This is a genomic window from Siccibacter colletis, assembly GCF_000696575.1.
GTDB lineage: Bacteria > Pseudomonadota > Gammaproteobacteria > Enterobacterales > Enterobacteriaceae > Siccibacter > Siccibacter colletis.
Map to the genome: position 1 here is coordinate 342,782 of NZ_JMSQ01000006.1, position 57,671 is coordinate 400,452.

Consider the following 57,671-nt stretch of genomic DNA (forward strand, 5'->3'; position numbering starts at 1 on the left):
TTATTCGCGAAGGCGAAGCCGCGAAATCCTTTATGTTCTACGCCGTGGGCGTCGAAAGTGCGGACATGTCCACCCTGTCGCAGATTGCCGTGCGCCAGCCGCTGAAGCTCAAGGGGCTGCAGTTCAGCGAGTTCTTCCAGTGGCTCTCGAACTCCCTGAGCGCCATGTCGCGCTCAAATCCGGGTGAGCAGGTGCCGCTGGAGAACCCGACCGCGCCGGACGGCTGGGCCGTGGCCGGTTAAGCCGATGGACTGGTGCTACGCCTCGGCCTCTGCCATCGGCAGCTCGCATATCCGCAGCGGCACGCGGCTTCAGGATGCCCGCCGCTGTTTTCTTGCGGATGCCCCCGACGGCACGCCGTGGTTTGTGGCGGTGGTGTCCGACGGTGCCGGCTCGGCAAGCTTCGGCGGCCAGGGTGCTTCGCTGGTGTGCCATACCCTGAGCCAGCTTGCCCGCGCCCATCTGTCTTGCGCGGCGCATGCGCCGGATGACGCCACGCTGCATCACTGGATTGACCAGGCGCGCAGCCGTATTCGCGAGGCGGCGCAGAGCCGGGCACTGACGCCGCGTGACTTCGCTGCCACGCTGGTGATGCTGATGGTCAGCCCGGAATGCGTCCTCGTGGCCCACGTCGGTGACGGGGCGGTGGTGTGTCGCGATAAGGCCAGCGCCGGGTGGCATGTGGTGAGTGCTCCGCAGCACGGGGAGTACGCGTCCACCACCTGGTTCATCACCGATGAGCCGCAGGCCAGAGTGCGTTTTACCCGCTTGCCCAACGACTTCAGCGCTTTTGCGGCTTTCAGCGACGGCATCGAAAGCCTGGTGATTAACAGCGCCACCGGCTGCGCTGCGCCGGGCTTTTTCAACCCGATGGCGCGACCGCTGGATAACTCCCCGGTCATCGGCCACGACGCGGCGCTCAGCCGCAGCCTGACGCAGTTCCTCGCCAGTCCGCGTCTCAACGAGCGCACCGACGATGATAAAACCCTGGTTCTTGCGGTGGTGAAATGAGTCAGGAGTCGCTGTATGCCGGCGGGCGACCGCTGACCATCGACAAGCGAATAGGCAAGGGCGGCGAAGGCGAAGTGTTTGCCGTCAGCAATCTTCCGGGCTATGCGTTCAAACGCTATCTCAATACCCTTGCCGCGGAACGCGAGCGTAAAATTCGCGCCATCGTCGCCGGGCGGCTTGCCGACAGCGTGCCGACGGTGGCGTTTCCCTGCGAGGTGGTAGAGAACCAGCGCGGGCAGTTTGTCGGTTTTCTGATGAAGCGGGTGGATAAGCACCAGGAAATCCACGAGCTGCAGACCCCTACCTCACGCCAGAAGCATTTTCCCAAAGCCGACTACCGTTTCATCGTACGCGTTGCGCTTAACGTCGCGCGGGTGATGGCTCAACTGCATGCGCAGGGCTGCGTCGTGGGGGATATCAATCAGCGCGGTATTCTGGTTTCGCCGGAAGCTACGGTGGTGCTGATTGATGCCGACAGTTTCCAGGTGAACGCTGGCGGGCAGGCGTTCCTCTGCGCCGTCGGGGTGCCGGAGTACACGCCGCCTGAGCTGCAGGGGAAGGCCCTGAAATCCATCGTCCGCACACCGGATCACGATGCGTTCGGCCTCGCGGTGTGCCTGTTCCAGCTGCTGTGCATGGATCGTCATCCCTTTTCCGGCAGCTATACCGGTGACGGCGAGATGCCGCTGGAGAAGGCCATCGAAGAGTTTCGCTTCGCCTATTCGGCGCGGGCAACCGGCATGGAGCCGCCGCCCGGCACCGTGCGGCTGACGGACTTCTCCGGGCGCATTCATCAGCTGTTTGAGGAAGCATTTTCACCGCTGCACGTCGGAAAACGGCCTGCGGCCGCCGACTGGGTAGCGGCGATGCAGGAGTTTGAAGGCGAGCTGCGGATGTGCAGCCGCAACAAGCTGCATCACTACGCCCGGCACGTCGCCGAGTGCCCGTGGTGCCGGATGGAGAGCCGCTACGGACGCCCGCTGTTCCTCAACAGCGACTACTCCCGGATGCATCTGGCCGGTGGGCAGATGGATGCGCGTCACGGGCTGGTTCTGGATCTGAACGCCCTGATGGCGGCGGTCAACGGTGTTCACCTGCCTGCCGCCATTACCGTGCCGCTGCCGCCGGTGAGTGCGCCGCCCGCGCCGCAGAAAGCGGCCCGCACGCTGCACCTGAAACGGCGTTTGCTGCCGATCGCACGCGGCATCGGTGTGGCGCTGGTGCCGCTCGCGGCGCTGGGTGGCTATTTCGGCCTGCCGTGGGGGTATGCCCTGATGCTTGCCGCGCTGGGGCTGGTGCCGCTGGGGGTGAAGTTCAGCCCGGCGGGCTATCTGGCGCGTCACCAGCAGCTGTGCGGCGAGATCGTCGCGCGCTTCACCACTCTGCAACAGGCGGCTCCCCCGGCGCGGGCGATCCGGGTTAAGGCTGATATTTACGAGGCGGTGGAGCAGTTCCGCCAGCTCTCATCCGCCTTCAGCCAGCAGCCGACGGTATGGGACGGCGAGCGCCGGGCGAAGCAGCTTGACGAGCACCTGGTGCGCCATCAGATCCGTCGCGCCGGGCTGTCGCGTATCACCACCACCGACTGCGCCACCCTGGCCTCGTGGGGCTTCACCACGGCGCTGGATGTGAAGCAGCAGAACGTGCGCGTGGTACCGGGCATCGGCCCGATTAAAAGCGCGAATCTTCATACCTGGCTGCATGAGCTGGAGCGCAGCTTCAGTTACCGCAGCGCCTGGACGACGGTGGACCATCATCAGGTACGCACCCGCCAGAGCGAGATCCTGATCAAGCAGCAGGGTATGGAGGAACGTATCAAGAAAAGCCTCAGCGCTTTTCAGGGCCTGGCGCTGGAGATCGATCGCTGGAAAAGGTCGGTGGACAGCGAGCTGACGGCGCTGTTCGCGCAGCTGGCGCAGAACGAGGCGGATATCCGCAGCCTGGCGCTGCCGGTGCCGCCGCGTCCGCCGCTGAATGCCATTCCCGCGCCGACGCTGGCCTCCTTCCAGCCTCCTGCCACTGGCAGCGGGCAGGTCACCCGTGCGACGGCGCAGGTCGTCTGTCCACGCTGTCAGGGACCGATGGTGCGACGCCTGGCGCGGCGCGGGCCGGGAAATGGTCGGGCATTCTGGGGATGTGGCCGCTATCCGGCCTGCAATGGCACACGCCCCATCTGAGGCGTGTGCGGGAGAGGTATTAGCGGTGGTAGAAGATATCGCCGTTATAGGCCTTGAGGATTTTGCCTTCCGCGTCGGTAATCTGCACATAGTTGCCGCCCATATAGGTCCAGCGGCTGCCGGCTTCCGGCGCGGGCAGATTGCGCAGCTGCCATTTGGTGATGTTGTATTCGTCAGTCAGATACATAGCCGGAACGCGGTCACCAATTTTAAACTGGGTAAAATCGGCAACAAACTCTTTAATCTCGTAAGAATCAATACCCGTCGGCGCTGCGCCCTGCGGTGCAGCAAACGTTGACGACGCCACGGTCAACAGCGCGCCCATCAACAGCATTTTCGTTTTAGCCATGATATCTCCACGGTATGTTGGCTGTTTATTATTGTTAAACCCTTGCTAAGCGTTGCATCATCCCCGCTCCGCGTAAAGTCAGACAAGCACTGAATTGTGAGTAAATCATCGGGTTTGTAACAGAAATCAGTAATCAGCAGAGATGAATGAGGCACCGGAAGTGACTATGATGCGCACACGCAATTGCCGGGATACGAACATGAAGAACAACAGACGCTTCGCATATAGTGCAGAGGGCAGAGAGTGAGCGCACGCCGGGCATTCCACTTCGCCCCGTTTCGCTATCTCTTTTTCGCCCGTCTGCTGACAGTACTCGGGAACAGCATTGCTCCCGTGGCGCTGGCCTTTGCGGTGCTCGATATCGGCGGGTCGGCAGGGGACTTAGGCATTGTGGTGGCGGCACGCTCGATCTTTAACGTCGCCTTCCTGTTGATTGGCGGCGTGCTGGCGGACCGCTATTCGCGCAGTAAAGTGCTGGTGTGGTCGTCGGCGATCGCCGCATTCTCTCAGGCCGTGGTCGCCTGGCTGGTGCTTGACGGCTCGGCGACGGTCGCGCTGCTGGCACTGTTGGGTATCCTGAACGGTGCGGCGGCGGGGGTCGCGCTTCCCGCCTCACAGGCGATGGTGCCGCAGACGGTCCCCGCCCACAGCCTGCGCGAAGCGAACGCTTTTATTCAGCTTGGTATCAACGGCGGCACCGTGATTGGCGCGTCGCTCGGCGGTGTGCTTGCCAGTATGGTCGGCCCGGGATGGGGGCTGGCGGTGGACGCGCTGGGCTTTGCGCTAGCCGCACCGCTCTATCTGATGACCCGCACCAGCGCTGCCCGGACGGGAGAAAGCCACAGCAATATCCTGCAGGATCTGCGCGACGGCTGGCAGGAGTTCATCGCCCGCAGCTGGGTGTGGGTGATAGTGGTGCAGTTCACCCTGATCAATGCGGCATTCAGCGGCATTATGATGATTGTCGGTCCCATCGTCGCGGATGCCTCTTTCGGCCGCGCCGGCTGGGGCTTTGCGCTCGCCTCGCAGGGCACTGGGTTGATTGTCGGCTCGCTGATCGCCCTGCGCTGGAAACCGCGCCGCGACCTGTTTATCGGCGTGCTGCTGGTACTGCTCTGCGCACTGCCGCTGCTGGTGCTCAGCCAGCACCCCACCACGGCCGCGCTGATGGCGGCCTTCTTCGTCGCCGGCGTCGGGTTTGGTCAGTTCGGCGTGGTCTGGGCGCACTCCCTGCAAACCCACATTCCTCCCGGGAAGCTCGCCCGCGTTTACGCCTGGGACGCCATCGGCTCATTTGTGGCGATCCCCATCGGCGAGCTCGCCGCCGGTCCGCTGACCGCTCAGTTTGGTATTCCCCGGCTGTTACTGGCCTGCGCCGCCGTGGTCGTGATTGCTACTCTGGCCGCAGCCTGTATTCCGGCGATACGCCGCCATGAGAATGGCGTAGTGGTAAGAAGGGAAGGGGATGAGCGGGAGTGACGACAGGATGAGAGGAACCTATCAGGATATTGTCTTTATAGATTGAACAGGCAGTCATCCCCTGTATCAATTGAACGGCGTTTCATGGGGTACGTCGATCGCCAGTGAAAAGCGCGAATTTTCTCAGAAGTGGCGAGCAGAAACATGACAGAGTGCGGCAAAGTGCTTGCGAATCGGCGTGAGCGGCTGGGATTTCGTATTTTGATGACTTTCGACAGGGAAGGCTGCTGCATAGCATTCGTCACTCTGTTGGCTCTATCACAATGGCTGGGTGGGTAAAGAACGTCTTGCATCTGCAACAAACGGTAGACCATGAGAAAAGTGGTGGGATTGCTAAACGTTGGTAACACATATTCCTCTATCCTCTGTTTCTTATGTGATTAACATAACAGGCACGCTTGCATCACCGCGCGCCATCCCCTAAGCTGCCAGAAAGTAAGCTAATTTGTACCAATGACTCGGGGTGCCCTTCTTAAATGAAGGCTGAGAAATACCCGTATTACCTGATCTGGATAATGCCAGCGTAGGGAAGTCAGATGCCTGTCCGGCATCCCTTCTTCGCGCCGGACAGGAGCCCACCATGCAACCTGACCTGCTTCACGACGCCGTTGCGATACGCGTCCTTAATCATCTCCATGCCCGCTCGCCGCTGGTTCACTGCCTTACCAATGACGTGGTGCAGACCTTTACCGCTAACGTGCTGCTGGCGCTTAACGCCTCGCCCGCGATGGTGGTCGATCCCGACGAGGCGGCGCAGTTCAGCGCTGTCGCTGATGGTCTGCTGATCAATCTTGGCACCCTGACGCAGCCGCAGCGCGATGCCATGCGTGCGGCGATTACCAGCGCCCGTTGCCACAATACCCCCTGGACCCTCGATCCGGTGGCGGTCGGGGCGCTCACTCTGCGCACTGATTTTGCCCATGAAATCCTCGCCCTGAACCCGGCGGCCATTCGCGGTAACGCTTCGGAAATCCGCGCCCTCGCCGGGGAAAGCACGGGCGGACGCGGCGTGGATACCACCGATCGGGCTGCCGACGCGCTGCACGCCGCCATCACCCTGGCCCGGCAGTACCGGACGGTCATCGCCGTCACCGGGGAAGTGGATTACGTTACCGACGGCGAACGCACTCTGGCCATACGCGGCGGTGACCCGTTGATGACTCGCGTGGTCGGCACCGGCTGTGCGCTGTCGGCGGTGGTCGCGGCGTGCTGTACGCTGCCCGGCGACAGGCTGGAAAACGTAGCGGGTGCCTGCTGGATCATGAAGCGCGCGGGGGCGCAGGCCGCCTCGCGCGCGGCGGGGCCGGGCAGCTTCGCCAGCGCCTTTCTCGATGCGCTGTACGGGATGAACCGGGAGGTGGCGCAATGAAACGTATTAATGCGCTGACCATCGCCGGCACCGATCCCAGCGGCGGGGCGGGTATCCAGGCGGATCTGAAAACCTTCTCGGCGCTCGAGGCCTATGGCACCTCGGTTATCACCGCGCTGGTAGCGCAGAACACGCGCGGCGTACAGTCGGTCTACCACCTCGACCCGGCCTTTGTCGGGGAGCAGATCGACGCCGTGCTGAGCGATGTGCGCATCGACGCCATCAAAATCGGCATGCTGGATAACGCTGCGATCGTGGATGTGGTGGCGGAGCGCCTGGCACATTACGGCGCGGCTAACGTGGTGCTCGACACCGTGATGCTGGCCAAAAGCGGCGATGCGCTGCTGATGCCGGATGCAGTAGACCGGTTGCGCACCCGGCTGCTGCCTCAGGTGGCGCTGATCACGCCGAATCTGCCGGAAGCCGCGGCGCTGCTGAATACCACCAGCGCCGGCGATGAGCAGACGATGCGGATGCAGGGCAGGGCGCTGCTGGAGTACGGTTGCGGGGCGGTGCTGATGAAGGGCGGTCACTTAGATAACGGCGAAAGTCCGGACTGGCTGATTACCCGCGCGCAAGAAATTCGCTTCACCACGCCGCGCGTCGTCACCAAAAACACCCACGGCACCGGCTGCACGCTCTCGGCGGCGCTGGCAGCGCTGCGTCCGCGTCATGACAGTTGGGAAACCACCGTGGCGGCGGCGAAGGATTATCTTACTGGTGCGCTGGCGCAGGCGGATTCACTGGAGGTGGGGGCGGGCATTGGTCCGGTGCACCATTTTTATGGCTGGTGGTAGCAAATAGCGGGCGTTTAACAGGCAAAACCGGCTAAAAATGCGTCAGCCGATGGCAAAACGCGACTGAAAGGTCCAGGCTTACTCTGCCCGTAACGTCACGGGCGAGGACAATCCATGTGCGCCGGGCATGACGCCTGGCGTAACTTTCGGGAGCTTATTATGACAGATATCGTGCAGTTGCTTGGCAAAGATGCCGACAGCCTGTTACAGCATCGCTGTATGACGATTCCAGCAGAGCAGCTTTATTTACCGGGCCATGACTACGTTGACCGCGTCATGGTGGATAACAACCGCCCGCCGGCAGTGCTGCGCAATATGCAGACGCTGTACAACACCGGGCGGCTGGCAGGGACAGGCTATCTCTCCATCCTGCCTGTGGATCAGGGTGTGGAGCACTCGGCGGGTGCCTCGTTTGCGGCAAACCCCCAGTACTTCGACCCGAAAAACATCGTCGAGCTGGCGATTGAAGCGGGCTGCAACTGCGTGGCCTCCACCTACGGCGTGCTGGCTTCCGTCTCGCGCCGCTATGCGCACCGCATCCCGTTCCTGGTAAAGCTCAATCACAACGAGACCCTGAGCTATCCGACCCAGTATGACCAGACGCTGTACGCCAGCGTCGAGCAGGCGTTTAACATGGGCGCGGTGGCGGTCGGGGCCACTATCTACTTCGGCTCTGAAGAGTCCCGTCGGCAGATTGAAGAGATCTCGGCAGCCTTCGAGCGGGCGCACGAGCTGGGCATGGTCACCGTGCTGTGGGCCTACCTGCGCAACAGCGCGTTCAAGAAAGACGGCGTCGATTATCACGTCTCCGCCGACCTGACCGGCCAGGCAAACCACCTCGCGGCGACGATCGGGGCGGATATCGTGAAGCAGAAAATGGCGGAGAATAACGGCGGCTACAACGCGGTGAAATTCGGCTACACCGATGAGCGCGTCTACAGCAAACTGACCAGCGATAACCCGATTGACCTGGTACGTTATCAGCTGGCGAACTGCTACATGGGCCGCGCCGGGCTGATCAACTCCGGCGGTGCGGACGGGGGCGATACCGATCTCGGCGATGCAGTGCGTACCGCGGTTATCAACAAACGCGCGGGCGGAATGGGGCTGATCCTCGGTCGCAAGGCGTTCAAGAAAACCATGGCGGATGGCGTGAAGCTCATCAATGCCGTGCAGGATGTGTATCTCGACAGCAAAGTCACTATCGCCTGATCCTCAACGCCTCTGCGGAGGCGTTTTCCTCGTTTTTAACAATTCGATCACCTTCACACTTAGCCTTTCTTTTGTGAAAAGGTTCACTTCTCCCTGTGCATATGCCCGAAAAACGGCGTTTTAATCACGCGCTTTGTCCGAGGCAGCGGATACTTTTTGTGCTTAGATTTAGTTCTGAAACGCTTTTTCAAAATATATGCCTTCCCCACCGTAGTTGTTGAGCTGTTACGGAAATGTATTGCGCTATCAGGTAACGGCCTGACCTGCACTCTCTGTTGTCGTTAAGGACCCGTAATGAAGATCGAATCCGTCAATGTCACCGTATTTACCTATCCCACACGCCGCGTCTCGGACAGCGCCGGCCACTCGCATCCCGGCGACGAGAGCCTGGCAAAAATGGCGATGCTGACCATCACCGCCGAGGATGGCAGCAAGGGCTACTCCTTCGCGCCGCCGGAAGTGGTGCGCCCGTTCGTGGTCAATGCCTTCTTCCGCAAGGTGCTGGTCGGGCAGGATGCTTTTGACCGCGAACGCATCTGGCAGGATCTGGTGCACTGGCAGCGCGGCAGCGCACACCAGCTTACCGAGCGCGCGCTCTCCTTCGTTGAGCAGGCGCTGTGGGATCTGGCGGGCCGCAAACTGAATATGCCGGTGTGGAAGCTGATCGGCGGCTACCGCGACCGCGTACCGGCTTACGGCAGCACCATGTGCGGGGACGAACTCAAGGGCGGGCTGTCGACCCCGGAAGAGTATGCGCAGTTCGCCGAAACCCTTGTGGCACGCGGCTATAAGGCGATCAAGCTGCACACCTGGATGCCGCCGGTGGCCTTTGCGCCGAACCCGAAAATGGACGTCAAAGCCTGCGCGGCGGTGCGCGAAGCGGTGGGGCCGGATATCGACCTGATGATCGACGGCTACCACTGGTACAGCCGCACCGAGGCGCTTTACATCGGTAAGGAGCTGGAAAAACTCAATTTCGCCTGGTTTGAAGAGCCGATGGAGGAGGAGAGCATGTCCTCCTACGCCTGGCTGGCAGAGAACCTGTCAATTCCGGTGATTGGCCCGGAAAGCCTCGGCGGCAAACACCACAGCCGCGCCGACTGGGTGAAAGCGGGTGCCTGCGACATTCTGCGTGCCGGGTCCAACGGCGTGGGCGGCATTGCGCCGACGCTGAAGGTCGCGCACCTGGCGGAAGCCTTCGGGATGGACTGCGAAGTGCACGGCAACGGTGCCGCCAGCCTGGCGGTGGTGGGGGCGATCCGCAACTGCCGCTGGTATGAGCGCGGCCTGCTGCATCCGTTCCTCGACTACGACGAGCCGGCGGCTTACCTCAACAGCATCGTTGACCCGATGGACAGCGACGGCATGGTGCATCTGCCCACGCGTCCGGGCCTCGGGGAAGACATTAACTTTGCGTATATCGACGCCCATACCGTCAGCCACGACTGACACATAAAAACCTCAACCCCGATCCGCTGCGGCGAAGACGGGGTTTACCCTACACGGCGGTATAGCGATGAAAAAATTCTCCGTTACGGGGGCGTGCCTGCTGACGCTCTCGCTGATGATGGGGAGCGGTGCGGCGCAGGCAAAAACGCCGCCCGATCAGCTCATCATGGGCATGAACATGAACAACCTGCTCACCCTCGACCCGGCGGCGATGACCGGCAACGAGGTGGTGGGCATTGTGGTGAACCTCTATGATTCGCTGGTGGAGCTGGACCCGAACCAGCTGACCAACGTGCGCCCGGCGCTGGCGGAGTCCTGGGATATCAGCCCGGACCGCAGCACCATCACCTTTCATCTGCGCAAGGACGTCACCTTTCACTCCGGCAATCCGCTGACCGCCGGGGACGTGGTGTGGTCGATGCGTCGCCTGCTGCATCTCAATCTGGCGCAGGCCTCGGTGTGGAAATCCTACGGCTTCAGCAAAACCAATATCGACCAGCAGGTAACCGCCCCGGACGCCTATACCGTGGAGCTGCGCTTGCCGAAGCCCAACGATCCGAAGCTGGTGGTCTATTCGCTGGCAGCGCTGGGCAATCTTGGCGTGCTCGACAGTAAAACGGTGCAAACCCATGAAGTGAATAACGACTGGGGCAACCGCTGGCTGACCACCCATACCGCAGGTTCCGGGCCGTTTATGCTGGAGGTGTGGCAGGCCAAAGACGTGCTGCGCATGAAGCGTAACCCGGCCTACTGGCGCGGCGCGCCGAAGCTGGATCGCGTGGTGCTGCGTCATTTTCAGGAGTCCCAGACGCTGCGCCTGATGATTGCCAAAGGCGATCTGGATGTCGCCAGCAATATGGCGGTGTCGGACGTCAATGCCCTGCGTGAAGATCCCAGTGTGACCGTGGACGCGGTGAAAAAGGGCACCATCTACTACGTGGCGATGAGCATGAAAGAGGCGCACTTCGCCAACCCGAAAGTGCGCGAAGCGGTGCGCTACCTGATTGACTATCAGGGCATAAATAAGGCGCTGATGCCGGGCTACGGCGTGCTGCACCAGCGGCCGATTCAGTCCGGCATGGCGGCGACGCTGCCGAACCCTGGCTACCGCCTCGACATCCCGCGCGCGAAAAAGCTGCTGGCGGAAGCGGGCTACCCGGACGGGTTTGATACCACGCTGCGCGTGCTGGCGGATCAGCCATTCATGAATATCGCCATTGCCGTGCAGTCCACCCTGATGCAGGGCGGGATCAACGCCAAAATCGTCACCGGCACCGGGAACCAGATCTACGGCGCGATGCGCGAACGCAAATTCGACATGCTGGTCGGGCGCGGCGGCAGCGGCGTGGAGCCGCATCCACACTCCAGCCTGCGCGCCCTGGTCTACAACCCGGATAACGCCGATGCCGCACGCCTGACCAACTTCCAGGGCTGGCGCACCAGTTTCTACGACCCACCGCTGAACCAGATGATCGATAAGGCGCTGCTGGAGCAGGACCCGGCGAAGCAGGTCGGGCTTTACCAGGCGGTGCAGACGCGCTACGACCAGCTGATCCCGGCGATGATCCCGCTGTCGCAGATGGTGGATTCGGTGGTAGTGCGCAACGAGGTGAAAAATTACCAGCCGCACCCGTCAGCCACCACCTGGCTGCGCGAGGTGTACAAGCAACCCGCTGATGCAGGAGGAGACAAAGGATGACCAGCGCCATTCTCGCCCCGGGCTCCCGCGCCCGACGCTTCTCAAACCGGCTGTTGCAGGTCGCGGTGACGCTGTTTGGCCTGCTGCTGCTGACCTTCTTTATCGGTCGCGTGATGCCGGTTGACCCGGTGCTGGCAATCGTCGGGCCGGACGCTGACCAGAGCACGTACGATCAGGTCTATCAGCAGCTGGGGTTTGATAAGTCGCTGCTGACCCAGTTTGGTATCTACCTTAATGCCCTGTTGCACGGCGATCTTGGCAATGCGCTGCTTACCGGTAAGCCGGTGGTGGACGATATTATTCGCGTCTTCCCGGCTACCCTTGAGCTGGCGACGATGGCGATTATCGTCGGTGCCGGCCTCGGCATCCCGTTAGGCGTGCTGGCGGCGGCGCGGCGCAACAGCGTGGCAGATTACGTGGTGCGCATTATCAGCCTCGCCGGGTATTCCACGCCGATCTTCTGGGTCGGGATGATGGGCCTGTTGCTGTTTTACGCATGGCTTGGCTGGGTGGGCGGTGCCGGACGGCTGGATCTTGGCCTTGACGGCGCGGTGCCGCACCGTACCGGGCTGATGACCGTGGACGCGTTGCTGGCCGGCAACGGCACCGTGTTCTGGAACGCCATTAACCATCTGGTGCTGCCGGCTTCACTGCTCGGTTTCCACTCCCTGGCTTACATCAGCCGCATGACACGCAGCTTTATGCTGGCCCAGCTTTCGCAGGAGTTCATCATCACCGCTCGGGTGAAAGGGCTGACCGAGCGCCAGGTGATCTGGAACCACGCGTTCCGCAACATTCTGGTGCAGCTGCTGACGGTGGTGGCGCTGGCTTACGGCTCGCTGCTGGAAGGGGCGGTGCTGATCGAAACCGTGTTCTCCTGGCCGGGCTTTGGTTCGTATCTCACCGGCAGTCTGCTGCTGGGGGATATGAATGCGGTGATGGGCTGCGTGCTGCTGGTGGGGGTGATCTTCGTGATGCTCAACCTGCTCTCCGACATGCTGTATCAATTCTTTGATCCGAGGACGAAATCATGACGGTATCCCTCGATTCTCCGGTACGGGTGGCGACTGGCGAACGCCGTCAGCGCCTGCGTCGCATGGCGGCTCGCTCGTTTGGTTTTCTGGGCCGCATGGCGCGCAACCCGCTGACGGCGATTGGCGGCGGCATCATTCTGCTGCTGCTGATTGTGGCGATCTTCGCCCCGTGGATCGCGCCGTATCATCCGCTGGTACAGGACCTGGAAAACGCGCTGCAGGCGCCGAACGCCGCGCACTGGTTCGGCACCGACGAGTTTGGCCGCGACATTTTCAGCCGCCTGGTGTACGGCGCGCGCATCACGCTCTATATCGTGCTGCTGGTGTCGATCACCGTCGGGCCACTCGGGCTACTGCTCGGCGTCACCGCGGGCTACTTCGGCGGCAAAATTGACACCGTGCTGATGCGCGTGACCGACATCTTTATCTCCTTCCCGAGCCTGGTGCTGGCGCTGGCCTTCGTCGCCGCCTTAGGTCCGGGGCTGGAGCACGTGGTCATTGCCATTACCCTCACCGCCTGGCCGCCTATTGCCCGTCTGGCCCGCGCGGAAACCCTGTCGCTGCGCCAGGCCGATTTTATCTCGGCGGTGCGTCTGCAGGGGGCGTCATCGGTGCGCGTGCTGTGGCGTCATATCGTGCCGCTCTGCCTGCCGTCGGTGATTATCCGTATCACCATGAACATGGCCGGCATCATTCTGACCGCCGCCGGGCTGGGCTTCCTCGGCCTCGGCGCACAGCCGCCGCAGCCGGAGTGGGGGGCGATGATCTCCAGCGGTCGCACCTACATGATGGAGTGCTGGTGGGTAGTCACCATTCCGGGGCTGGCGATCCTGATCAACAGCCTGGCGTTCAACTTCTTAGGAGACGGCTTACGTGACATCCTCGATCCTCGCAGCGAGTAATGCCCCGCTGCTTGACGTGCGCGACCTGCACGTCGACTTTATCAACGGGCGCGCGGTGACCAACGCGGTGCGCGGCGTCTCTTTTGAACTGGGCCGCGAGAAGCTGGCTATCGTCGGCGAATCCGGCTCCGGGAAATCCACCGTCGGGCGCGCGCTGCTGCGCCTGCATCCGAAAAAGGCGCGCATCACCGCCACGCGCATGCAGTTTGGCGATGTCGATTTGCAGCGCGTCAGCGAAGCCCAGATGCGCGACATTCGCGGCAAGCGCATCTCGATGATTATGCAGGACCCAAAGTACTCGCTGAACCCGGTGGTGTGCGTCGGCGATCAGATCGCCGAAGCCTGGTTGACGCACCATCCGGGGCAGAAAGCCGCCGCGAAAGCCAAAGTGCTGGAGATGCTCGACGTGGTGCGCATTCGCCAGCCGGAGCGCGTCTATCAGCTCTACCCGCACGAAATCTCCGGCGGGCAGGGGCAGCGCATCATGATCGCCATGATGCTCATCACCGACCCGGAGCTGGTGATCGCCGATGAACCCACATCAGCGCTGGACGTGTCGGTGCGTCTGCAGGTGCTGGGGCTGCTCGACGACCTGGTGCGCGAGCGCGGGCTGGGGCTGATCTTTATCAGCCACGACATCAATCTGGTGCGCAGCTTCTGCGACCGGGTGCTGGTGATGTATGCCGGACGGGTGGTGGAGTCCATCGCCGCCCGGGATCTGGACCGCGCGCAGCATCCTTATACCCAGGGGCTAATCAATGCCCTGCCGGATATCCATCACCGCCGCGACCATCTGCCGGTACTGCAGCGGCAGGCCAGCTGGTTAAGCGAGTAAGGAGCGAACATGGATAATATGATTGAAGTACGCAACCTCAACCTTGCGTTCGGCGAAGGCGAGAAGCGCAACCAGGTGCTGTATGACGTGGACTTCGCGGTAAAACGCGGTGAGATTTTCGGGCTGGTGGGGGAGTCGGGCTCCGGGAAAACCACCGTGCTCAAGTGCCTTGCCGGGCTCTTTACCCACTGGCAGGGAGAGCTTGCCATCAACGGCACGCCGCTGGAGCACCGCATCGGCCACGAGCGCTGCCGGCTGGTGCAGATGGTGTTTCAGGATCCTTACGGTTCGCTGCATCCGCGCCATACCATCGGCGACATCCTTGAAGAACCGCTGCAGATCCACAACCTGCCGCAGCGCGACCAGCGCATCAATACCTGGCTGGACAAGGTAGGGCTGAACCGCGCCTTCCGGGATCGCTATCCCCATCAGCTCTCCGGCGGCCAACGCCAGCGCGTGGCGATTGCCAGGGCGCTGATCCTGGAGCCGCAGGTGCTGCTGCTGGATGAGCCGACCTCGGCGCTGGATGTGTCGGTGCAGGCGGAGATCCTCAATCTGCTCGGCGATCTGCAAAAGGAGTCGCAGCTGACGTATCTGATGGTGACCCATGATCTGGGGGTGATCGCCCATCTGTGCCAGAAGGTGGCGGTGATGCAGTACGGTAAAATCCTTGAAACCCTGACCACCGATGCGCTGGTGAACAACGGTGCCGAGGCGGATTACACCCGCATGCTGGTGACCGCCAGCCAGCAGTACTCCCGCGAGATGGCGCGGGAGGTGGCGGCGTATTAAGGGGGAAGTGTAGGATGGGTAAACGGAGTGCACCCATCGTGTACTTACGCCTCCCGTTCTGTCATGAGGACTATGGCAGTAATTGTAGGGTGGGTAAGCGTAGCGCACCCACCTTTAACGTGTATCCACCGTTTGTGGCGTGAGATCTATGGTATTGCGGTGAGGGTTCCGTTCACCGTGGCACCGCGCTTACATGGGAACGCTGCTGCACGTGAACGGGTGAAGGGGGCTCGCCGCCGCCCCCTTCACCATCCCGGCTCCCGGCTAAAAAACCGGCCCTGCGGGCTGCCCTTGCCTCCGGCGTTTCGCTTCCGGTCGGGCGCGATACCCCATCCCGGGGCTCGCGCCCTCTGGCGGTTCCCGACCGCCAGCCCGGACTCAACGCCTGCGGCGCGGCGGTTTTGATGCCGGATGGGGCCATCCTCTGGCGTGGGTTATTCGCGTTTATGGTGGGTGCGCTGCGCTTACCCACCCTACCGGTTTCAGAACGGGCGTAGGGTGGGTAAACGGAGTGCACCCACCGTTTACCTGCGCATCCGTCGTTTGTGACATCACGCCTATGGGATTACGGCAAAGGTTCCGTTCACCGTGGCACCGCGCTTACATGGGAACGCTGCGCACGTGAACGGGTGAAGAGGGCTCGCCGCCGCCCCCTTCACCATCCCGGCTCCCGGCCAGTAAAACCGGCCCTGCGGGCTGCCCTTGCCTCCGGCGTTTCGCTTCCGGTCGGGCGCGATACCCCATCCCGGGGCTCGCGCCCTCTGGCGGTTCCCGACCGCCAGCCCGGACTCAACGCCTGCGGCGCGGCGGTTTTGATGCCGGATGGGGCCATCCTCTGGCGTGGGTTATTCGCGTTTATGGTGGGTGCGCTGCGCTTACCCACCCTACCGGTTTCAGAACGGGCGTAGGGTGGGTAAACGGAGTGCACCCACCGTTTACTATGCGCCTACCATTGGCGTTATTACTTCAGCAGTTCGCAATCCGGCGGCAGGCGGCACATCAATGCGTGTGGCATGACGTCAATGCGGAATGCCTGTCCGGTGAGGGGTTCGCCGTCGAGGTTGAAGGTGATGTCGTGCGGTGCCGTGATTTCAAACCACGCGGAGCTGCCGTCGACGATGTTCGGGCTGTCCTCCGGGTGGGTGAGCGTGGTGAACAGCGCCGGGAGCAGCTCTTCGCCGGTATAAATGCGCAAATCCAACAGGCCATCGTTAATCAACGCATCCGGACAGAGCTGCTGGCCGCCTCCCGCCTGACGCCCGTTGCCGATGCCAATCACCAGCGCGTCGCCCTGCCACTGAAAACCTTCGCCGCGGATCTCGCAGCGGTCCGGCTTCAGGGTGTCCATGCGCATCAGCCCGTGAATCAGATAGGAGACGCCGCCCAGCGCGGCTTTCAACCGCTCCGGCGTTTCGGTGGTAATGCGTGTGCCGAAGCCGCCCGTCGCCATATTGATAAAATAGTGGTCGTCATTCACGCGCACGATATCAATAGCAGTGGTTTTGCCGAGCAGCGCCAGCGCCAGCGCTTTGTCCATCTCTTCCGGAATGCTCGTGCTGGTCGCAAAATCATTGGCGGTGCCGAGGGGTAAAATACCGAGCGCCGGACGTTTTTCCTGTGCAACCTGCGCCAGCGCTGCTGCCACTTCGTTAATCGTCCCGTCACCGCCGCCCGCGATCACCGTCGCGGCGCCAAGCTGCACCGCTTCATCCACATAGCGCACCGCATCGCCTTTTTCCCAGGTGACGCGGACCTGCAAATCCTGACCTTTTTCGCGCTGCGCCATCACCGCCTCGCGCAACGGTACGTTGTCGGCGCTTTTGCCGTTGAGAATTAACAGAGAAATCGGGGTGTTATCCATCATAGAAGCTCAAAGAGAGAATCATAGAGAAAGTGTATCCCACCGCGCGCAGAAACGCCCAGGAACAGGATGAAAGCGGAAAAAAATAAGCCTGCGTAAGGGAGATTACGCAGGCGAATGAGGTGGTTCCTGGTACTTCAGCTGTAAGAGTTATGTTTTTCAGCGCCGGCGATAATACCCATGCTAAACGAAACGGTATGTGATCCGTTTCGAAGAAACGTTAGTCGGGAAAAAATAACAATAATTAACTATTTCGCATGGGGGTTACGGGTAGATTGCCCGGCCAGATTGCGCATAAGCAACGCATAATCCAGCGCCATCTCTTCCGGCACCGGTAACCAGACCGTATAACCATCGCCGGGTGCGACCGGCATCACGTCGCCTTTGGCATTTTCCATATGCTCCAGCGTAAAGTTGACGTTACCCTGCGGGGTCATCAGCTCCAGGCTGTCGCCGACAGAGAATTTATTTTTTACCGCCACCGCTGCCAGCGCGCCTCTGCGTTCCCCGGTAAATTCGCCGACAAACTGCTGACGTTCGGAGACCGAGTAGCCGTACTCGTAATTCTGGTAGTCGTCATGGGTGTGGCGGCGCAGGAAACCTTCGGTGTAGCCGCGGTGCGCCAGCCCTTCAAGGGTTTCCAGCAGTGAGGTATCGAACGGCTTGCCGGCTGCCGCATCGTCAATAGCGCGACGATACACCTGCGCGGTGCGCGCGCAGTAGTAGAACGACTTGGTGCGGCCCTCGATTTTCAGCGAGTGAACGCCCATCTGGGTCAGACGCTCCACGTGCTGGATGGCGCGCAGATCTTTGGAGTTCATGATATAGGTGCCGTGCTCGTCTTCGAAGGCGGTCATGTACTCGCCCGGACGCTTCGTCTCTTCAATCATAAACACGCTGTCGGTGGGCGCGCCGACGCCGAGGGTAGGCTCCACGTTTTTCACCGGAATCGGTTCATGAACGTGAACGATATTGCCGACGTCATCCTCTTTGCCTTCCTGGACGTTATATTCCCAGCGACAGGCGTTGGTGCAGGTGCCCTGGTTCGGATCGCGCTTATTGATATAGCCGGAGAGCAGGCAGCGGCCGGAGTAGGCCATGCACAGCGCGCCGTGGACGAAGATTTCAATTTCCATCTCCGGCACCTGCTGGCGGATCTCTGCGATCTCCTCCAGCGACAGCTCGCGGGAGAGGATCACGCGCGTCAGGCCCATTTGCTGCCAGAACTTCACCGTCGCCCAGTTCACCGCGTTAGCCTGCACCGACAGGTGAACATCTATCTGCGGAAACGCCTCGCGTACCAGCATAATCAGGCCCGGATCGGACATAATCAGCGCGTCCGGCCCCATATCAATTACCGGCTTGAGGTCGCGGATAAAGGTTTTCAGCTTGGCGTTGTGCGGGGCGATATTTACCACCACATAGAATTTTTTGCCCAGCTGATGCGCTTCATTAATACCGAGCTGCAGGTTCTCGTGGTTGAACTCGTTATTACGCACCCGCAGGCTGTAGCGCGGCTGGCCCGCGTACACCGCGTCAGCGCCATAGGCGAAAGCGTAACGCATATTTTTCAGCGTTCCCGCCGGGGAGAGTAGCTCTGGTTTAAACATGTGGTTCTCGGTCTGATGTCAGGTCAGATCCGTCTCGGGTGAGACGGCGGGGAGCAAAGGTATTCCCCTACGTTAAGGGCGGGAATTGTAGCTTTCACTATCAGCGTTGGCAATGAACAATATTTGCCAGAAGAGGATCTGGCATCACCTGATATGGGCCCGAACAGATAGCCTGAAGTCAGTCAGAATTCTTATTTTTCTGCGTAGTATTTGAATCAGCCTCACGGGTGATATATACAGGCTCCACTGAAATTACAGCGAGTATTTATTATGCAGGATGCTAGCAGAAGTACGGATATATTTTTTATTATTGAGCAGTTATATCCTCGCGATTCGCTGATGCCTTCCATCGGGGAGTTAGGTCCATCACTCATGCAGGTATACCGGACGGTCTACGAGCTGATTGTGAAACAAGATATTTATCTTGATGGGCATAAAATAAAACCCGGCAATACGACCCTCTGGCAATCAATTAAATATATGACGGGTGGAAAGGTAACGATTAACGATGCCCCTGGACACGATTGTCTTTATAATCTGGTCTATAGCGGCAGCACTATGGTTGCTGTACCGCTTGATGGATTTGAAAGTAACAGGCTGAATCTCTTGTCAAAAAAATTAGTCTTCACGCCGCCGATTTTTAATTACGGTAGCGATCCGGTAAAAAGAATCAACCTTTACGCGCGCGGCGGGCTTTCATTTTTTATGGAGGAGGGCGGCCAGGGTACGCCCATCGCTGCGGCGAAATACAACAGGAAAACCGGTGAATTGATGGTCATCAGGTCGCGGCGCGAACTTTCACAATTAATGGCAATAGTTGCTCATAAATGCAAAAAACGATGATGAATAGTGCTCTTACCGCAACCTTACTGGTAATTATCTGGCTGATTATTGGCTACCATATCGATAATCTTGTCATCGGCTGTTATTTTCAGGGGTACCCGCTGGTAATAAGGGATATCCATTGGGCAATGATAAAACCTTTATTCAACAGCGCCGCATTCGGCATGTATATTGCTGGCGAGTATTATCTTTTGAGGCGTAAACGTTTTTATCCGGTGTCGCTGATAAGTCAGGCAGGTTTGCTGCTGGCAAGGCTCATGACTCTGGCGGTAATATTATTTCTGTACAGATATGTTGATCCGCTGATGCGTAACGTCGAGGTAGCAGCGGCGGAAGTCGCTATTTCAGCCGATGATATCGATTTTTATAGGTGTTATATCCTAGCGATGGTTATCCCGCCGTTCATGCTTTATCTGCGCGCAACGTTAAGCTACGCGCCGGATCACCCTCGCCGTTAACCCTGCTGAAAGGTGGGCGTAGCTGCCCACCGTACTCATAACCCGCGCGGCTACCCCAGGCGGCAGGCGTCCGCTTCCCAGCGATAGCCGACGCCATAGACGGCACGAATAAACGACTGTTCGGCGTCGAGCGCTTCAAGCTTGCGGCGCAGGTTTTTGATGTGGCTGTCGATGGTGCGGTCGGTGACCACGCGGTAGTCATCGTAGAGATGGTTCAGCAGCTGCTCGCGGGAAAACACCTTGCCCGGCTCGTGAGAGAGGGTTTTCAGCAGGCGGAACTCCGCCGGGGTGAGATCCAGCAGTTTGTCCTGCCAGCTGGCCTGGAAGCGGCCTTCGTCAATGATCAGCGGACTCTGCGCATCCAGCGCCTGCACCTCGCGCTGCGGTTTGCAGCGGCGCAGGATAGTTTTCACCCGCGCCACCACCTCACGCGGGCTGTAGGGCTTGCAGATGTAGTCATCGGCACCAATTTCCAGCCCCAGCAGGCGGTCAATCTCCTCAATTTTCGCCGTTACCATCACAATCGGAACGTCGGAAAAGCGGCGGATCTCCCGGCATAGCGTCAGCCCGTCGGTGCCCGGCAGCATCAGGTCCAGCAGGATAAGATCCGGCGGCGTCTGGCGCACGTAAGGCAGCACCTTGTCGCCGTGGCTTATCAGCGTCGGGTTGTAGCTTGCCGCATGCAGATAGTCGATCAGCAGCTGCCCCAGTTTGGGTTCATCTTCTACGATAAGAATGCGTGGGGCGTTTTCATCAAGGATTAAGCCGGTCATGCGTCTCTCGGTAAGTCAGGATCCAGAGGAAGGTCAACTGTAACGCGTAATCCGCCGGATGGCGAATGGCTGGCGCTCAGCGTGCCGTTGTGCGCGGCGACAATGTTCTGGCAGATGGCAAGCCCAAGCCCGGAGCCACCGCTGGCGCGGTTACGCGAGCCTTCGGCACGGTAGAAGCGCTCAAACAGCATCGTCAGTTGCTCGTCATTGACCCCCGGTGCGGTGTCGGAAAAGTGCAGCGCCAGGCTGCGGGCGCTCAGCTCGCCGGTAATAAGTAACTCCCCGCCGGCGTCGGTGTAGCGCAGGCTGTTTTCCAGCAGGTTGTTGAACAGCTGCATCAGGCGATCGCGGTCGCCAAATACCGTGGCGCGATCGGGCAGGGAGAGCCGCAATTGCAGGCCTCGGCCGTTGAATCGCTCCCGGAACGCGCCCGCCGCCATTTCAATCAGGGTGATGATATCCACTGGCGCTTTCTGATAAGCCAGCGCGCCTTCGTCGGACATCGACAGCTGATGCAGATCGTCCACCAGCTTGGTCAGGGTACCCACTTCGGCCTGCAGCGAAGCGACCGACTCCGGGGTGAATTTACGCACGCCGTCCTGAATCGCTTCCAGCTCGCCGCGCAGCACCGCCAGCGGCGTACGCAGCTCGTGGGAGATATCCGCCATAAACGCCCGGCGCATGGTCTGGTTCTTCTCCAGCGTGCTGGCGAGCTGGTTGAAATCCTGGGCCAGCTTGCCCAGTTCATCTTCCCCGGACGGCGTGACGCGGGTGGTGAAATCCCCGGCGGCGAGCTTGTGGGTGCCCTCCACCAGCCGCTTCACCGGAGAGAGCAGCCCGCGCGCCAGCGGGAAAGTGGCCAGCGCCGCCAGCAGGGTTGCCAGCCCGACGATCAGCCAGCTGGTGCGCCGCTGCTGGCGGTCGAAGTTAATATCGGTATTGCGGGTCAGGCGCTCTACCGGCGAGGCGATCACTTCCCCGACCTGCTGACCATCGACCTTAATCTGGCGGCGCATGCCGTCCGGCGGCACCGGGGAGCGCGGGCCAACCAGCACCGCGCCGCGCTCATCCACCACCCAGAACTGGGTGCGCCAGCCGTGGGGCGGCATACCGGGGCCGGGGCGATCTTCATCCCCGTCGTGCTCCAGCGAGCGCAGGATCTGAAAGACAAAGCGGTCGTTGTTACGCAGAAAACGCCAGTCGCCGTGCAGGGCATACTGCTCGCTCAGGGCATCGCTCAACCCCTGCAGGCGCTGCTCGTTGCCGCGCTTAATGTAGTCGATAAAACCATGCTCAAAGCTCAGCCGTACCGCCCAGTGCATGGTCACCAGCAGCACCAGGCAGGTGGCGAAGATGGCAAGGAACAGCTTTCCGGTGATGCCGGGGCGCCAGAATTTCATTTATGACTCCTTGTACGACGCGGGATGGCGACGTTTTGGCTGCGCTCCTTCGCGACCCGGGCAAAAATCAGCGCGGGCAGGGCGATAATCAGGGCCATGCAGATATAGGTGTAGAAGAAGATATGGTGGACGTCGTCGCTCGCCGTCTGGATATGCTGGTGGCCAAACATGCCGAGCAGCAGGCCCGCTACGGTAACGCCGATACTCATCGAAAGCTGCATCACCATCGACAGCAGACTGTTGCCGCTGCTGGCCATCTCGTCAGAGAGATCTTTCAGCGTCAGGGTGTTCATGGCCGAGAAGCGCACCGAGTTGATCATCCCCTGCGCCACCAGCACCACCGGCAGCAGCCAGAACCAGCCCATCAGCGCCACGCCCATAAACAGCAGGCTCACCAGCGCAAGGCCGAGCGTGGAAACCACCAGCACGTGGCGGTAGCCGAAGCGGTTCACTACCTGCACCACGATGCGCTTCATGCCCATGCTGCCGAGCACCATCGGGATCATCATCAGCCCGGCGTGGAACGGCGAGAAGCCGAGGCCAATTTGCAGGAATACCGGTGTCATGAATGGGAGCATACCGCTGCCGATACGCCCGCACAGACTGCCGAACAGCGCCAGCGAAAAGCGGCGGTTGGCAAACAGGCGCAGGCTGAACAGCGCATTGGGGTTGCCGCGCGCGTGCCAGAGATAACCCAGCAGCGCGAGTACGCCGCCGATTGCCAGCGCAGTCAGCGTTAGCGGCGTCAGGCCGAGGCTTTTATAGCCGTCCAGCGTCAGGGTCAGCGCCGCCATGCCCAGCGCCAGCAGGGCGAACCCGGAGAGGTCGAAACGGCGGGTCTGCATGGTGTAGTTGGGCATCAGCCATAGCGTGGCGATGGCCCCGGCGATGCCCACCGGCAGATTGATCAGGAAAATCCAGTGCCAGGTGGCGTACTCCACCAGCAGCCCGCCGAGCGCCGGACCAAGCAGCGGCCCGACCTGGCCTGGCAGGGTGACAAAGGTCATCGCCGCCATGTACTGCGCCCGTGGCACGATTTTCATCACCGTCAGCCGTCCGACCGGCACCATCATTGCGCCGCCGATGCCCTGCACCACGCGCGCCGCCACCAGCTGATTCAGGGTAGAGGCGCTGGCGCAGAACAGTGAACCGAGGGTAAACAGCACGATGGCGGTGAAGAAGATGTTGCGCACGCCAACGCGATCCGCCAGCCAGCCGCTGGCGGGCAGCATCACCGCCACCGTCAGCACGTAGGCAACGATCACCATATGCATATGCAGCGGACTGGCCCCGAGGCTTTCCGCCATTGAGGGCAGGGCAGTATTGACAATGGTGGTATCCAGCGCCTGCATAAAGAAGCCAAAGGCGACGATCCACAGCTGCCAGCGCACATTGTCGGGTAAATCATTCATCGCTATTCACTCGCCGATACGGTCTGTTCCTGTCGGGGGCGGCGTGCGAAGCGCAGCCGCAGCTTATCGAAGAAGAGATAGATCACCGGCGTGGTGTACAGCGTCAACAGCTGGCTCATCACCAGCCCGCCGACAATGGTGATACCCAGCGGCTGACGCAGTTCCGCCCCGTCGCCACTGGATATCACTAGCGGCAACGCGCCGAATATCGCCGCCAGCGTGGTCATCATGATCGGCCGGAAACGCAGCAGGCAGGCCTGATAGATCGCCTCGCGCGGCGTCATACCGCCCCGGCGCTCCGCCTCCAGCGCGAAATCCACCATCATAATGGCGTTCTTCTTCACGATACCTATTAATAGCATGATGCCAATCAGCGCGATAAGGCTGAAGGGCGCATCAAACAGCTCCAGCGCCAGCAGCGCCCCGACACCCGCCGAGGGCAGAGTAGAGAGAATGGTCAACGGATGCACGTAGCTTTCATAGAGTATGCCAAGCACGATGTAGACCGTGGCGATGGCGGCGATAATCAGGATCACCTGTGAATCGAGAGTTTCCTGGAAGATCTGCGCGGTGCCGGCGAAGCTGCCGCGTACCGATGACGGCACGCCAAGCTGCGTCATGGCGCGGTCGATATCGGCGCTCGCCTGGGAGAGCGAGACCCCGGTGGGCAGGTTAAACGCGATGGTAGAGGAGGCCGACAGCCCCTGATGGTTGACCGACAGCGGCGCGTTGGCCGGCTGCCATTTCGCGAAGTACGACAGCGGGATCGGTTTACCCTCGTCGTTGATGACAAACATTTTCTCCAGCGCGCTGATATCCTGGGTATAGCGCGGGTCAACCTCCATCACCACTTTGTACTGGTTCATCGCCTCGTAGATGGTGGAGATCTGGCGCTGGCCGAAGGCGTTATTCAGCAGGCCGTTAGCGTCCTGCACGCTGATGCCGAGCCGCGCCATGCTCTCCCGGTCATAGACCAGGTTCATCTCCGCGCCGTTATCCTGCTGATCGGAGTTAACGTCGGCCAGCGTCGGCAGCTTCGCCAGCGCGCTACGGATCTTCGGCTCCCACTCGCGCAGGGCGCTGAGATCGTCCGACAATAGCGTGTACTGGTAGCTGGCGTTGGACTGGCGTCCGCCGACGCGAATGTCCTGTACCGCCATCAGGAACAGGTTAGCGCCCGGCTCACTGGCAAGCTTCTTGCGCAGCCGGTCAATGATCTGCTGCGCCGACTCGTTGCGCTGGTCCCGCGCTTTCAGGGTGATAAACATCATCCCGCTGTTGACCCGCGAGCCGCCGGTGAAGCCGGTGACGTTATCCACTGCCGGATCGTCGCGGATGATCTTCATGAAATCTTCCAGCTTGCCGCGCATCGCCTGGAACGAGATGCTCTGATCGGCCTGAATGCCGCCCATCAGCACGCCGGTGTCCTGCTCCGGGAAGAAGGTTTTCGGAATGGCGATGTAGAGCCAGACGTTCAAGGCGATAGTGGCAAGAAACACCACGCCCACCAGCCGGGCGTGATCCAGCACCCAGCCGAGCGAGCGGGCGTAACCCTGATTGAGCGCGGTCCAGAGACGGCCGATGCCGCGCGAGCGCGTCGGAGTATGCGGCCTGGTGCGCTTCAGCAGCCAGCCGCACATCATCGGCGTCAGCGTCAGGGAGACCACCATCGAGATACCGATCGCCACCGAGAGCGTGACGGCAAACTCCCGGAACAGCCTGCCCGGCAGGCCGCCCATCAGCAGCAGCGGCATAAACACCGCCACCAGCGAGACGCTCATCGACAGCACGGTAAAGCCAACTTCCCGCACCCCCTGTAACGCCGCCTGCAGCGGTTTCATCCCCGCCTCAATATGGCGGGCGATGTTCTCCAGCACCACGATGGCGTCATCCACCACAAACCCGGTGGCGATGGTCAGCGCCATCAGCGACAGGTTATTCAGGCTGAAGCCGCACAGGTACATAGCGGCGAAGGTGCCAATCAGGGATACCGGCACCGCCACCGCAGGGATAAAGGTGGCGCGACCGGATCGCAGGAACAGAAATACCACCAGGATCACCAGCACCACCGAGATAATCAGCGAGTGCTCCACCTCCGCCAGCGAGGCGCGAATGGTGGGCGAGCGGTCCTGGGCGATTTGCAGATCAATGGCGGCGGGGATGGTCTCCTGCAGCTCCGGCAGCCGGGCGCGGATGCTGTCCACGGTCTGAATGATGTTGGCTTCCGGCAGCTTGCGGATCATCAGCAAAATGGCCGGCTTTGCGTTGGTCATCCCGGCGTTACGCACGTCCTGCACCGAGTCGGTCACCGTCGCCACGTCGCCCAGACGCACCGCCGCGCCGTTGTTGTAGTGAATAACCAGCGGCTGATACTCATCGGCGGTTTTCAGCTCGTCGTTGGTCTGCAACTGCCAGCGGCGGGTGTCGTCCTCCACCGCGCCCTGCGGACGGCGCACGTTGGCATTGCTGATGGCTTCCCGCACCGCATCCAGCGACACGCCCTGGTTAAACAGCGCCTGCGGGTTCAGCCCGACGCGGATCGCGGGCAGCGAGCTGCCGCCGACATCCACGTCGCCAACGCCGTCAATCTGGGCAATGGTCTGCGCCAGTTGAGTGGACGCGAAATCGTAGAGCTTACCCTGAGAGTACGTATCCGAGGTCAGCGTCAGGATCATGATCGGCGAATCCGACGGGTTAGCCTTGCGGTAGGTCGGGCGCGACGGCATCCCGCTCGGCAACAGGCTCTGCGACGCGTTGATCGCTGCCTGCACGTCGCGCGCCGCACCGTTGATGTCGCGGCTGAAATCAAACTGCAAAATGATGCGCGTGCTGCCGAGCGAGCTGGAGGAGGTCATCTCATTGACCCCGGCGATGCGACCGAGCGCACGCTCCAGCGGGGTTGCCACCGATGACGCCATGGTTTCCGGCGACGCGCCGGGCAGGGAGGCGCTCACCATGATCACCGGGAAATCCACCTGCGGCAGCGGGGCCACCGGCAGCAGCCGGAAGCCGAGCACGCCGCACAGGGTGATGGCTACCGACAGCAGGATCGTCGCCACCGGGCGGTGAATGAACAGGGCGTAAAACTTCACTTACGCCTCCTCTTCACGGGTCGGGAAACGGCGGCGCACCGCCAGCGCCAGGCGGTCAAACAGCAGGTAAATCACCGGCGTTGTGAACAGCGTCAGCACCTGGCTGACCAGCAGCCCGCCCACCATGCCAATACCCAGCGGGCGGCGCAGCTCTGCACCGACCCCGGTCGAGAGCATCAGCGGTAGCGCCCCCAGCAGGGCGGCCAGGGTAGTCATCAGGATAGGGCGGAAGCGCAGCAGACAGGCCTGATAGATCGCCTCATACGGCGTCATGCCCTGCTCGCGTTCGGCGGCCAGCGCGAAGTCGATCATCATGATGGCGTTTTTCTTGACGATGCCGATGAGCAGAATGATGCCGATGATGGCGATAACGTCCAGCTCCGCCCCGGCAACCATCAGGGCCAGCAGCGCACCCACTCCCGCCGACGGCAGGGTCGAGAGAATGGTGACCGGGTGAATAAAGCTCTCGTACAGCACGCCGAGCACAATGTACATCGCCACAATCGCGGAGACAATCAGCCACACCGTGCTGCCGAGCGCCGCCTGGAAGGCGAGGGTGCTGCCCTGGAACGCGGTGGTGATATCGGTCGGGAAGTTCAGCGCCTGTTCGGTGTCGGTGATGGCCTGCACCGCTTCGCCCAGCGAGTAGCCGTCCTGCACGTTAAACGAGATGGTGGTGGACGGGAACTGGTCGAGGTGGTTGATCGTCAGCGGCCCGAAGCGTTGCTCAACCTTCGCCACCGCGCTGAGCGGCACCACGCCGCCGTCGCTGCTGGTGAGGCGAATATTATCCAGCGCATCGAGGCCCGGCGTCGCCTCGGTATTGTGCTCCAGCACCACGCGGTACTGGTTCGCCTGGGTATAAATGGTGGAGATCAGCCGCTGGCCGAAAGCGTTATACAGCGCGTTGTCCACATCGCTCATGGTGATGCCGAGCCGGCTGGCGCTGTCGCGGTCCACTTTCACATACGCCACCAGCCCTTTGTCCTGCCAGTCGCTGCTGACGTCCAGCAGCTCCGGGCGGGTCTTCAGTTCGTTCATCAGGGTCGGCACCCAGGTGCTGAGTGCCTCCAGCGAAGGTGCCTGAAGCGTGAACTGATACTGGGTACGGCTCACCGTGGTATCAATGGTGAGATCCTGGGTCGGCTGCAGGTAGAGCGCGACGCCCGGCACCGCTGCGACCTCACGCTGTAAGCGCTCAATGATTTCCGGCACCCGGTCATCGCGCGCATCAAGCGCTTTCAGGTTGATCTGCAACCGGCTGCTGTTGAGCGACGGGTTAGTGCCGTCCACGCCGACAAACGCCGTCATGCTCTCCACCGCCGGATCTTTCATGATCAGGTCGGAAACCTGACGCTGGCGCTGGGCCATGCTGGCGAACGAGGCCGACTGCGGTGCCTGTAAAGTGCCCTGAATAATGCCGTTGTCCTGTACCGGGAAGAAACCTTTCGGGATCAATACCCACAGCAGGACGGTTAATGCCATCGTGCCAAGCGCCACCCCGAGGGTCAGCCACGGATGGTTCAGCACGCGCTTTAACAGCACGCCGTAGCCGGCAATCACCCGCTCGAAGAAGCGCTCCGAGGCACGTGAGAAGCGGTTCTGCTTGCGCAGGGATTCATGGCTCAGCATGCGGGCGCACATCATCGGCGTCAGGGTGAGCGAGACGATGGCCGAGATCAGTATCGCCACCGCCAGCGTCACGGCGAACTCGCGGAACAGACGGCCCACGATATCGCCCATAAACAGCAGCGGGATCAGCACGGCAATCAGTGAGAAGGTGAGGGAGATAATGGTAAAGCCGATCTCGCCTGCGCCCTTCAGCGCTGCCGCCAGCGGTTTTTCGCCCTTTTCGATGTAGCGCGAGATGTTCTCGATCACCACGATGGCGTCGTCCACCACGAAGCCGGTGGCAATGGTCAGGGCCATCAGCGTCAGATTATTGATCGAGAAGTCGAGAAACACCATCACCGCAAAGGTGCCGATCAGCGACAGCGGCACCGCCACGGCGGGAATGATGGTCGCCGGCACGTTGCGCAGGAACAAGTAAATAATCATCACCACCAGTGCAATCGCCAGAATCAGTTCGTGCTGGGTATCGCTCACCGAGGCGCGAATATTGGTGGTGCGGTCGGTCAGGAGTTTTACCTCCACCGACTTAGGCAGGCTTTCGGTGAGCGACGGCAGCAGTTTGCGGATGCTGTCGGCGGTATCGATGATGTTGGCCCCCGGCTGACGCTGGACGTTCATCACGATGGCCTGCTCTTTATTCGCCCAGGCACCCAGCCAGCTGTTTTCCGCCCCCTGTTCAATAGTCGCCACATCACCGAGACGGATCGCCGCCCCGTTCTGATAGCCGATAATCAGGTTGCGGTACTCCTCTGCCGACTGCATCTGGTCGTTAGCGGAGAGGGTGATGGCGCGGGTCGGGCCGTCAAGGCTGCCTTTGGCGGAGTTCACGTTGGCGCTGGTGATGGCGGTGCGCACGGTTTCACTGGTCAGCCCGAGGGCGGCAAGTGCCGGGGCGTTGAGCTTCACGCGCACCGCCGGGCGCTGGCCGCCGGAGAGCGTAACCAGCCCGACGCCGTTGACCTGCGAGATCTTCTGCGCCACGCGGGTCTCAACCATATCTTCTACCTGGGTCATCGGCAGGGCAGAGGAGGTGACGGCGAGGGTCATCACCGGCGGATCGGCCGGGTTCACTTTGTTATAGACCGGAGGATTGGGCAGGTCGGAAGGCAGCAGATTGGTGGCGGCATTGATCGCCGCCTGCACTTCCTGCTCCGCCACGTCCAGCGGCAGGGTGAGCTGGAACTGCAGCGTCACCACCGAGGCACCGCCGGCGCTCTGGGAGGACATCTGCTTCAGGCCGGACATCTGGCCGAACTGGCGCTCCAGCGGGGCGGTGATGGCTGACGTTACCACGTCCGGGCTGGCACCCGGATAGAGGGTAATCACCTGAATGGTCGGGTAGTCCACCTCCGGCAGCGCCGACACCGGCAGGAAGCGGTAGCCGATAATCCCGGCCAGCAGAATGGCGATCATCAGCAGCGTGGTCGCCACCGGACGCATGATAAACAGGCGTGACGGGCCGCCGGTGGCGCTGGGCGGTAATACCTGCATCAGGAACGCGCTCCCTGAGAACCGGCGCGGGTGTTAGCCGCTGGCGCGGCGTCAGCGCTCTGGGCTTCCACCACCTCCACGCTGGCGCCCTCGGTGAGGCGGTCGATACCGTCGGTCACCACGCGATCGCCCGCTGAGAGCCCGGCATCAATCACCACGGTCTGGCTGTTCTGGATGCCCGGCGTCACGAGGTGCTTACTTACTTTATTCTCACTGTTGAGTACCCAGACGAAATTACCTTCGTTACCCATCTGCAAGGCGGCGGCGGGGATCACGACCGCGTTGTGCTGGGTATCCACCAGCATACGGGCATTGACGAACTGGTTAGGGAACAGCACGTCATCTTCATTGTTAAAACGCGCTTTCAGCTTGATGGTGCCGGTGGTGCTGTCGATCTGGTTATCGAGGCTCAGCAGCGTGCCGGTGGTGATTTTCCGTTTGTTGGTGCGATCCCAGGCCTCGACGCTGAGGGTGCCGTTTTTGCGCGCCTGCATCACCGTCGGGATCTCGCTCTCCGGCAGGGTAAACACCAGATCAATCGGGTGCGTCTGGGTCAGCACCACAATCCCGGCGGTATCGCCGCTGGAGATCTGATTGCCGACGTCCACCTGTTTTAAGCCCACGCGGCCATCGATAGGGGCGGTGATGCGGCTCCAGTCCAGCTGTAGTTGGGCGCTCGCCACCGCGGCCTGATCGGCTTTGATGGTGCCAGCGGATTCCGCTACCAGCGCCTGCTGGGTGTCCAGCTCCTGACGGGAAACGAGATTGGTTTTCACCAGCTGCTGGTAGCGGGCCAGATCGCGCTTCGCATTAGCCAGCGTCGCCTGGTCGCGCGCCAGCTGGCCCTGCGCCTGGGCAAGGGCCACCTTAAACTGGCTCGGGTCGATCTCGGCCAGCAGATCGCCGGCTTTAACCTGCTGCCCTTCTTCGAAATGCAGCGCCAGTAGCTGGCCATCAACGCGGCTGCGCACCGTGACGGTGTTAGCGGCGGTCACAGTGCCAAGCCCGGTCAGATAGCGGGGAACCGATTCGCTGCGTGCCGTGGCTGCCTGCACCGGGGCCAGCATGGCACCGCGCATGCCGCGACGACCTTCCGCGCCCGCGCGGGCAGCGCTGCCCTGGGCCTGCGGTGTGCCTTCGGTAGAGGTGCTATAACGCCACCAGGCAACGGCGGCAATAATCAGAACAACAACACCCGCGAGCATGACCCACCGGGATTTCTGCATACCTTTCATATGGCGTGATTTTCTCTTCCATAACATTAGCGGGGATGATAACCCGTCGGGCTGCCGGCTGCACAGCGTGAGCCGGGCGGCATAATCAGCTAAGTGTAGTAATCCCTGCGGGTAGAAAGATGGAGGAAATATGAAACAACGTCGAGATTCGTCTGAATGAGGCAGGGTAAGGGGGGGATGCGGTAAACGGTGGGTGCACTGCGTTTACCCACCCTACAACTAATGGTACGTCGCTAAACGGTGGGTGCGCTGCGCTTACCCACCCTACAACTACTGCCATCCCGTAGGGTGGGTAAGCAACGCGCACCCACCATAACAGCAGAAAGCAGGAGTTGAAGCGTGGACCCATCCGGCATCAAAACCGCCGCGCCGCAGGCGTTGAGTCCGGGCTGGCGGTCGGGAACCGCCAGAGGGCGCGAGCCCCGGGATGGGGTATCGCGCCCGACCGGGAGCGAAACGCCGGAGGCAAGGGCAGCCCGCAGGGCCGGTTTTAGTGGCCGGGAGCCGGGATGGTGAAGGGGGCGGCGGCGAGCCCCCTTCACCCGTTCACGTGCCCAGCATTCCCATGTAAGCGCGGTGCCTCGGTGAACGGAACCCTCACCGCAATCACATAGACCGCACACCACAAACGGCGGATGCACGTTAAAGGTGGGTGCACTCCGTTTACCCACCCTACATACCCACCACCACCACCTCGTTAGCGGAACATCACCTCAGCCCAGCGCGCCAGCCCGGCGGTGACCGAGCCGAAATCATCGCCGCCTGCAATCGGCGTATCCGGCAGCAGCTGCGCCAGCGCGGCTTTGATCAGCGGAGAGCGGGCGCTGCCGCCGGTCAGATAGATGACATCCGGTTTTTCGCTCGCCGAGCCCAGCGCCAGCGTCACCTGCTCCAGCACCCGGGCCAGCGGCTGCGCCAGGGCCAGTTCCAGCGCCTGCTGCGTCACTTCCACATCGAGATCGCTGCGAATAAACGGCAGTGCCGATACGGTGCGGGCGGTATTCGACAGCGCGATTTTAACCTCTTCCGCTTCACGCACCAGGCGGTAGCTCAGGCGTTCGCGCCATACTTTTTGCAGCAGCGCCACGCGCTCCGGCTCGCGGGCATCGCGGATTAAGCTCGCCAGCAGACGCCCCGTCGCGGTGCTGTAAAACTCGCTCTGGGCCGGAACATCGTTGATCGCCACCGCGTTCCACCACGGCAGGGCCGGCAGGGCGATGCCTTTCTCCGTCTGGCCGCCCATGCCCAGCTCCGGCATAAACTGCTTAAACGCCACGGCGATATCCAGGTCGTTACCGCCGATACGGCAGCCGCTGTGGCCGAGCAGGCTGGCCGCGCGATCGGCCTTAGCGCGCCACTGCGGCCCCATCAGCAGCAGTGAGCAGTCGGTGGTGCCGCCGCCGATATCCACAACCAGCACGCGTTTCTCGTCGCGCAGCGTGGCTTCGAAATCCAGCCCCGCCGCCACCGGTTCAAACTGAAACACCACATCTTTGAATCCGGCACGGTGCGCGGCGCGCTCCAGAATTCCCTGTGCCTGGACGTTGGCCTCTTCACCGCCGAGACCCTGGAAGTTGATCGGGCGACCAATCACCGCCTGACTAATCTCATCGCTGACCTGCTGCTGCGCGGTCTGGCGAATGTGCAGCATCATGGCGCATACCAGATCTTCAAATAGCGCGACCTGCTGCGGTTTGAGGCCGGTGGCGCCGAGAAAGGATTTGGGTGACTTAACGAACCAGACCTCTTGCGGGTCCTCGACATACTGCCCCAGCGCGCTCAGACCAAACTGCACGCTTGCCGGGGTGACCTCGATATCTTCATCGCGATTGAGATTCATTGCCCGGCGCAGCAGCGCGGCGTTCTCCTCGTTGCCGGTGGGCACGGCGTGGTGGCGGTGCAGCCACTCGCTCACCGCTTCACGGGTTGGCGCACCCAGCATCGACGGCAACAGGGTGGACTCATTTTCCAGACGCAGCAGGCGCGGCGCGCCGTTTTCCATGACCGCGACCGAACAGTTGGCGGTGCCGTAATCAAAACCAATAAACATCATCATCCCCATGCCGGTGAAGAAAGGGGGGCGACTTTAGCGAAATGTCGCGACGGCGGCAAATGGAATATAAAAGTGGGGCAGTATCAGCAGGTTGCCGCTAAGCTGGAACAGAATAACCAGGGAGACGCCATGTACATCTTGCCTTATACCCCGCCATACGACTGGCCGTGGATCCTCGGTTTTTTACGCGATCGTGCAGTAACAGGTATTGAACAGGTCGGAGAGAACCATTACAGCCGCAGCCTGGCGCTGGACGGGCATCAGGGGATTATCACCGTCACGCCGCATGCAGAGAAACCGGCGCTGGTGGTGACTTTGAGCGATGGGCTGCTGCCGGTTGCGAATCTGGCGCTGGCGAAGGTGGAGCAGCTGCTGGATCTCCGGCTCGACCCCACCGCAATGCTGGCCACGCTGGGCGAACTGGCGGCGGCGCGTCCGGGCCTGCGGCTGCCGGGCTGCGTGGACAGTTTTGAACAGGCGATCCGCGCCATCCTCGGGCAGCTGGTGAGCGTGGCGCTGGCGGCGAAGCTGACCGGCAAGCTCGCCGCGGCCTTTGGCACCCCCTGCGCGGGCCACGATGGCTGGCTGCTGTTTCCGGATGCCGCCACGCTGGCGCGGCTGGCACCGGAAACGGTAAAAACTATCGGCATTCCGCTCCAGCGCGCGCAGGCGATTGTTACCCTGGCGCAGGGCTGCGTCGCGGGAACCTTTCCGCTGGTGCGCCCTGAAAACGTCGAGCTGGGGGTAAAAGCGCTGATGACCTGGCCGGGGATTGGGCGCTGGACGGCAAACTACTATGCGATGCGCGGCTGGCAGGCACCGGACGTGTTCCTGCCGGATGATTATGCCATCAAGCAGCGTTTCGCCGGCATGACCCCGGCCACCATTCGTCGCTATGCGACGCGCTGGCAGCCGTGGCGGGCCTATGCTTTGCTGCACATCTGGTACAGCTCAGGCTGGCAGCCGGTTAATTAATCGCGAAGTAGCTGTTGTTGAGCAGCAGATCGAGCGGCTGCTGCGGGGCGATAGTGTCGCCATAGATGAGATCGATGCCGATCCCGGAGAGCGTATCCATCACCTGCGGCTGGTTAGCCGGGCCGGCAATGCTTTTCAGACCGAGGCGCTGGGCGTGGCCGTGGATGATAGTAACCATCATCTCGTCCATCAGGTTAGTGTGTACCCAGCTTACCAGTTCGGGATTGAGCATCACGTAATCGACCATGTCGTGGCTGAGCAGATTGAAAACTTCCAGATCGCGTCCGGTCTGATGGAGCACCAGCTGGCAGCCGGCCTCACGCAGCCGACGCAGATGGCGGCGCGGGGCATCATCCTCACGGTGCAGCGCTTCCGCCGGCACCAGAATATGCAGCAGGCGGGCGGGCAGGGTGCTGCCAGCCAGCATGGCGGCCAGTTCGTCGATAAAACTCTCCGAGGCCAGCCCCGCCGTGGAGAGCGGCAGGGCGATACCGAAGCCTTTCTGTGCCACCGGCGTACTCCACGTACTGAAAAATTCGCTGAAAACCCGACGATCGAGCGCCAGCATCAGGTCATTTTCACCGAGGGTGGCGCGGAACGCTTTCTCTTCCATCACATCACCGGTACTGGTCCAGAATTTCAGCGTCAGGGTATAGAAGGTGGCGGCCTCCGGCACTTTCGGGGAGGCCACGGCGCGGGCCAGCATCGCCATCGGGTTATCGTTGATCATGCGCCACTGCTCTTCGGGTGGCATATGGGCGCGTGCCGGATGCAGCCCCTGTTGCGGCTCGTAGACCGTGACCACGCCGCGACCATTATTCTTTGAGGCATAGCAGGCAATATCCGCCTGGGACATCACCTCCGAGGCCTGATTGTTGTGCTCATCAATCAGGGTGATCCCGGCGCTGGCACCGATACGATGGGTGCGGTTATCCCAGCTGAAGTGGTAATCATTGATAGCCTGAATCAATCTGGCGGAGATGGTGCGTGCGCTCTCAAGGTTGCAGTCGGGCAGCAGCAGACCAAACTCGTCGCCACCCAGACGCGCCAGCACGTCGCTGGTACGCAGCATGCTGAGCATCAGAGACGCCAGCTCGCGCAGCAGCGCATCCCCGGCAGCGTGTCCGGCGCTGTCATTCACCGCCTTAAAGCGGTCGAGATCGATAAACACCAGCGCATGCTGCTGGCGGGTTTCGCCCACGTTCAGCAGCAGGCGCTTGAGGTGATTTTCAAAGCTGACGCGGTTCGCCAGATGCGTCAGGCCATCATGTGAAGCGCTGTAGCTGAGCTGGCGCAGCATTTTACGCGATTCGGTAACGTCCTGAATTACCAGCACAAAGCCGATATTGTGGCCTTCGAGGGTGCTGAGCGGGGTAATGCTGTAGTGAATGTCGTAACTGCCACCGTTGCGGCAGTGCAGCACCACGTCCTGCTCAATGGCGGAGCGCGAGACGTCTCCACTATGGATATTTTCCATCGGCGGGCCGTTATCCCCGAAGGTGATGCGCAGTACCGATAAGACATGCTGGCCAATGGCACGATCCTGCTGCCAGCCGCTCATCTTCTCGGCCACCGGGTTCATAAAGTTGACCTTCATGTCGACGTCGGTACAGATCACCGCCTCGCCGATGGAGTCGAGGGTGATATGCAGCCGCTCTTTCTCCTGGAACAGCGCTTCGTTGAGCTGTTTTACCTCGGTCATGTCCATATTAATGCCGAGCAGACGCTCGACGTCACCCTGCTTGTTCACCACCCGGTTGGCGAGGGCGCGGATATGACGAATGCCGCCGTTGACCTTAATGCGAAACTCCAGCTTGAACGGCAGCCGCGCCCGCAGGGCTTCATTAATCACCGCTTCGGCCTGGGGAATATCCTCGCTGACCAGCCGCTCCTTCCACAACTGGTAGGTCGGGCGCACGTCCGGTGAGATGTCGTACAGCTCGAACATGCGCTTATCCCAGTTCAGGGTATCCGGGCCGAGATCCCACTCCCAGATGCCGATGCCGCCCGCCTCGTTGGCGAGGGTAATGCGCTCCATCAGCCGCTTGTTCATCCACTCGGTCTGCTTCAGGTCGGTGATGTCTTCAATTTGCGCAATGAAATAGAGCGGGGTGCCGTCGGTGTGACGCACCACCGACACCGCCAGCAGCGCCCAGACCACGTCGCCGCGACTGGTGTAGTAGCGCTTCTCCATCGAATAGCTGTTGATAATACCGGCACGCAGCTGATCGAGCTGCTCCAGATCCTTTTGCAAATCTTCCGGCCAGGTCAGCTGCTGAAACGTCAGGCGGTGCAGCTGCTCCTGGCTATAGCCCAGCAAGTTGCACAGCGCTTTGTTGGCCTGCAGGAACTGCCCTTCGTTCGACACCAGCGACATACCGATGGCGGAGTATTCCATCGCGTTACGAAAGCGCGCCTCGCTTTCGCCGATGTGCTTGCGCTCTTCGCGGAAAGCGTACATCACCATAGTCATCACGTTGGCGGGCAACAGGATCATCAGGAACGGCAGCCAGGGGGCGTTGAAGGTCATGGCGGGATGGGGAATATCCAGCAGCTCCGGGTTCGCCGCCATGATCATGGAGACCACCATCACGGTGGCGAGGAACACGGCAAAGGCTTCGAGACGCGGTAGGCGGATCGCGCTCCACATCAGCAGGACGATAATAAAGGTGAACGGCCACGGCAGATAATGCAGCGCTACCCAGCTCAGGGCGAGAGTGGCGATCAGCGTCAGCAGCGACTCCAGCAGCAGCCGCGGGTTGCGGTGACGCAGCAGATAGTGCGACTTAAACAGCAGCCCCAGCGGGATTAACGCCAGTGCACCGATGGATTCCGACAGCACCCACATAAAGAAGGTACGCAGCGAATCACCTTCATCGTTCAGCGCCATTAGCAGCAGGCCGCCGATCAGCGGCGGAACGATGGCGCCCCCCAGCGCCAGCCGCAGCCAGTTATTGAGATTCTGCAGCGGGTTGTACTGGGGCAGCAGGCGGCGCAGCAGCAGCGCGCCGATCGCCGCTTCCAGCGCGTTGAGTAAGGCGAACAGCAGGTTCAGCTTTTCCGGGGGGAACAGCGCCAGCGTGGCGGCGACGTTGCCGAGGGTGCAGGCCAGCGCAATGCCGGGCCACAGGCGGCCGGGATGGCGGAAGAACGCCACCATCATCACGGCGGTAGGGAACCAGAGCGGGGCCAGCATATTGCCGAACAGCGTCAGCTCCAGCGAAAACAGGGTGAAGGCAAAGGCCAGTAAACCTAAACTCACTACCCGCAAGACAGGATGGGGAACGGGGGCTAAAACGCGCGCTTTCTGTCTGTTCATTACCACGGGATCCGCAAAGGCTGTGCTGCCGAGAGTGAGCCCCGGATGCATAAAATTAATGGGTTTGGGCTATGCTAGTACAAACGATTTTCAATTCCTATTCCGCCCACCCATAATTTACCACCGCTTCACTATATTTTGCGCAACCCCCCCTGGAATCTTCCCAGCTGCGGAAATGTTGAGCAAAATCGTACACCTGGGCTTAACCTGGTTTTGCGTAACGGCGCGAGAATTCATCACTCTGCAGGCACTTCGGCTGGTATCAGCAGGCGGAAATCCCTATAATCGCCGCGTCAGACGCACCCGCGTCACCCTTCCTTAACTCTTGCTACAACCAGGTCGCTTATTTATGACTGACAAGTCTCATCAATGCGTCATCATCGGCATCGCCGGCGCATCGGCTTCAGGTAAAAGTCTTATCGCCAGCACGCTCTACCGTGAATTACGTGAACAGGTCGGTGATGAACACATTGGTGTCATTCCAGAAGACAGCTATTACAAGGATCAGAGTCATCTGTCGATGGAAGAGCGGGTTAAAACGAACTACGACCATCCGAACGCAATGGATCACAATCTTCTGTTCCAGCATCTGCAGACGCTCAAGCAGGGCAGCCCGATTGAATTGCCGGTTTACAGTTACGTTGAACACACCCGCACCAAAGAAACAATTCACATCAAGCCGAAGAAAGTCATTATCCTCGAAGGCATTCTGTTACTGACCGACGCGCGCCTGCGCCAGGAGTTGAGCTTCTCTATCTTCGTTGATACGCCGCTCGACATCTGCCTGATGCGCCGCATCAAGCGTGACGTCAACGAGCGTGGGCGCTCGATGGATTCCGTAATGAGCCAGTATCAGAAAACCGTACGCCCGATGTTCCTGCAGTTTATCGACCCTTCCAAGCAGTACGCCGATATCATCGTGCCGCGCGGTGGCAAAAACCGTATCGCGATTGATATTCTGAAAGCGAAAATCAGCCAGTTTTTTGAATAAATTCGGTAGATTGTGTACCGTTGAGGAAGGAGCGTTGCCGATCGCTGCGGCGTTCACACCTTCCGCAACGGTAAAACTGACGGCGCGTTATCCGTTTGCCGTCACCCTCTTCTTCGCAACAGCCAAGAAGCACGTAAGGAGAAAGTGCGATGCGTCTATGTGACCGCGATATTGAAGCCTGGCTTGATGATGGTCGTCTGGCGATTACCCCGCGCCCGCCGGTTGAGCGTATCAATGGTGCCACCGTGGACGTGCGGCTGGGCAATAAATTCCGTACCTTTAGCGGGCATACCGCGCCGTTTATCGACTTAAGCGGCCCGAAAGCGGAAGTGAGCGCCGCGCTCGATCGCGTGATGAGCGATGAAATCGTGCTGGATGAAGGCGAGGCCTTTTTCCTGCATCCCGGAGAACTGGCGCTGGCCGTTACCTTTGAGTCGGTGACGCTGCCTGCTGATCTGGTGGGCTGGCTTGACGGACGTTCGTCCCTGGCGCGTCTTGGCCTGATGGTCCACGTCACCGCGCACCGTATCGATCCGGGCTGGCAGGGCTGCATCGTGCTGGAGTTTTATAACTCCGGTAAGCTGCCGCTGGCGCTGCGCCCGGGTATGCTGATTGGCGCGTTAAGCTTTGAACCGCTCTCCGGCCCGGCGGCACGCCCCTATAACCGCCGTGAAGACGCGAAGTATCGCGACCAGCAGGGCGCGGTTGCCAGCCGTATCGATAAAGACTGATTGTCTGCCCCCACTCTGAGGATGCCATGAGACGACTTTTAACCACGCTGATGATTTTGCTGGTCGTACTGGTTGCCGGCCTGTCCGCGTTGGTGATGTTGGTGAATCCGAACGATTTCCGCGCCTATATGGTGCGGGAGGTGGAGGCGCGCAGCGGCTATCAGCTGAAGCTTGATGGCCCGCTACGCTGGCACGTCTGGCCCCAGCTCAGCATTTTGTCCGGCCGTATGTCACTGACCGCGCCCGGTGCCACCGATGCGCTGGTCAGCGCCGACAACATGCGCCTTGACGTGGCGCTCTGGCCGCTGCTCTCTCACCAGCTTCAGGTGCAGCAGGTGATGCTCAAAGGGGCCGTAATCCAGCTTACCCCGCAAAGTGAAGCGCGCCGTCCGGAAAATGCGCCGGTCGGCCCGCGCGATACCGTTCCCCATCAGGACACCGATCCCCGCTGGTCATTTGATATTGCGCGCCTGAAAGTCGCCGACAGTCTGCTGGTGTTCCAGCACGAAGGCGACGAGCAGGTCACGGTGCGCAATATCAATATTGATATGGAGCAGAACGATAAGCGGCAGGCCAGTATTGAGCTGAGCGGGCGCATCACCCGGGATCAGCGCGATCTGACGCTGGCGATGAGCGCCAGTCTCGACCGCAGCGACTACCCGCAGCGCCTCACCGCCGACATTTCACAGCTCGGCTGGCAGCTGCGCGGTGCCGGTCTGCCGCAGGACGGCATCAGCGGTCAGGCAAGCCTTCAGGCGCTGTGGCAGGAGCCGGTGAAAAAACTCTCCTTCAGCAATCTGGCGCTGACCGCCAATGACAGCGCGCTGAAAGGCGAGGGCAGCGTGGTGCTGGGCGATACGCCGCGCTGGATGCTGGATTTACGCTTCGACAAACTCAACCTTGAGAATCTGCTGGCATCCGATGCGGCGGCAGGCACTACGCCGGCTCAGAAAGGTCAGCAGGCGATGCCGGTGCGGGCGCGGCCGGTGATCTCCGCCGAAGCCGAACATGATGATTACCAGATGCTGCGCGGGTTTATTGCCGATGCCCGGCTGCAAGCCAACAGCGTGCGCTGGCGCGGGCTGGATTTCACCCAGGTAAATGCCGTCATGAAAAACAACGCCGGGCTGCTGGAGATCGGCACGCTTGATGGCGTTCTGGGCAACGGTCGTTTATCGCTTCCCGGCAAGCTTGATGCGCGCAGCGCGCAGCCATCAGCCGCTTTCCGTCCGGCCATCGATAATATTGAAATCGGCTCGGTGCTGAAGGCCTTCAATTATCCCATTGCGCTCACCGGGGCATTCTCCCTGCGCGGTGATTTCGCGGGCGATCGCATTGATGCTGAGGCGTTTCGCGACGGCTGGCGCGGTGAAGCCACGATTGAGATGGCCAACAGCCGCATGGAAGGGCTCAACTTCCAGCAGCTGGTGCAGCAGGCGGTTGAGCGCAGCAGCAGCAACGTCAGCGCGCAGCAGAATTACGACAACGCCACCTCGTTGGCCAGCCTCTCCGCCAGTGCGCGGCTGAATAACGGTCAGCTGCGTCTGGATCAGATGAAAGGCGAGTCCGCCATGCTGGCGCTGGAGGGCAACGGCCTGTTGGATCTGGTGAAAGAGCAGTGCGATACCCGCTTCAACGTGCGCGTCACCGATGGCTGGAAGGGCGACAGCGATTTGATTGCGCGCCTGAAAAAAACGGCGGTACCGCTGCGGGTTTACGGCCCGTGGCAGCAGCTGAGTTACAGTCTGGAAGTGGATCAGGTGCTGCGTAAACAGCTGCAGGACGAAGCGAAGCGCCGTCTCAACGAGTGGGCTGACCGGCACAAGAACAACGAAAAAAGCAAAGACGTGAAAGAGCTGATAGATAAACTCTGAGCCACGATGCTGACATGAAAAACGCCCCGTAAGGGGCGTTTTTTTATGGTGAAAGCGGCTGCGCAGTAAACGGTGGGTGCACTCCGTTTACCCACCCTACGTGTTGGAGATACGTGTAGGGTGGGTAAGCGTAGCGCACCCACCACAAAATCAAATTACCCATGCTGGAGGGGTGGCCCCATCCGGCATCAAAACCGCCGCGCCGGAGGCGTTGAGTCCGGGCTGGCGGTCGGGAACCGCCAGAGGGCGTGAGCCCCGGGATGGGGTATCGCGCCCGACCGGAAGCGAAACGCCGGAGGCAAGGGCAGCCCGCAGGGCCGGTTTTTTAGCCGGGAGCCGGGATGGTGAAGGGGGCGGCGGCGAGCCCCCTTCACCCGTTCACGAGGGGCGGTGTTTGCATGTGAACGCGGTGCCACGGTGAACGGAACCTTTGCCGCAATCACATAGACCTCATGCCAAAACGGTGGGTGCACGTTAAAGGTGGGTGCGCTACGCTTACCCACCCTACGATTATTGGTACGTCGCTAAACGGTGGGCGCACCACGCTTACCCACCCTACAAACACTCACACCTCATAATCCAGCGCGTCGTCGGCGACGAGCGGAACGATCTGGACCTTCTGCACCCGGTGGCTCTCAACGTCGAGCGTTTTAAGGATAAAGTCCCCGACCTGCACCTCTTCGCCCGGCGTCGGGATACGCTGCAGATACTCCATCAGTAGCCCGGCGATGGTGTGGTACTCCCGCTTCTCGTCCAGCGGTAGCGGCACGTGCTGCACCAGATCTTCCAGCGGCATATGCCCGTTGGCGGTCCAGCTGCCGTCGGCGTTTTTCTGAATATCGTGCCGGGCGTCGATCTCCGCCACTTCATTCGGCAGGTTACCGGCGATGGTTTCCATCACGTCGCTCAGCGTCACGACCCCCTCCACCGAACCGAACTCATCCACCACAAAGGCAAAGTGGGTGCGGGCGTTACGGAACTGCTCCAGCGCGCCCAGCAGCGGCAGCCCTTCCGGGAACACCAGCGGCTGGCGGATCAGCGGGCGCAGATCCAGCGGCTCGCCGTGCAGCGACTGCTCAAGCAGGTCGAGAATGTGCACCACGCCGAGTAAATCGTCATCCCCGCCGGTTACCACCAGCCGGGTATGCTGGTTTTTATCCAGCAGCGCGCGAATGTGCGCCTCGTCATCGTTCAGGTTGATGTGCTCAATATCGTGACGCGAAGTCATGATGCTGCTCACCGTGCGCTGGTTAAGATTCAGTACGCGCTCGATCATCAGCCGCTCTTGCGGGTTGAAAATCGCCTGGTCGTTGTGGTCTGCCAGCATGGAGGCGGTTTCCACATCCAGGTCGGCATCTTCCTTTTTACCGCTCAGCAGGCGCATAACCGCTTCGGTGGTGCGCTGGCGCAGCGTCTGGTTAGCCGAGAGCAGGAAACGGCGGCGATTGAAAATCGCCAGCTGGTTCAGGGCTTCGATCATCACCGAGAAACCGATGGCGGCGTACAGGTAGCCTTTGGGGATGTGGAAGCCAAACCCGTCCGCCACCAGGCTAAAGCCGATCATCAGCAGGAAGCTCAGGCAGAGAATAACGATGGTGGGATGGCTGTTCACGAAGCGGGTGAGGGCTTTGCTGGCGAGCAGCATCACCGAGATGGCAATCACTACTGCAGCCATCATCACCGGCAGGTGATCCACCATGCCCACCGCCGTGATCACCGAGTCGAGGGAGAACACCGCATCCAGCACCACGATTTGCGCGACCACCGCCCAGAATTTTGCGCCGCGCCGCTGGGTGGGGTTGTCACTGTCTTTGCCCTCCAGCCGCTCGTTGAGTTCGACCGTGGCTTTAAACAGCAGGAATAGCCCGCCCAACAGCATAATCAGGTCGCGAGCCGAGAAGCTCAGGTCCGAGACGGTAAACAGCGGGCTGGTCAACGTCACCAGCCAGGAGATGGAAGCCAGCAGCACCAGCCGCATCAGCATCGCCAGGATGAGGCCGGTGACGCGCGCCCGGTCGCGCTGCTCGCGCGGCAGCTTCTCTGCGAGGATGGCGATAAACACCAGGTTATCGATTCCGAGCACCAGTTCAATCACTACCAGCGTGACGAGACCGGCCCAGATTGAGGGATCGGCAATCCATTCCATAAGGCGTGGTTTCCTGCGTTAGTAAAAATGGGGCATGAGGGGGATCATGGATAACATCTTCATAAAAATCAATTTTAGTCCGCTTTTATAGCGCTGACCGAATAATGAGCAATAATCGCCACATTATATATTCCCGGCGCGCAACTTTATTGCTCCTTTTTTATCGCTGCTGCCAATAAGAATACTCCGTGCTTATCAGGTAAATGTTCTGACACTGCAAAATAATAGTCAAAGCCATAGTTTTCACCTGCAATATTGTCAACCTCAGGTTAATCCTAAATACGACAAAATGCGCGCTTCATATTAATCTTAAAATGCTATTTAAGGGTTTATGCCGCCTTGCCTGCGTATACGTTAGCTGTAACAATCCAATCAGTCTTAATGATTGCTTTGCGGGATTCGAGCGAGCGTTAAGCTGAAAATGTACCAAAGATGACGTTTACGTTAATTTTACGGGTAATAAGATAATTCTCTAATGCAGCTATTCTGCTGTTAAAGAACTATTTAACCTTTTGTTTATGCAGTGGATTGGTAACTGAAAGCCAAGGGCGGTAGCGTGCCTGAATACCTGCCAATAAGCCTCGATTATTCTGTCAATATGATAGCGGTAAATAAGCGTATTTTAGGACAGATTCCAGTTATATTTGGGCTCTGATGACTGCATTCTTGACACGCAAGTTATTGTCGTACGTTTATTTAAGTCCTCAGGATAATTACTCTGCCAAAGTGATAAATATTCAATGATGAAATCCAAACTAAAATTGATGCCATTATTGGTATCTGTAACCTTGATGAGTGGATGTACCGTGTTTCCGGGAAGCAATATGTCCACGCTAGGCAAGGATGTGATCAAGCAGCAGGATGCCAATTTTGATCTGGATCGGATGGTGAACGTTTATCCTTTGACCCCCCGACTCATCGAACAATTAAAACCGCGTCCTAACTTCGCTCAGCCGAACGCCAGCCTTGAGCAGGAAATTAACAACTATCAGTACCGTGTCGGTCCCGGCGACGTTATCAGCGTCACCGTATGGGACCACCCGGAGCTGACGACGCCGGCGGGGCAGTACCGTAGCTCCAGCGACACCGGTAACTGGGTGCAGTCCGACGGCACCATGTTCTATCCCTACATCGGTAAAGTGCACGTCGTGGGTAAAACCCTCGCCGAGATCCGCACGGAAATCACCGGCCGCCTCGCGCAATACATCAATGACCCTCAGGTCGACGTCAATATCGCCGCGTTCCGCTCACAGAAAGCCTATGTCTCAGGCCAGGTGAATAAGTCGGGCCAGCAGGCGATCACCAACGTGCCGCTGACGGTGCTGGATGCGATTAACGCCGCGGGCGGGCTGACGGAAAATGCCGACTGGCGCAACGTCGTGCTGACGCACAAAGGCCGCGAGCAGCGTATTTCCCTGCAGGCGCTGATGCAGAATGGCGATCTCAGCCAGAACCGTCTGCTCTATCCGGGCGACATCCTGTTCGTACCGCGCAATGACGATCTGAAAGTCTTCGTGATGGGTGAAGTGAAGAAACAGAGCACCCTCAAAATGGACTTCAGCGGCATGACCCTGACCGAAGCACTGGGCCAGGCGGAAGGGCTGGATATGACCACCTCCAACGCCAGCGGCATCTTCGTGATCCGTCCGCTGCGTCCGGAACAGAGCCGCGACGGCAAGATTGCCAGCATCTACCAGCTTGATATGTCTGATGCGACCTCGCTGATTATGGCCACCAACTTCAGGCTGCAACCGTATGACGTGGTGTATGTCACCACCGCACCGGTCGCGCGCTGGAACCGTCTGGTCAGCCAGCTGCTGCCAACCATCAGCGGTGTTCGTTATATGACGGATACAGCAAGCGATGTTCACAACTGGTAACGCCCATGTTTAACAAAATCTTAGTGGTGTGTGTGGGGAACATTTGTCGTTCCCCCACGGCGGAGCGCCTGCTCAGGCGCTACCAGCCGGAACTGACTGTGGAGTCAGCCGGGCTGGGGGCGCTGGTCGGAAAAGGGGCAGACGCTACCGCCATTGATGTCGCGCAGGCGCACGATCTTTCCCTGGAAGGGCACGTTGCGCGTCAGCTTACCGGACGTCTGTGCCGCGAATACGACCTGATCCTCGCCATGGAAAAACGCCATATCCATACGCTATGCGAAATGGCACCGGAGATGCGTGGCAAGGTGATGCTGTTCGGACACTGGGATAACGAACGCGAGATCCCGGACCCGTACCGCAAAAGCCGCGAGGCATTTGAAGCGGTCTATTCACTCCTTGACCATTCTGCCCGCAAGTGGGCGCATGCACTGAAAGCTCAGCAGGGATAACAATGACAGATCACGTGAGACATTCTGCCGCCTCGAGTGAAGGCAACGATGAAATTGATATCGGCCGTCTGATAGGGACAGTTATCGAGGCGCGCTGGTGGGTGCTGGGGATCACCGCGCTGTTTGCGCTGGCGGCCCTGGTGTATGTGATGTTCGCCACGCCAATCTACAGCGCCGATGCGATGGTGCAGATTGAGCAGAACTCCGGCAACTCGCTGGTGCAGGACATTAACAGCGCGCTGAGCAACAAGCCGCCGGCGTCGCAGGCGGAAATTCAGCTCATCACCTCTCGTCTGGTGCTGGGTAAAACGGTAGACGATCTGAACCTCGATATCGCGGTGCAGAAAAACAGCTTCCCGATCTTTGGCGCTGGCTGGGATCGCCTGATGGGACGCGCCAACGACACGGTGTCGGTCACCACCTTTAACCTGCCTAAAGGCACGGCAAATGACGTGTTCACCCTGGAGGTGCTGGGGCCGAAACAGTATGAGCTGACCAGCGATGCGGGCTTCAGCGCCCGGGGCGAAGTAGGCCAGCCGCTGAATAAAAACGGCGTCAGCATCACGGTGAGCGAGATCAAGGCCGCGGAAGGCAGCACCTTTACCGTTACCAAATACTCCACCCTCGGCATGGTTAACCAGCTGAAAAACAATCTGGTTGTGACCGAGAACGGTAAGGATTCCGGGGTACTGAGCCTGACCTACACCGGTGAGGACCGCGACCAGATCCGCGACATCCTTAACAGCATTACCCGCAACTACCTTGAGCAGAACGTGCAGCGCAAGTCAGAAGAGGCGGCGAAAAGCCTTGCCTTCCTGGCGAAGCAGCTGCCGGAAGTGCGTCACAACCTCGATGTTGCGGAGAACAAGCTGAACGCCTTCCGTCAGGATAAAGACTCGGTTGACCTGCCGCTGGAAGCAAAAGCGGTGCTGGATTCGATGGTCAATATCGACGCCCAGCTTAATGAGCTGACCTTTAAAGAAGCGGAAATCTCCAAGCTCTATACCAAAGCGCACCCGGCGTACCGCACGCTGCTGGAAAAACGCCAGGCGCTGGAAGATGAGAAAGCACGTCTGAACGACCGTGTGACGGCGATGCCGAAAACCCAGCAGGAGATCGTGCGTCTGACCCGCGACGTGGAGTCCGGTCAGCAGGTCTACATGCAACTGCTCAACAAGCAGCAGGAGCTGAAGATCACCGAAGCGAGCACCGTGGGCGATGTGCGTATCGTTGACCCGGCGATTGCTCAGCCGGGCATCGTGAAGCCGAAACGCGCCCTGATTATTCTGGGTGCCATCATCCTCGGCCTTCTGCTCTCCATCGTGGGTGTACTGCTGCGCTCGCTGTTTAACCGCGGTATCGAAAGCCCGCAGGTGCTGGAAGAGGCCGGGATCAGCGTCTACGCCAGCATCCCGCTCTCCGAGTGGCAGAAGGCGCGTGATAACGTGCAAACCACCAAAGGGGTTAAGCGGTACAAGCAGAGTCAGCTGCTGGCGGTGGGGAACCCAACCGATCTGGCCATCGAAGCGATTCGTAGCCTGCGTACCAGTCTGCACTTCGCCATGATGCAGGCCAGCAACAACGTGCTGATGATGACCGGGGTCAGCCCGTCTATCGGTAAAACCTTTGTCTGCGCCAACCTCGCGGCGGTGATTAGCCAGACCAACAAGCGCGTGCTGCTGATCGACTGCGACATGCGTAAGGGCTATACCCACGAACTGCTGGGTACCAACAACGTCAACGGGCTGTCCGATATTCTGGCAGGCATGGGGGAAGTCTCGCAGTGTGCGAAGCCGACCTCCATCCCGAACTTTGACCTGGTGCCGCGTGGTCAGGTGCCGCCGAACCCGTCTGAGCTGCTGATGAGCGAGCGCTTCACCCAGCTGGTGGAGTGGGCGAGCAAAAACTATGACCTGGTGCTGATCGATACCCCGCCAATCCTGGCGGTGACCGATGCCGCGGTGGTAGGGCGTCATGCCGGTACCACCCTGATGGTGGCCCGTTATGCGGTCAACACCCTGAAAGAGGTGGAAACCAGCCTCAGCCGCTTCGAGCAGAACGGTATTCAGGTGAAAGGGGTGATCCTCAACTCCATCTTCCGCCGCGCCACCGGCTACCAGGATTACGGTTATTACGAGTACGAGTACAAGTCGGACAAAAAATAACCGGTCGTCTTTCCCTCATCCCACACCTCCCCTGAACGTGACGTGTCTGCACCCTCTCCCGCCGGGAGAGGGGCGGGGTGAGGGTGACGCTGCCGGAATACAACAATAAAACCGGGTGAGGGTGGCCACACCCATCGTAAAAATTAACCACATCGGGGAACGGAATATGACCAGCACATCGCGCCCGCTCATTTCAATCTATATGCCGACATGGAACCGTCAGCAACTGGCTATCCGCGCTATCAAATCCGTGCTGCGCCAGGATTACGACAACTGGGAAATGATCATCGTTGATGACTGCTCCGCGGCGTACGAACAGCTGCAGCAGTTTGTGGACGAGCTGGGGGATCCGCGCGTGACGTACATCCGCAACGATTACAACTCCGGCGCCTGCTCGGTACGTAACCAGGCGATCCTCAAGTCGAAGGGAACCTTTATCACCGGCATCGATGATGATGACGAGTGGACCCCGAATCGCCTGTCGGTATTCCTGGCGCACAAAGACAAGCTGCAGACCCACGCGTTCCTGTATGCCAATGACTACATGTGCGAAGGCCAGGTTTACTCCCAGCCCACCAGTCTGCCGCTTTACCCGAAATCGCCCTGGTCGCTGAAGCTGTTCTTCAAGCGCAACATTGTCGGCAACCAGGTGTTTACCTTCGCCTGGCGCTTCAAAGAGTGCCTGTTCGACGTCCATCTGATGGCCGCGCAGGATTACGACATCTTCCTGCGTATGGTGCTGCAGTACGGCGAGCCGTTCAAAGTGGAAGAGGCGACGCAGATCCTGCACGTTAACCACGGCGAAATGCAGATCACCAAATCGGCGAAGAAGTTTGCCGGTTATTTCAATTTCTATCGCAAACACAAGCATGTATTTGACCGCGCCAGCAAGAAATACCAGCTGTTTACGCTGTATCAGATCCGCAACAAGCAGATGAGCTTCCGTACCCTGCTGACGCTGCTGAGCGTGCGTAACACCAAGCGCCTGACTGACGGACTGCGGAGTAAGTAATGATAATGGAAGATCTGCGCGCCAATAGCTGGAGCCTGCGCCCGTGCTGCATGGTGATCGCTTACCGCATCGCTCATTTCTGCTCGGTATGGCGTAAAAAACACGTCATTAACAATATCTGGGCCGCGCCGGTGCTGGTGCTCTACCGGTTCATTACCGAATGCCTGTTCGGCTACGAAATTCAGGCTGCGGCTACCATCGGACGTCGTTTCACCATCCACCACGGCTACGCGGTGGTAATCAATAAAAACGTCGTTGCCGGGGATGATTTCACCATCCGTCACGGCGTCACCATTGGCAACCGCGGCCCGGACAGCCTCGCCTGCCCGAAAATCGGAAACGGCGTGGAGCTGGGCGCTAACGCCATTCTGATTGGTGACATCACCATCGGTAACAACGTGATTGTCGGTGCTGGCAGCGTGGTAGTGACCGACGTACCGGATAACGCGCTGGTGGTCGGCGAAAAAGCAAAAATTAAGGTGATCGCGTGAATATCCTGCAATTTAACGTGCGTCTCGCGGAAGGCGGGGCGGCAGGCGTCGCGCTCGATCTGCATCAGCGTGCGCTCAACCAGGGGATGCACTCCCGCTTTATTTATGGCTATGGCAAGGGCGGTAAAAAGAGCGTCAGCCATGACCAGTTCCGCCAGGTGGAAAAACAGACCCCGCGTCTGGTGTCGATGGCGAACATTGCGCTGTTCCGCTTCTTCAACCGCGACCTGTTCGGCAACCTCAATAATCTCTACCGCCAGATCGTCGGCACGCATGGACCGGTGGTGCTGCACTTCCACGTGCTGCACAGCTACTGGCTGAATCTCGATGAGGTGGTGAAATTCTGCCACCGCCTGCGCGCCCATAAAGCCGATGTCACCTTTGTCTGGACGCTGCACGATCACTGGAGCGTCACCGGACGCTGTGCGTTTCTGGACGGCTGCGACGGCTGGAAGCGCGGCTGCGTTAAATGCCCGACGCTCAGCAACTACCCGCCGGTAAAAGTGGATCGCGCCCGCCAGCTGGTGGATGACAAGCGCCGCTGCTTCACCGAAATGCTCGCCCTCGGCTGCCAGTTTATCTCTCCAAGCCAGCATGTGGCGGAGGCGTTCAACAGCCTCTACGGGGCAGGGCAGTGCAAGATTATCAACAACGGCATCGACGTCGCGACCGAAGCGATTCTGGCCGAGCTGCCGGAGCCGCCGGCGCGCGTCGGCACGCCGAAAATCGCGGTCGTGGCGCACGACCTGCGCTACGACGGCAAAACCAATCAGAAGCTGGTCAGCGAGATGGTCGCCCTCGGCGACAAGATCGAAGTGCACACCTTCGGCAAATTCTCGCCGTTTGAGGGGGCCAACGTGGTGAACCACGGCTTCCTGACCGACAAAAAGAAACTGATGAGCGAGCTGAATCAGATGGATGCCCTGGTGTTCAGCTCGCGGGTGGATAACTACCCGCTGATCCTGTGCGAAGCGCTCTCCATCGGCGTACCGGTGATTGCCACCCACAGCGAGGCGGCGGAAGAGGTATTGCGCAAGTCGGGCGGCGTCACCGTCGATGACGATAAGGTGTTGTCCCTGGTGCAGCGCAATAAAGCGGAGATCGCCCAGGCGATTTTTGGCACGGAGCTGGCGACGTTTCGCGCGCGCAGCCGTGAGGCGTACAGCGGAAAACAGATGCTGGAGGAATATGTCTCGTTCTATCAGGGTCTGTAGCTATCTGCTGCTGCCGTTTATCTATCTGGTGGTCAATATCAAGATCGCCCAGCTGGGCGAAAGTTTTCCGATCACCATCGTCACCTTCCTGCCGCTGCTGCTGTTGCTGTACGTAGAGAAGATCAACCTTAAAAAGCTGATGATTGGCCTGGGGATTGGTGCCGGCTTAACGCTGTTTAACTACCTGTTTGGCCGCTCGCTGGATGCCAGTAAGTACGTGACCTCCACCATGCTGTTCGTCTATCTGGTGATCATCATCAGTATGGTGTGGGCGATCCGCTTCAAAACCATCTCGGCGCGCAACCACAAGAAAATCCTGCGGCTGTTTTACGTGGTGATCACGCTGGTGGTAGGCCTGGCAGCAGTGGAAATGGCGGAAATTATTCTCACCGGCGGCAGCAGTTTAATTGAAGCAATTTCGAAATATCTTATTTACAGTAACAGCTATGTTCTGAATTTTATTAAGTTTGGCGGCCGACGCACCACCGCGTTCTATTTCGAACCGGCGTTTTTTGCTCTGGCGTTAATCTCAATTTGGCTCTGCATCAAACAGTTTGGTATCAAAACGCCGAAAACCGATGGTATGATCCTTGCCGGAATAGTGTTATCCGGATCGTTTTCAGGGGTAATGACGTTCATCATTTTCTATCTGCTGGAATGGGCGTTTCAATATCTTAATAAAAGTGCCATCAGAAAGAAATTGCCGCTGGCAATAATCTCTCTGGGTGTCTTTATCGTCGGGCTGGTATTTGCGTTTCCGTATATTGCGGACCGCCTCGGCGATCTGGGAACGGAAGGGTCGTCATCATATTATCGTATCATTGGTCCGCTGGCGATGGTCGGCTACTCATTAACCAATATCGATGGTGTGGTACGTTTCGGTTCACTTTATGAATATGTTGCATCATTCGGAATTTTTAACGGTGCGGATGTCGGTAAAACCATAGACAATGGCCTCTACCTGCTCATCATCTATTTCTCATGGTTTGCAGTGTTGCTGGCTTGCTGGTTCATGTACAAGATTTTGAAAATGGCGCGAAACGCATTTGGCAATAACCAAAACTTTCGTGTTCAGCTCTACTTGTTCACACCGGTCTCGCTCTTTTTTACCGGTTCGATATTTAGCCCGGAATATGCGTTCTTAATTGTCTGTCCGTTTATTCTGAGAAAAGCGTTAAAAATCGCTGATTCCTGATGAGGTATGCCGAAATGTTATTAAGCGTTATTACTGTCGCCTGGAAAAATTACGAAGGGGTGGTGAAAACCTGGCAGTCGCTGGCGCATCTGGCGAAGGCAACGGACATTACCTTTGAGTGGATTGTCGTCGACGGCGGCTCCGGTGACGGCACCGCAGGTTTCCTCGAAAACCTCAACGGACAGTACAACTTACGTTACATCAGCGAAAAAGATAACGGTATTTATGATGCCATGAATAAAGGCATCAACATGGCCGAAGGCCGCTTTGCAATCTTCCTCAACTCCGGCGATGTGTTCCACGAAGACGTCAGTGACGTGGTGCGCGAACTCGCCAGTAAGCCGCAGTCCGAGCGCGCCATGTATATTGGCGATGCGCTGCTTGATTTTGGTGACGGCACAAAAATTCGCCGCAGTGCGAAACACGGCTGGTATATTTATCACAGCCTGCCGGCCAGCCATCAGGCAATCTTCTTCCCGGTCGATGGACTAAAGCGCCACCCCTACGATTTACAATATAAAGTCTCATCCGATTATGCGCTGGCCGCCAGCCTGTATAAATCAGGCTATGCCTTTAAACGAATTAAAGGCCTCGTGTCTGAATTTTCGATGGGCGGTGTATCCACCTCTAATAATATGGAACTCTGTCGCGACGCAAAAAATGTACAGCGTAAAATATTACGTGTGCCGGGCTTCTGGGCAGAATTATCTTATTTATTACGGATGCGCACCACCGGTAAGACAAAAGCCTTATATCACAAAGCGTAAACCATATTTAAGAATATCCTTACGCGGTTAATATAGGGAAATACTATGCAAAATTTAAGAGGATTCTCGGTGCCTGCGGGCTTCCGGGGTGGCAATGCTATTAAAGTTCAACTCTGGTGGGCGGTGCAGGCCACGTTATTTGCCTGGTCTCCGCAAATAGCCTACCGCTGGCGAGCCTTTTTATTACGTCTGTTTGGTGCCCGTATTGGTAAGAATGTGGTTATTCGTCCATCGGTAAAAATAACCTACCCGTGGAAATTAACCCTCGGCGATTACGCCTGGGTTGGCGACGACGCGGTGCTGTATACCCTAGGCGATATTACCATCGGTGCCAACGCGGTGGTTTCTCAGAAATGTTATCTGTGCACCGGCAGCCATGACTATTTAAGCGAGCACTTTGATATTACCGCCACGCCGATTGTGATTGGCGAGAAGTGCTGGCTGGCCACCGATGTGTTTGTGGCACCCGGCGTGACCATTGGCGATACCACCGTGGTCGGTGCCCGCAGCAGCGTCTTTAAATCTTTACCGCCGAACGTGGTGTGTCGGGGTAACCCGGCCGTCATCGTGCGGCAACGCGTTCCCGATGAAACGGGACATGATTTGACCCCTCAGGAAAGAGGGGACCGGGGTGAGAGTGGACTCTCACCGCAAGCGCCTGAACAGGGCAACACGAAATCCGCCTTTTTTGAAAACGTCTAAGGCATAGTCGAATAACAGAGGAAATGAAACCATGAGTAAAGTTGCTCTCATCACAGGTGTAACCGGTCAGGATGGCTCCTACCTTGCTGAACTTCTGCTGGAAAAAGGCTATGAAGTGCACGGTATTAAGCGTCGTGCATCGTCCTTTAATACCGAGCGCGTGGATCACATCTATCAGGATCCGCACAGCAACAACCCGAAATTCCACCTGCACTACGGCGATCTGACGGATACCTCCAACCTGACCCGTATCCTGCAGGAAGTGCAGCCGGACGAAGTGTACAACCTGGGCGCGATGAGCCACGTTGCGGTCTCCTTCGAATCCCCGGAATACACCGCGGATGTGGATGCGATGGGTACCCTGCGTCTGCTGGAAGCCATTCGTTTCCTCGGCCTTGAGAAGAAAACCCGTTTCTACCAGGCGTCTACCTCTGAGCTGTACGGTCTGGTGCAGGAAATCCCGCAGAAAGAGACCACTCCGTTCTACCCGCGCTCTCCATATGCGGTTGCAAAACTCTACGCTTACTGGATCACCGTGAACTACCGTGAATCCTATGGCATGTATGCCTGCAACGGCATTCTGTTCAACCACGAATCCCCGCGTCGCGGCGAAACCTTCGTGACCCGCAAAATCACCCGCGCTATCGCCAATATCGCTCAGGGCCTGGAATCCTGCCTGCACCTCGGCAACATGGACTCCCTGCGTGACTGGGGCCATGCCAAAGACTACGTGAAAATGCAGTGGATGATGCTGCAGCAGGAGCAGCCGGAAGACTTCGTTATTGCGACAGGCGTGCAGTACTCCGTACGTCAGTTCGTTGAGATGGCTGCTGCACAGCTCGGCATCAAACTGCGCTTCGAAGGCACCGGCGTTGACGAGAAAGGCATCGTGGTTTCCGTTACCGGTCACGACGCACCGGGCGTGAAGCCGGGCGACGTTATCGTTCAGGTTGACCCGCGCTACTTCCGTCCTGCTGAAGTGGAAACCCTGCTCGGCGACCCGACCAAAGCACACGAAAAACTGGGCTGGAAACCGGAAATCACCCTGCAGGAAATGGTCTCCGAGATGGTTGCCAAAGATCTCGAAGCGGCGAAAAAACACTCGTTGCTTAAGTCTCATGGCTACGAGGTTGCCATCGCGCTGGAGTCCTGAGCATGAAAAAACAACGTGTCTTCGTTGCCGGCCACCGCGGAATGGTGGGGTCGGCCATCGTACGCCAGCTCGAACAGCGTGACGATGTAGAGCTGGTGCTGCGCAATCGTGATGAGCTCAACCTGCTGGACAGCGGGGCGGTGAACGCCTTCTTCGCTGAGCAGCAGATTGACCAGGTTTACCTGGCGGCGGCGAAAGTGGGCGGTATTGTGGCGAACAATACCTACCCGGCCGACTTCATCTACGAAAACATGATGATCGAGAGCAACATCATTCACGCGGCTCACCTGAACAACGTGAACAAGCTGCTGTTCCTCGGCTCATCCTGTATTTACCCGAAGCTGGCGAAACAGCCTATCGCCGAGAGCGAACTGCTGCAGGGGACGCTGGAGCCGACCAACGAGCCGTACGCGATTGCCAAAATCGCCGGGATCAAGCTGTGCGAGTCCTATAACCGCCAGCACGATCGCGATTACCGCTCGGTGATGCCGACCAACCTGTACGGGCCGAACGACAACTTCCACCCGAGCAACTCGCATGTCATTCCGGCGCTGCTGCGCCGCTTCCATGAAGCGACCGGGCAGAACGCGCCTGACGTGGTGGTGTGGGGGAGCGGTACGCCGATGCGCGAGTTCCTGCACGTGGATGACATGGCAGCGGCCAGCATTCACATCATGGAGCTGGACCGCGAGGTATGGCAGGAGAACACCGAACCGATGCTGTCGCACATCAACGTCGGCACCGGGGTGGACTGCACCATTCGCGAACTGGCGCAGACCATCGCCCAGGTCACGGGTTACAAGGGCCGCGTGGTGTTTGATGCCACCAAGCCGGACGGCACACCGCGCAAACTGCTCGACGTCACCCGTCTGCACGCGCTGGGCTGGTATCACGAGATCTCGCTGGAAGCGGGTCTGGCCAGCACCTATCAGTGGTTCCTTGAAAACCAGAACCGGTTCCGGGGGTAAGGGATGTTTTTAAGCCAGCAAGACTTTGCCACCGTGGTGCGCTCCACGCCGCTTATCTCCATCGATCTGATCGTTGAGAACCAGCGGGGAGAGTTTCTGCTCGGCAAACGCAATAACCGTCCGGCACAGGGCTTCTGGTTCGTGCCGGGGGGACGCGTGCAGAAAGATGAGACCCTGGCCGCCGCGTTTGAACGTCTGACGCAGGCGGAACTGGGCAAAGGCTTCACGATGGGTGACGGCGAGTTTTACGGCGTATGGCAGCATTTTTACGACGATAACTTCTCCGGCAGCGATTTTTCGACCCACTACATCGTGCTGGGCTTCCGGCTGAAGGTGCAGGAGGCGGATCTCCGCCTCCCTACCGAGCAGCACAACGACTACCGCTGGCAGACCCCTGAAGCGCTGCTGGCGCGCGACGATGTGCATGACAACAGCCGCGCCTATTTTCTGGACGAACGTAAGGCGGAGGCGCCGGGGCTATGAAGATTCTGGTGTATGGCATCAACTATGCCCCTGAACTGACCGGCACCGGCAAATACACCGGCGAGATGGTGGAATGGATGGCCCGTCAGGGCCATGACGTTCACGTCATCACCGCGCCGCCGTACTACCCGCAGTGGGCGGTACAGAACGGCTACGCCAGCTGGCGCTACCGCAAAGAGCAGGGCGAAGCAACCGTCTGGCGCTGCCCGCTCTACGTGCCGAAACAGCCTTCTACCCTGAAGCGCCTGATCCACCTCGGGAGCTTTGCATTCAGCTCGCTGTTCCCGCTGCTGGGCCAGCGCCGCTGGAAACCCGATGTGATTATCGGCGTGGTGCCGACCCTGTTCTGCTCACCGGGCATGCGCCTGCTGGCGAAGCTCACCGGGGCGCACACCGTGCTGCACATTCAGGATTACGAAGTGGACGCGATGCTCGGTCTTGGTATGGCCGGCAAAGGGGAGGGCGGCACCGTTGCCCGTCTCGCCAGCCGCTTTGAACGCAGTGCGCTGCACAACGTTGATAACGTCTCTACCATTTCGCGCTCGATGATGAACAAAGCCATCGAGAAAGGCGTCGAGCCGTCGCGGGTGGTCTTCTTCCCGAACTGGTCAGAAGTGGCGCGTTTTCGCGACGTTGAGGCCGCACAGGTGGCGGCGCTGCGCAGCCAGCTTGGGCTGCCCGCTGACCATAAAGTCCTGCTCTACTCCGGTAACGTCGGTGAGAAGCAGGGGCTTGAGAACGTCATTGAAGTGGCGGACCGCTTCCGCAATCAGGCCTGGACCTTCGCCATTGTCGGCCAGGGCGGCGGTAAAGCGCGCCTTGAGAAGATGGTGGCCGAGCGCGGCCTGACCAACGTGAAATTCTTCCCGCTCCAGCCTTACGAGGCGCTGCCGGCCCTGCTGAAAATGGGCGACTGCCACCTGGTTATCCAGCGTCGCGGTGCAGCAGATGCGGTCCTGCCTTCCAAGCTCACCAACATTCTGGCGGTCGGCGGCAACGCGGTGATCACCGCCGAGGCGCAGACCGAGCTGGGGCAGCTTTGCACAAATTATCCGGGCATTGCCGTGTGCGTAGAGCCTGAATCCGTCGATGCGCTGGCGGCAGGTATCCTGCAGGCGCTGGCGATGCCCGAAGAGAACACGGTGGCACGTGAATATGCCGAACGCACGCTCGAAAAAGAGAACGTGTTAAGCCAGTTTATTGCTGATATCACCGCGCAACGCGAGGGCGTGCAGGCTGTGCCGCACGCGACCGTGAGCGACGGTGGATACGGGGATCAATCATGAGTCAGTCACAACTCTACCCGGTGATTATGGCAGGCGGCTCTGGCAGCCGTCTGTGGCCGCTCTCCCGCGTGCTTTATCCGAAACAGTTTCTCTGCCTGAAAGGGGAACTCACCATGCTGCAGGCCACCATCTGCCGCCTGAACGGCGTGCAGTGCGAAAGCCCGGTGGTGATCTGCAACGAGCAGCACCGCTTTATCGTCGCCGAGCAGCTGCGTCAGCTCAACAAGCTGACCGAAAACATCATTCTTGAACCGGCGGGCCGCAACACCGCGCCGGCTATCGCCCTGGCGGCGCTGGCGGCTAAACGCAACAGCCCGGACAGCGATCCGCTGATGCTGGTGCTGGCGGCAGACCACGTTATCCAGAACGAAGACGCGTTCCGCCAGGCGGTGCGTAATGCGATGCCGTTTGCCGAAAGCGGCAAGCTGGTGACCTTCGGCATCGTGCCGGATCTGCCGGAAACCGGCTACGGCTACATTCGCCGCGGCGAGGTCTCCAACCCGGGTACCGCAGAGGTGGACGCCGTGGCGTTCAGCGTGGCGCAGTTTGTGGAGAAACCGAATCTCGATACCGCCCAGGCCTATGTCGCCTCCGGCGAGTACTACTGGAACAGCGGGATGTTCCTGTTCCGCGCCGGTCGCTTCCTGGAAGAGCTGGGCAAATACCGTCCGGACATTCTGGAAGCCTGCGAGCGCGCCATGAGCACCGTTGACCCGGATCTCGATTTCGTGCGTGTGGATGAGGAAGCCTTCCTCGCCTGCCCGGAAGAGTCTATCGACTACGCGGTGATGGAAAAAACCGCCGATGCGGTGGTGGTTCCGATGGATGCAGGCTGGAGCGATGTCGGCTCCTGGTCATCGCTGTGGGAGATTAGCCCGCGGACCCCGGAGGGAAACGTCCATCAT

The 57,671-nt window shown here is 59.7% G+C and carries 44 protein-coding genes, 1 pseudogene and 1 riboswitch (2 of these 46 running past the window's edge); of the genes and pseudogenes, 33 read left to right on the forward strand and 12 right to left on the reverse strand.

From position 1 onward, the window contains the following. The 3 genes in view from ET34_RS0107295 to ET34_RS22915 are tightly spaced (at most 4 nt apart) and all read left to right on the forward strand, a layout consistent with a single transcriptional unit that may run on beyond the window. Positions 1–242: the 3' portion of a vWA domain-containing protein gene (locus ET34_RS0107295; RefSeq protein WP_031520767.1), read on the forward strand. 436 nt of this gene lie to the left of the window's left edge; 242 of the gene's 678 nt are visible here — the last part of the coding sequence; its start codon lies beyond the left edge, outside the window; its stop codon occupies positions 240–242. Between the two features lie 4 nt (positions 243–246). Further along, complete coding sequence (locus ET34_RS0107300) at positions 247–1,011, forward strand: PP2C family serine/threonine-protein phosphatase (RefSeq protein WP_031520769.1); 765 nt, start codon at positions 247–249, stop codon at positions 1,009–1,011. Then, positions 1,008–3,188 (forward strand): helix-hairpin-helix domain-containing protein, encoded by a 2,181-nt coding sequence (locus ET34_RS22915; protein WP_031520771.1) that lies wholly within the window; start codon positions 1,008–1,010, stop codon positions 3,186–3,188. Before ET34_RS0107300 ends, ET34_RS22915 begins: the two co-directional genes overlap by 4 nt. A 19-nt stretch (positions 3,189–3,207) precedes the next feature. Here the strand turns inward: ET34_RS22915 and ET34_RS0107310 are convergent, their stop codons facing one another. After that, entirely contained in the window at positions 3,208–3,537 is a 330-nt protein-coding gene (locus tag ET34_RS0107310) for an RcnB family protein (RefSeq protein ID WP_031520773.1), read from the reverse strand. Between the two features lie 243 nt (positions 3,538–3,780). Between ET34_RS0107310 and ET34_RS0107315 the strand changes: the two genes are divergently transcribed. The 10 genes from ET34_RS0107315 (at position 3,781) to ET34_RS0107360 (ending at position 15,105) form a co-directional block, all read left to right on the forward strand. Continuing rightward, positions 3,781–5,016 carry an MFS transporter gene (locus tag ET34_RS0107315; protein WP_031520774.1) on the forward strand — a complete coding sequence of 412 codons (1,236 nt, stop codon included), beginning with the start codon at positions 3,781–3,783 and terminating at the stop codon, positions 5,014–5,016. Positions 5,017–5,465: 449 nt separating this feature from the next. Continuing rightward, positions 5,466–5,563, forward strand: a riboswitch (TPP riboswitch). A 33-nt stretch (positions 5,564–5,596) separates the two neighbouring features. Beyond that, the gene (gene thiM, locus ET34_RS0107320) at positions 5,597–6,385 is read left to right on the forward strand and encodes a hydroxyethylthiazole kinase (RefSeq protein ID WP_031520776.1); all 789 of its coding nucleotides are present in this window, start codon (positions 5,597–5,599) and stop codon (positions 6,383–6,385) included. Then, a complete protein-coding gene (gene thiD / locus ET34_RS0107325; RefSeq protein ID WP_031520779.1) occupies positions 6,382–7,182 on the forward strand; it encodes a bifunctional hydroxymethylpyrimidine kinase/phosphomethylpyrimidine kinase in 801 nt (266 codons plus the stop codon). The genes thiM and thiD overlap by 4 nt, the downstream gene beginning before the upstream one ends. Before the next feature lie 159 nt (positions 7,183–7,341). Beyond that, on the forward strand, positions 7,342–8,394 hold the full coding sequence (fbaB, locus tag ET34_RS0107330; RefSeq protein ID WP_031520781.1) for a class I fructose-bisphosphate aldolase: 1,053 nt from the start codon (positions 7,342–7,344) through the stop codon (positions 8,392–8,394). A gap of 294 nt (positions 8,395–8,688) precedes the next feature. Next, the gene (locus tag ET34_RS0107335) at positions 8,689–9,843 is read left to right on the forward strand and encodes a mandelate racemase family protein (RefSeq protein ID WP_031520783.1); all 1,155 of its coding nucleotides are present in this window, start codon (positions 8,689–8,691) and stop codon (positions 9,841–9,843) included. Between the two features lie 67 nt (positions 9,844–9,910). Continuing rightward, complete coding sequence (locus tag ET34_RS0107340; RefSeq protein ID WP_031520785.1) at positions 9,911–11,542, forward strand: ABC transporter substrate-binding protein; 1,632 nt, start codon at positions 9,911–9,913, stop codon at positions 11,540–11,542. Continuing rightward, positions 11,539–12,576 (forward strand): ABC transporter permease, encoded by a 1,038-nt coding sequence (locus tag ET34_RS0107345; RefSeq protein WP_031520786.1) that lies wholly within the window; start codon positions 11,539–11,541, stop codon positions 12,574–12,576. The genes ET34_RS0107340 and ET34_RS0107345 overlap by 4 nt, the downstream gene beginning before the upstream one ends. Further along, positions 12,573–13,478: an ABC transporter permease gene (locus ET34_RS0107350; RefSeq protein WP_031520788.1), complete on the forward strand. Its 906-nt coding sequence runs from the start codon at positions 12,573–12,575 to the stop codon at positions 13,476–13,478. The genes ET34_RS0107345 and ET34_RS0107350 overlap by 4 nt, the downstream gene beginning before the upstream one ends. Then, positions 13,450–14,313, forward strand: coding sequence for an ABC transporter ATP-binding protein (locus ET34_RS0107355; RefSeq protein WP_031520790.1), 864 nt, complete (start codon positions 13,450–13,452; stop codon positions 14,311–14,313). The genes ET34_RS0107350 and ET34_RS0107355 overlap by 29 nt, the downstream gene beginning before the upstream one ends. Positions 14,314–14,331: 18 nt before the next feature. Then, a complete protein-coding gene (locus tag ET34_RS0107360) occupies positions 14,332–15,105 on the forward strand; it encodes an ABC transporter ATP-binding protein (protein ID WP_031520792.1) in 774 nt (257 codons plus the stop codon). A 961-nt stretch (positions 15,106–16,066) separates the two neighbouring features. Here ET34_RS0107360 and yegS read toward each other — a convergent pair. Together yegS and trhP are read right to left on the reverse strand one after the other, a co-directional pair. Next, positions 16,067–16,966, reverse strand: coding sequence for a lipid kinase YegS (yegS, locus tag ET34_RS0107365; RefSeq protein ID WP_031520793.1), 900 nt, complete (start codon positions 16,964–16,966; stop codon positions 16,067–16,069). A 248-nt stretch (positions 16,967–17,214) separates the two neighbouring features. Then, a complete protein-coding gene (gene trhP, locus ET34_RS0107370) occupies positions 17,215–18,576 on the reverse strand; it encodes a prephenate-dependent tRNA uridine(34) hydroxylase TrhP (protein ID WP_031520795.1) in 1,362 nt (453 codons plus the stop codon). Between the two features lie 270 nt (positions 18,577–18,846). Here trhP and ET34_RS0107375 point away from each other — a divergent pair, with 270 nt between their 5' ends. Both ET34_RS0107375 and ET34_RS0107380 read left to right on the forward strand, forming a co-directional pair. Further along, positions 18,847–19,419: a hypothetical protein gene (locus ET34_RS0107375; protein WP_031520796.1), complete on the forward strand. Its 573-nt coding sequence runs from the start codon at positions 18,847–18,849 to the stop codon at positions 19,417–19,419. Further along, a complete protein-coding gene (locus ET34_RS0107380) occupies positions 19,416–19,877 on the forward strand; it encodes a hypothetical protein (RefSeq protein ID WP_031520798.1) in 462 nt (153 codons plus the stop codon). The genes ET34_RS0107375 and ET34_RS0107380 overlap by 4 nt, the downstream gene beginning before the upstream one ends. 50 nt (positions 19,878–19,927) lie before the next feature. Here ET34_RS0107380 and baeR read toward each other — a convergent pair whose 3' ends face one another. The 7 genes from baeR to yegD all read right to left on the reverse strand — a co-directional run bounded on the left by baeR (position 19,928) and on the right by yegD (position 32,962). After that, positions 19,928–20,650 (reverse strand): envelope stress response regulator BaeR, encoded by a 723-nt coding sequence (baeR, locus tag ET34_RS0107385; RefSeq protein ID WP_031520800.1) that lies wholly within the window; start codon positions 20,648–20,650, stop codon positions 19,928–19,930. Beyond that, positions 20,647–22,050, reverse strand: a complete 1,404-nt coding sequence (gene baeS, locus ET34_RS0107390) for an envelope stress sensor histidine kinase BaeS (protein WP_031520801.1) — start codon at positions 22,048–22,050, stop codon at positions 20,647–20,649. Before baeS ends, baeR begins: the two co-directional genes overlap by 4 nt. Then, a complete protein-coding gene (gene mdtD / locus ET34_RS0107395; RefSeq protein ID WP_031520803.1) occupies positions 22,047–23,462 on the reverse strand; it encodes a multidrug transporter subunit MdtD in 1,416 nt (471 codons plus the stop codon). The genes baeS and mdtD overlap by 4 nt, the downstream gene beginning before the upstream one ends. Positions 23,463–23,464: 2 nt before the next feature. Then, a complete protein-coding gene (mdtC, locus tag ET34_RS0107400) occupies positions 23,465–26,554 on the reverse strand; it encodes a multidrug efflux RND transporter permease subunit MdtC (RefSeq protein WP_031520804.1) in 3,090 nt (1,029 codons plus the stop codon). Then, complete coding sequence (locus ET34_RS0107405; RefSeq protein ID WP_031520806.1) at positions 26,555–29,677, reverse strand: MdtB/MuxB family multidrug efflux RND transporter permease subunit; 3,123 nt, start codon at positions 29,675–29,677, stop codon at positions 26,555–26,557. It abuts the gene before it with no gap. After that, entirely contained in the window at positions 29,677–30,912 is a 1,236-nt protein-coding gene (locus ET34_RS0107410; RefSeq protein WP_031520808.1) for an MdtA/MuxA family multidrug efflux RND transporter periplasmic adaptor subunit, read from the reverse strand. The genes ET34_RS0107405 and ET34_RS0107410 overlap by 1 nt, the downstream gene beginning before the upstream one ends. A gap of 697 nt (positions 30,913–31,609) precedes the next feature. Further along, the gene (gene yegD, locus ET34_RS0107415) at positions 31,610–32,962 is read right to left on the reverse strand and encodes a molecular chaperone (protein WP_031520809.1); all 1,353 of its coding nucleotides are present in this window, start codon (positions 32,960–32,962) and stop codon (positions 31,610–31,612) included. Positions 32,963–33,094: 132 nt separating this feature from the next. Here yegD and alkA point away from each other — a divergent pair, with 132 nt between their 5' ends. After that, positions 33,095–33,940, forward strand: a complete 846-nt coding sequence (gene alkA / locus ET34_RS0107420) for a DNA-3-methyladenine glycosylase 2 (RefSeq protein ID WP_031520811.1) — start codon at positions 33,095–33,097, stop codon at positions 33,938–33,940. Here alkA and ET34_RS0107425 read toward each other — a convergent pair. Then, positions 33,933–37,259 carry a diguanylate cyclase gene (locus tag ET34_RS0107425; protein WP_031520813.1) on the reverse strand — a complete coding sequence of 1,109 codons (3,327 nt, stop codon included), beginning with the start codon at positions 37,257–37,259 and terminating at the stop codon, positions 33,933–33,935. The genes alkA and ET34_RS0107425 overlap by 8 nt on opposite strands. A 349-nt stretch (positions 37,260–37,608) precedes the next feature. Here ET34_RS0107425 and udk point away from each other — a divergent pair, with 349 nt between their 5' ends. The 3 genes from udk (at position 37,609) to asmA (ending at position 40,855) form a co-directional block, all read left to right on the forward strand. Further along, positions 37,609–38,250, forward strand: coding sequence for a uridine kinase (udk, locus tag ET34_RS0107430; protein WP_031520815.1), 642 nt, complete (start codon positions 37,609–37,611; stop codon positions 38,248–38,250). Positions 38,251–38,399: 149 nt separating this feature from the next. Continuing rightward, positions 38,400–38,981, forward strand: a complete 582-nt coding sequence (dcd, locus tag ET34_RS0107435; RefSeq protein ID WP_031520817.1) for a dCTP deaminase — start codon at positions 38,400–38,402, stop codon at positions 38,979–38,981. 26 nt (positions 38,982–39,007) lie between these two features. Then, positions 39,008–40,855, forward strand: coding sequence for an outer membrane assembly protein AsmA (asmA, locus tag ET34_RS0107440; protein WP_031520819.1), 1,848 nt, complete (start codon positions 39,008–39,010; stop codon positions 40,853–40,855). Between the two features lie 565 nt (positions 40,856–41,420). On the opposite strand, the gene ET34_RS0107445 is transcribed toward asmA, so the two are convergent. Next, entirely contained in the window at positions 41,421–43,001 is a 1,581-nt protein-coding gene (locus ET34_RS0107445; RefSeq protein ID WP_031520821.1) for a TerC family protein, read from the reverse strand. A 740-nt stretch (positions 43,002–43,741) separates the two neighbouring features. Here ET34_RS0107445 and ET34_RS0107450 point away from each other — a divergent pair. The 14 genes and pseudogenes from ET34_RS0107450 to cpsB all read left to right on the forward strand — a co-directional run. Next, entirely contained in the window at positions 43,742–44,881 is a 1,140-nt protein-coding gene (locus ET34_RS0107450) for a polysaccharide export protein (RefSeq protein WP_031520823.1), read from the forward strand. 5 nt (positions 44,882–44,886) lie between these two features. After that, a complete protein-coding gene (gene wzb, locus ET34_RS0107455; protein ID WP_031520825.1) occupies positions 44,887–45,330 on the forward strand; it encodes a low molecular weight protein-tyrosine-phosphatase Wzb in 444 nt (147 codons plus the stop codon). Positions 45,331–45,332: 2 nt separating this feature from the next. Further along, positions 45,333–47,495, forward strand: a complete 2,163-nt coding sequence (gene wzc / locus ET34_RS0107460; RefSeq protein WP_031520827.1) for a tyrosine-protein kinase Wzc — start codon at positions 45,333–45,335, stop codon at positions 47,493–47,495. A 166-nt stretch (positions 47,496–47,661) separates the two neighbouring features. Then, positions 47,662–48,507, forward strand: a complete 846-nt coding sequence (wcaA, locus tag ET34_RS0107465) for a colanic acid biosynthesis glycosyltransferase WcaA (protein WP_031520829.1) — start codon at positions 47,662–47,664, stop codon at positions 48,505–48,507. Positions 48,508–48,509: 2 nt separating this feature from the next. Further along, complete coding sequence (wcaB, locus tag ET34_RS0107470; RefSeq protein ID WP_031520831.1) at positions 48,510–48,998, forward strand: colanic acid biosynthesis acetyltransferase WcaB; 489 nt, start codon at positions 48,510–48,512, stop codon at positions 48,996–48,998. Beyond that, the gene (gene wcaC, locus ET34_RS0107475; RefSeq protein ID WP_031520832.1) at positions 48,995–50,212 is read left to right on the forward strand and encodes a colanic acid biosynthesis glycosyltransferase WcaC; all 1,218 of its coding nucleotides are present in this window, start codon (positions 48,995–48,997) and stop codon (positions 50,210–50,212) included. Before wcaB ends, wcaC begins: the two co-directional genes overlap by 4 nt. Then, on the forward strand, positions 50,187–51,407 hold the full coding sequence (gene wcaD / locus ET34_RS0107480; protein WP_031520834.1) for a colanic acid polymerase WcaD: 1,221 nt from the start codon (positions 50,187–50,189) through the stop codon (positions 51,405–51,407). Before wcaC ends, wcaD begins: the two co-directional genes overlap by 26 nt. A gap of 14 nt (positions 51,408–51,421) precedes the next feature. Further along, positions 51,422–52,174: a colanic acid biosynthesis glycosyltransferase WcaE gene (wcaE, locus tag ET34_RS0107485; RefSeq protein WP_031520836.1), complete on the forward strand. Its 753-nt coding sequence runs from the start codon at positions 51,422–51,424 to the stop codon at positions 52,172–52,174. 45 nt (positions 52,175–52,219) lie between these two features. Continuing rightward, positions 52,220–52,765, forward strand: a pseudogene (gene wcaF, locus ET34_RS0107490) (colanic acid biosynthesis acetyltransferase WcaF); the annotation flags it as partial. 142 nt (positions 52,766–52,907) lie between these two features. After that, the gene (gene gmd, locus ET34_RS0107495; RefSeq protein WP_031520840.1) at positions 52,908–54,029 is read left to right on the forward strand and encodes a GDP-mannose 4,6-dehydratase; all 1,122 of its coding nucleotides are present in this window, start codon (positions 52,908–52,910) and stop codon (positions 54,027–54,029) included. Between the two features lie 2 nt (positions 54,030–54,031). After that, on the forward strand, positions 54,032–54,997 hold the full coding sequence (gene fcl, locus ET34_RS0107500; RefSeq protein WP_031520842.1) for a GDP-L-fucose synthase: 966 nt from the start codon (positions 54,032–54,034) through the stop codon (positions 54,995–54,997). 3 nt (positions 54,998–55,000) lie between these two features. After that, on the forward strand, positions 55,001–55,480 hold the full coding sequence (locus ET34_RS0107505; RefSeq protein WP_031520844.1) for a GDP-mannose mannosyl hydrolase: 480 nt from the start codon (positions 55,001–55,003) through the stop codon (positions 55,478–55,480). Further along, positions 55,477–56,766, forward strand: a complete 1,290-nt coding sequence (gene wcaI / locus ET34_RS0107510; protein WP_072001984.1) for a colanic acid biosynthesis fucosyltransferase WcaI — start codon at positions 55,477–55,479, stop codon at positions 56,764–56,766. The genes ET34_RS0107505 and wcaI overlap by 4 nt, the downstream gene beginning before the upstream one ends. Beyond that, a protein-coding gene (gene cpsB, locus ET34_RS0107515; RefSeq protein ID WP_031520848.1) for a mannose-1-phosphate guanyltransferase crosses the window boundary here: on the forward strand, positions 56,763–57,671 show its 5' portion. Its footprint extends 537 nt past the window's final position; only the first 909 of its 1,446 coding nucleotides appear in the window; the start codon lies at positions 56,763–56,765; its stop codon lies off the right edge, out of view. Before wcaI ends, cpsB begins: the two co-directional genes overlap by 4 nt.

Coding starts and splice junctions, on each gene's coding strand:
- ET34_RS0107310 (WP_031520773.1), bottom strand. CDS start 3,537: ATGGCTAAAACGAAAATGCTGTTGATGGGCGCGCTGTTGACCGTGGCG.
- mdtD (WP_031520803.1), bottom strand. CDS start 23,462: ATGAATGATTTACCCGACAATGTGCGCTGGCAGCTGTGGATCGTCGCC.
- wcaA (WP_031520829.1), top strand. CDS start 47,662: ATGACCAGCACATCGCGCCCGCTCATTTCAATCTATATGCCGACATGG.
- ET34_RS0107425 (WP_031520813.1), bottom strand. CDS start 37,259: ATGAACAGACAGAAAGCGCGCGTTTTAGCCCCCGTTCCCCATCCTGTC.
- ET34_RS0107340 (WP_031520785.1), top strand. CDS start 9,911: ATGAAAAAATTCTCCGTTACGGGGGCGTGCCTGCTGACGCTCTCGCTG.
- alkA (WP_031520811.1), top strand. CDS start 33,095: ATGTACATCTTGCCTTATACCCCGCCATACGACTGGCCGTGGATCCTC.
- ET34_RS0107300 (WP_031520769.1), top strand. CDS start 247: ATGGACTGGTGCTACGCCTCGGCCTCTGCCATCGGCAGCTCGCATATC.
- ET34_RS0107335 (WP_031520783.1), top strand. CDS start 8,689: ATGAAGATCGAATCCGTCAATGTCACCGTATTTACCTATCCCACACGC.
- wcaE (WP_031520836.1), top strand. CDS start 51,422: ATGTTATTAAGCGTTATTACTGTCGCCTGGAAAAATTACGAAGGGGTG.
- ET34_RS0107450 (WP_031520823.1), top strand. CDS start 43,742: ATGATGAAATCCAAACTAAAATTGATGCCATTATTGGTATCTGTAACC.
- wzb (WP_031520825.1), top strand. CDS start 44,887: ATGTTTAACAAAATCTTAGTGGTGTGTGTGGGGAACATTTGTCGTTCC.
- ET34_RS0107405 (WP_031520806.1), bottom strand. CDS start 29,677: ATGCAGGTATTACCGCCCAGCGCCACCGGCGGCCCGTCACGCCTGTTT.
- ET34_RS0107375 (WP_031520796.1), top strand. CDS start 18,847: ATGCAGGATGCTAGCAGAAGTACGGATATATTTTTTATTATTGAGCAG.
- ET34_RS0107410 (WP_031520808.1), bottom strand. CDS start 30,912: ATGAAAGGTATGCAGAAATCCCGGTGGGTCATGCTCGCGGGTGTTGTT.
- yegD (WP_031520809.1), bottom strand. CDS start 32,962: ATGTTTATTGGTTTTGATTACGGCACCGCCAACTGTTCGGTCGCGGTC.
- baeS (WP_031520801.1), bottom strand. CDS start 22,050: ATGAAATTCTGGCGCCCCGGCATCACCGGAAAGCTGTTCCTTGCCATC.
- thiD (WP_031520779.1), top strand. CDS start 6,382: ATGAAACGTATTAATGCGCTGACCATCGCCGGCACCGATCCCAGCGGC.
- thiM (WP_031520776.1), top strand. CDS start 5,597: ATGCAACCTGACCTGCTTCACGACGCCGTTGCGATACGCGTCCTTAAT.
- ET34_RS0107380 (WP_031520798.1), top strand. CDS start 19,416: ATGATGAATAGTGCTCTTACCGCAACCTTACTGGTAATTATCTGGCTG.
- ET34_RS0107445 (WP_031520821.1), bottom strand. CDS start 43,001: ATGGAATGGATTGCCGATCCCTCAATCTGGGCCGGTCTCGTCACGCTG.
- ET34_RS0107350 (WP_031520788.1), top strand. CDS start 12,573: ATGACGGTATCCCTCGATTCTCCGGTACGGGTGGCGACTGGCGAACGC.
- wcaD (WP_031520834.1), top strand. CDS start 50,187: ATGTCTCGTTCTATCAGGGTCTGTAGCTATCTGCTGCTGCCGTTTATC.
- ET34_RS22915 (WP_031520771.1), top strand. CDS start 1,008: ATGAGTCAGGAGTCGCTGTATGCCGGCGGGCGACCGCTGACCATCGAC.
- ET34_RS0107360 (WP_031520792.1), top strand. CDS start 14,332: ATGATTGAAGTACGCAACCTCAACCTTGCGTTCGGCGAAGGCGAGAAG.
- udk (WP_031520815.1), top strand. CDS start 37,609: ATGACTGACAAGTCTCATCAATGCGTCATCATCGGCATCGCCGGCGCA.
- gmd (WP_031520840.1), top strand. CDS start 52,908: ATGAGTAAAGTTGCTCTCATCACAGGTGTAACCGGTCAGGATGGCTCC.
- ET34_RS0107505 (WP_031520844.1), top strand. CDS start 55,001: ATGTTTTTAAGCCAGCAAGACTTTGCCACCGTGGTGCGCTCCACGCCG.
- yegS (WP_031520793.1), bottom strand. CDS start 16,966: ATGGATAACACCCCGATTTCTCTGTTAATTCTCAACGGCAAAAGCGCC.
- baeR (WP_031520800.1), bottom strand. CDS start 20,650: ATGACCGGCTTAATCCTTGATGAAAACGCCCCACGCATTCTTATCGTA.
- asmA (WP_031520819.1), top strand. CDS start 39,008: ATGAGACGACTTTTAACCACGCTGATGATTTTGCTGGTCGTACTGGTT.
- fcl (WP_031520842.1), top strand. CDS start 54,032: ATGAAAAAACAACGTGTCTTCGTTGCCGGCCACCGCGGAATGGTGGGG.
- wcaI (WP_072001984.1), top strand. CDS start 55,477: ATGAAGATTCTGGTGTATGGCATCAACTATGCCCCTGAACTGACCGGC.
- fbaB (WP_031520781.1), top strand. CDS start 7,342: ATGACAGATATCGTGCAGTTGCTTGGCAAAGATGCCGACAGCCTGTTA.
- trhP (WP_031520795.1), bottom strand. CDS start 18,576: ATGTTTAAACCAGAGCTACTCTCCCCGGCGGGAACGCTGAAAAATATG.
- dcd (WP_031520817.1), top strand. CDS start 38,400: ATGCGTCTATGTGACCGCGATATTGAAGCCTGGCTTGATGATGGTCGT.
- ET34_RS0107345 (WP_031520786.1), top strand. CDS start 11,539: ATGACCAGCGCCATTCTCGCCCCGGGCTCCCGCGCCCGACGCTTCTCA.
- wzc (WP_031520827.1), top strand. CDS start 45,333: ATGACAGATCACGTGAGACATTCTGCCGCCTCGAGTGAAGGCAACGAT.